The 55,916-nt window shown below is 63.9% G+C and carries 56 protein-coding genes (2 of these 56 cut by a window edge); 17 read left to right on the forward strand and 39 right to left on the reverse strand.

The window, feature by feature from the left end:
- The 3 genes in view from JOD97_RS26200 to JOD97_RS26210 are tightly spaced (at most 30 nt apart) and all read right to left on the reverse strand, a layout consistent with a single transcriptional unit that may run on beyond the window.
- Positions 1-610: the 5' portion of a threo-3-hydroxy-L-aspartate ammonia-lyase gene (locus JOD97_RS26200; RefSeq protein WP_209725115.1), read on the reverse strand. Its footprint begins 356 nt before the window's first position; the window shows 610 of its 966 coding nt (coding positions 1-610); the start codon lies at positions 608-610; its stop codon lies beyond the left edge, outside the window.
- 30 nt (positions 611-640) lie between these two features.
- Positions 641-1,615, reverse strand: a complete 975-nt coding sequence (locus JOD97_RS26205) for an ornithine cyclodeaminase family protein (RefSeq protein ID WP_209725116.1) — start codon at positions 1,613-1,615, stop codon at positions 641-643.
- A complete protein-coding gene (locus tag JOD97_RS26210; protein WP_209725118.1) occupies positions 1,605-2,231 on the reverse strand; it encodes a transcriptional regulator in 627 nt (208 codons plus the stop codon). The genes JOD97_RS26205 and JOD97_RS26210 overlap by 11 nt, the downstream gene beginning before the upstream one ends.
- Positions 2,232-2,341: 110 nt before the next feature.
- Here JOD97_RS26210 and JOD97_RS26215 point away from each other — a divergent pair, with 110 nt between their 5' ends.
- The gene (locus tag JOD97_RS26215) at positions 2,342-2,779 is read left to right on the forward strand and encodes a DUF2147 domain-containing protein (protein ID WP_209725120.1); all 438 of its coding nucleotides are present in this window, start codon (positions 2,342-2,344) and stop codon (positions 2,777-2,779) included.
- A gap of 5 nt (positions 2,780-2,784) precedes the next feature.
- Here the strand turns inward: JOD97_RS26215 and JOD97_RS26220 are convergent, their stop codons facing one another.
- Complete coding sequence (locus tag JOD97_RS26220; protein WP_209725122.1) at positions 2,785-3,555, reverse strand: ThuA domain-containing protein; 771 nt, start codon at positions 3,553-3,555, stop codon at positions 2,785-2,787.
- Positions 3,556-3,670: 115 nt separating this feature from the next.
- Here JOD97_RS26220 and JOD97_RS26225 point away from each other — a divergent pair, with 115 nt between their 5' ends.
- On the forward strand, positions 3,671-4,144 hold the full coding sequence (locus tag JOD97_RS26225; RefSeq protein ID WP_209725124.1) for a YbaN family protein: 474 nt from the start codon (positions 3,671-3,673) through the stop codon (positions 4,142-4,144).
- On the opposite strand, the gene JOD97_RS26230 is transcribed toward JOD97_RS26225, so the two are convergent.
- The 13 genes from JOD97_RS26230 to tyrS form a co-directional block, all read right to left on the reverse strand.
- A complete protein-coding gene (locus tag JOD97_RS26230; RefSeq protein WP_209725126.1) occupies positions 4,025-4,975 on the reverse strand; it encodes a CAP domain-containing protein in 951 nt (316 codons plus the stop codon). The two genes, JOD97_RS26225 and JOD97_RS26230, sit on opposite strands and share 120 nt — an antisense overlap.
- A 281-nt stretch (positions 4,976-5,256) precedes the next feature.
- Positions 5,257-5,721, reverse strand: a complete 465-nt coding sequence (locus JOD97_RS26235; RefSeq protein WP_209725128.1) for a YaiI/YqxD family protein — start codon at positions 5,719-5,721, stop codon at positions 5,257-5,259.
- Positions 5,721-6,776 carry a Holliday junction branch migration DNA helicase RuvB gene (gene ruvB / locus JOD97_RS26240; protein ID WP_209725130.1) on the reverse strand — a complete coding sequence of 352 codons (1,056 nt, stop codon included), beginning with the start codon at positions 6,774-6,776 and terminating at the stop codon, positions 5,721-5,723. The genes JOD97_RS26235 and ruvB overlap by 1 nt, the downstream gene beginning before the upstream one ends.
- Positions 6,777-6,938: 162 nt before the next feature.
- Positions 6,939-7,646, reverse strand: coding sequence for a phosphoribosyltransferase (locus tag JOD97_RS26245; protein WP_209725131.1), 708 nt, complete (start codon positions 7,644-7,646; stop codon positions 6,939-6,941).
- A 68-nt stretch (positions 7,647-7,714) separates the two neighbouring features.
- Positions 7,715-8,293, reverse strand: a complete 579-nt coding sequence (ruvA, locus tag JOD97_RS26250; RefSeq protein WP_209725133.1) for a Holliday junction branch migration protein RuvA — start codon at positions 8,291-8,293, stop codon at positions 7,715-7,717.
- Positions 8,294-8,320: 27 nt separating this feature from the next.
- Positions 8,321-8,881 carry a crossover junction endodeoxyribonuclease RuvC gene (gene ruvC / locus JOD97_RS26255; RefSeq protein ID WP_209725135.1) on the reverse strand — a complete coding sequence of 187 codons (561 nt, stop codon included), beginning with the start codon at positions 8,879-8,881 and terminating at the stop codon, positions 8,321-8,323.
- 210 nt (positions 8,882-9,091) lie between these two features.
- A complete protein-coding gene (gene purH / locus JOD97_RS26260) occupies positions 9,092-10,678 on the reverse strand; it encodes a bifunctional phosphoribosylaminoimidazolecarboxamide formyltransferase/IMP cyclohydrolase (RefSeq protein WP_209725137.1) in 1,587 nt (528 codons plus the stop codon).
- A 100-nt stretch (positions 10,679-10,778) separates the two neighbouring features.
- Complete coding sequence (locus JOD97_RS26265) at positions 10,779-11,012, reverse strand: helix-turn-helix domain-containing protein (RefSeq protein WP_008445162.1); 234 nt, start codon at positions 11,010-11,012, stop codon at positions 10,779-10,781.
- A 109-nt stretch (positions 11,013-11,121) separates the two neighbouring features.
- Positions 11,122-12,138: a tRNA dihydrouridine synthase DusB gene (dusB, locus tag JOD97_RS26270; RefSeq protein ID WP_209725139.1), complete on the reverse strand. Its 1,017-nt coding sequence runs from the start codon at positions 12,136-12,138 to the stop codon at positions 11,122-11,124.
- A 114-nt stretch (positions 12,139-12,252) separates the two neighbouring features.
- Positions 12,253-12,903, reverse strand: a complete 651-nt coding sequence (locus tag JOD97_RS26275) for a histidine phosphatase family protein (RefSeq protein ID WP_209725141.1) — start codon at positions 12,901-12,903, stop codon at positions 12,253-12,255.
- Positions 12,900-13,571, reverse strand: a complete 672-nt coding sequence (locus tag JOD97_RS26280) for a YbhB/YbcL family Raf kinase inhibitor-like protein (protein ID WP_209725143.1) — start codon at positions 13,569-13,571, stop codon at positions 12,900-12,902. Before JOD97_RS26280 ends, JOD97_RS26275 begins: the two co-directional genes overlap by 4 nt.
- Before the next feature lie 20 nt (positions 13,572-13,591).
- On the reverse strand, positions 13,592-14,038 hold the full coding sequence (dtd, locus tag JOD97_RS26285; RefSeq protein WP_209725146.1) for a D-aminoacyl-tRNA deacylase: 447 nt from the start codon (positions 14,036-14,038) through the stop codon (positions 13,592-13,594).
- The gene (gene tyrS, locus JOD97_RS26290; RefSeq protein WP_209725148.1) at positions 14,035-15,288 is read right to left on the reverse strand and encodes a tyrosine--tRNA ligase; all 1,254 of its coding nucleotides are present in this window, start codon (positions 15,286-15,288) and stop codon (positions 14,035-14,037) included. The genes dtd and tyrS overlap by 4 nt, the downstream gene beginning before the upstream one ends.
- Positions 15,289-15,445: 157 nt before the next feature.
- Between tyrS and JOD97_RS26295 the strand changes: the two genes are divergently transcribed.
- Together JOD97_RS26295 and JOD97_RS26300 are read left to right on the forward strand one after the other, a co-directional pair.
- Complete coding sequence (locus JOD97_RS26295; protein WP_209725150.1) at positions 15,446-16,828, forward strand: M23 family metallopeptidase; 1,383 nt, start codon at positions 15,446-15,448, stop codon at positions 16,826-16,828.
- A gap of 160 nt (positions 16,829-16,988) precedes the next feature.
- On the forward strand, positions 16,989-18,086 hold the full coding sequence (locus JOD97_RS26300; RefSeq protein ID WP_209725152.1) for an anhydro-N-acetylmuramic acid kinase: 1,098 nt from the start codon (positions 16,989-16,991) through the stop codon (positions 18,084-18,086).
- 201 nt (positions 18,087-18,287) lie between these two features.
- On the opposite strand, the gene erpA is transcribed toward JOD97_RS26300, so the two are convergent.
- The 5 genes from erpA to JOD97_RS26325 form a co-directional block, all read right to left on the reverse strand.
- Positions 18,288-18,650 carry an iron-sulfur cluster insertion protein ErpA gene (erpA, locus tag JOD97_RS26305; protein ID WP_008445143.1) on the reverse strand — a complete coding sequence of 121 codons (363 nt, stop codon included), beginning with the start codon at positions 18,648-18,650 and terminating at the stop codon, positions 18,288-18,290.
- Positions 18,651-18,766: 116 nt separating this feature from the next.
- Positions 18,767-19,804: an N-acetyl-gamma-glutamyl-phosphate reductase gene (argC, locus tag JOD97_RS26310; protein WP_209725154.1), complete on the reverse strand. Its 1,038-nt coding sequence runs from the start codon at positions 19,802-19,804 to the stop codon at positions 18,767-18,769.
- 317 nt (positions 19,805-20,121) lie between these two features.
- On the reverse strand, positions 20,122-20,514 hold the full coding sequence (gene rpsI / locus JOD97_RS26315; RefSeq protein WP_008445137.1) for a 30S ribosomal protein S9: 393 nt from the start codon (positions 20,512-20,514) through the stop codon (positions 20,122-20,124).
- 9 nt (positions 20,515-20,523) lie between these two features.
- A complete protein-coding gene (gene rplM, locus JOD97_RS26320) occupies positions 20,524-20,952 on the reverse strand; it encodes a 50S ribosomal protein L13 (protein WP_056157909.1) in 429 nt (142 codons plus the stop codon).
- A gap of 129 nt (positions 20,953-21,081) precedes the next feature.
- Positions 21,082-23,268: an NHL repeat-containing protein gene (locus tag JOD97_RS26325; RefSeq protein ID WP_209725156.1), complete on the reverse strand. Its 2,187-nt coding sequence runs from the start codon at positions 23,266-23,268 to the stop codon at positions 21,082-21,084.
- 143 nt (positions 23,269-23,411) lie between these two features.
- Between JOD97_RS26325 and JOD97_RS26330 the strand changes: the two genes are divergently transcribed.
- Positions 23,412-23,837 carry an OsmC family protein gene (locus JOD97_RS26330; RefSeq protein WP_209725158.1) on the forward strand — a complete coding sequence of 142 codons (426 nt, stop codon included), beginning with the start codon at positions 23,412-23,414 and terminating at the stop codon, positions 23,835-23,837.
- 151 nt (positions 23,838-23,988) lie between these two features.
- Here the strand turns inward: JOD97_RS26330 and coq7 are convergent, their stop codons facing one another.
- Both coq7 and JOD97_RS26340 read right to left on the reverse strand, forming a co-directional pair.
- Positions 23,989-24,630 (reverse strand): 2-polyprenyl-3-methyl-6-methoxy-1,4-benzoquinone monooxygenase, encoded by a 642-nt coding sequence (gene coq7 / locus JOD97_RS26335; RefSeq protein WP_209725160.1) that lies wholly within the window; start codon positions 24,628-24,630, stop codon positions 23,989-23,991.
- Between the two features lie 43 nt (positions 24,631-24,673).
- Positions 24,674-25,108 (reverse strand): hypothetical protein, encoded by a 435-nt coding sequence (locus tag JOD97_RS26340; protein ID WP_209725162.1) that lies wholly within the window; start codon positions 25,106-25,108, stop codon positions 24,674-24,676.
- Positions 25,109-25,219: 111 nt separating this feature from the next.
- Between JOD97_RS26340 and JOD97_RS26345 the strand changes: the two genes are divergently transcribed.
- The 4 genes from JOD97_RS26345 to JOD97_RS26360 all read left to right on the forward strand — a co-directional run bounded on the left by JOD97_RS26345 (position 25,220) and on the right by JOD97_RS26360 (position 31,906).
- A complete protein-coding gene (locus JOD97_RS26345; RefSeq protein WP_209725164.1) occupies positions 25,220-25,999 on the forward strand; it encodes an ATP-binding cassette domain-containing protein in 780 nt (259 codons plus the stop codon).
- A 3-nt stretch (positions 26,000-26,002) separates the two neighbouring features.
- Positions 26,003-27,199, forward strand: a complete 1,197-nt coding sequence (locus tag JOD97_RS26350) for an ABC transporter permease (RefSeq protein ID WP_209725166.1) — start codon at positions 26,003-26,005, stop codon at positions 27,197-27,199.
- A 219-nt stretch (positions 27,200-27,418) separates the two neighbouring features.
- Positions 27,419-28,312 carry an ABC transporter ATP-binding protein gene (locus JOD97_RS26355; protein WP_209725168.1) on the forward strand — a complete coding sequence of 298 codons (894 nt, stop codon included), beginning with the start codon at positions 27,419-27,421 and terminating at the stop codon, positions 28,310-28,312.
- A 9-nt stretch (positions 28,313-28,321) separates the two neighbouring features.
- Positions 28,322-31,906, forward strand: a complete 3,585-nt coding sequence (locus JOD97_RS26360; RefSeq protein WP_209725171.1) for a M1 family aminopeptidase — start codon at positions 28,322-28,324, stop codon at positions 31,904-31,906.
- Positions 31,907-32,002: 96 nt separating this feature from the next.
- Here the strand turns inward: JOD97_RS26360 and JOD97_RS26365 are convergent, their stop codons facing one another.
- A complete protein-coding gene (locus JOD97_RS26365) occupies positions 32,003-33,541 on the reverse strand; it encodes a methyl-accepting chemotaxis protein (RefSeq protein ID WP_209725173.1) in 1,539 nt (512 codons plus the stop codon).
- Positions 33,542-33,778: 237 nt separating this feature from the next.
- On the opposite strand from JOD97_RS26365, the gene JOD97_RS26370 reads away from it, so the two are divergent.
- Positions 33,779-34,108 carry a DHCW motif cupin fold protein gene (locus JOD97_RS26370; protein ID WP_209725175.1) on the forward strand — a complete coding sequence of 110 codons (330 nt, stop codon included), beginning with the start codon at positions 33,779-33,781 and terminating at the stop codon, positions 34,106-34,108.
- A gap of 214 nt (positions 34,109-34,322) precedes the next feature.
- On the opposite strand, the gene JOD97_RS26375 is transcribed toward JOD97_RS26370, so the two are convergent.
- The 6 genes from JOD97_RS26375 to JOD97_RS26400 form a co-directional block, all read right to left on the reverse strand.
- On the reverse strand, positions 34,323-35,690 hold the full coding sequence (locus tag JOD97_RS26375) for a HipA domain-containing protein (protein WP_209725177.1): 1,368 nt from the start codon (positions 35,688-35,690) through the stop codon (positions 34,323-34,325).
- Positions 35,687-35,995, reverse strand: coding sequence for a helix-turn-helix domain-containing protein (locus JOD97_RS26380; RefSeq protein ID WP_209725179.1), 309 nt, complete (start codon positions 35,993-35,995; stop codon positions 35,687-35,689). The genes JOD97_RS26375 and JOD97_RS26380 overlap by 4 nt, the downstream gene beginning before the upstream one ends.
- A 231-nt stretch (positions 35,996-36,226) precedes the next feature.
- Positions 36,227-38,911, reverse strand: a complete 2,685-nt coding sequence (locus JOD97_RS26385) for a DNA topoisomerase III (RefSeq protein WP_209725181.1) — start codon at positions 38,909-38,911, stop codon at positions 36,227-36,229.
- Between the two features lie 261 nt (positions 38,912-39,172).
- The gene (locus JOD97_RS26390) at positions 39,173-39,637 is read right to left on the reverse strand and encodes a DUF494 family protein (RefSeq protein ID WP_209725183.1); all 465 of its coding nucleotides are present in this window, start codon (positions 39,635-39,637) and stop codon (positions 39,173-39,175) included.
- 80 nt (positions 39,638-39,717) lie between these two features.
- Positions 39,718-40,845, reverse strand: a complete 1,128-nt coding sequence (gene dprA, locus JOD97_RS26395; RefSeq protein WP_373999945.1) for a DNA-processing protein DprA — start codon at positions 40,843-40,845, stop codon at positions 39,718-39,720.
- Positions 40,846-40,853: 8 nt separating this feature from the next.
- Positions 40,854-41,963 (reverse strand): LysM peptidoglycan-binding domain-containing protein, encoded by a 1,110-nt coding sequence (locus tag JOD97_RS26400; protein WP_209725187.1) that lies wholly within the window; start codon positions 41,961-41,963, stop codon positions 40,854-40,856.
- A gap of 266 nt (positions 41,964-42,229) precedes the next feature.
- On the opposite strand from JOD97_RS26400, the gene def reads away from it, so the two are divergent.
- The 4 genes from def to JOD97_RS26420 all read left to right on the forward strand — a co-directional run bounded on the left by def (position 42,230) and on the right by JOD97_RS26420 (position 45,159).
- Positions 42,230-42,772 carry a peptide deformylase gene (def, locus tag JOD97_RS26405; protein ID WP_209725189.1) on the forward strand — a complete coding sequence of 181 codons (543 nt, stop codon included), beginning with the start codon at positions 42,230-42,232 and terminating at the stop codon, positions 42,770-42,772.
- A 2-nt stretch (positions 42,773-42,774) separates the two neighbouring features.
- Complete coding sequence (gene fmt, locus JOD97_RS26410; RefSeq protein WP_209725191.1) at positions 42,775-43,731, forward strand: methionyl-tRNA formyltransferase; 957 nt, start codon at positions 42,775-42,777, stop codon at positions 43,729-43,731.
- Positions 43,732-43,823: 92 nt separating this feature from the next.
- A complete protein-coding gene (locus JOD97_RS26415; RefSeq protein WP_209725193.1) occupies positions 43,824-44,459 on the forward strand; it encodes an NAD(P)H-dependent oxidoreductase in 636 nt (211 codons plus the stop codon).
- 109 nt (positions 44,460-44,568) lie between these two features.
- On the forward strand, positions 44,569-45,159 hold the full coding sequence (locus JOD97_RS26420; protein WP_209725195.1) for a 2-hydroxychromene-2-carboxylate isomerase: 591 nt from the start codon (positions 44,569-44,571) through the stop codon (positions 45,157-45,159).
- On the opposite strand, the gene JOD97_RS26425 is transcribed toward JOD97_RS26420, so the two are convergent.
- Together JOD97_RS26425 and JOD97_RS26430 are read right to left on the reverse strand one after the other, a co-directional pair.
- Positions 45,156-46,064, reverse strand: a complete 909-nt coding sequence (locus tag JOD97_RS26425; protein WP_209725197.1) for a DUF2145 domain-containing protein — start codon at positions 46,062-46,064, stop codon at positions 45,156-45,158. The genes JOD97_RS26420 and JOD97_RS26425 overlap by 4 nt on opposite strands.
- 4 nt (positions 46,065-46,068) lie before the next feature.
- Positions 46,069-46,524, reverse strand: coding sequence for a hypothetical protein (locus tag JOD97_RS26430; protein ID WP_209725199.1), 456 nt, complete (start codon positions 46,522-46,524; stop codon positions 46,069-46,071).
- 258 nt (positions 46,525-46,782) lie between these two features.
- On the opposite strand from JOD97_RS26430, the gene metH reads away from it, so the two are divergent.
- Both metH and JOD97_RS26440 read left to right on the forward strand, forming a co-directional pair.
- The gene (metH, locus tag JOD97_RS26435) at positions 46,783-50,556 is read left to right on the forward strand and encodes a methionine synthase (RefSeq protein WP_209725383.1); all 3,774 of its coding nucleotides are present in this window, start codon (positions 46,783-46,785) and stop codon (positions 50,554-50,556) included.
- A 239-nt stretch (positions 50,557-50,795) separates the two neighbouring features.
- A complete protein-coding gene (locus JOD97_RS26440; RefSeq protein WP_209725200.1) occupies positions 50,796-51,182 on the forward strand; it encodes an SPW repeat protein in 387 nt (128 codons plus the stop codon).
- A gap of 152 nt (positions 51,183-51,334) precedes the next feature.
- On the opposite strand, the gene JOD97_RS26445 is transcribed toward JOD97_RS26440, so the two are convergent.
- Together JOD97_RS26445 and JOD97_RS26450 are read right to left on the reverse strand one after the other, a co-directional pair.
- Positions 51,335-52,615, reverse strand: coding sequence for an EAL and HDOD domain-containing protein (locus tag JOD97_RS26445; protein WP_209725202.1), 1,281 nt, complete (start codon positions 52,613-52,615; stop codon positions 51,335-51,337).
- A gap of 88 nt (positions 52,616-52,703) precedes the next feature.
- Positions 52,704-53,477: a class II glutamine amidotransferase gene (locus JOD97_RS26450; RefSeq protein ID WP_209725205.1), complete on the reverse strand. Its 774-nt coding sequence runs from the start codon at positions 53,475-53,477 to the stop codon at positions 52,704-52,706.
- 127 nt (positions 53,478-53,604) lie between these two features.
- On the opposite strand from JOD97_RS26450, the gene JOD97_RS26455 reads away from it, so the two are divergent.
- Entirely contained in the window at positions 53,605-54,243 is a 639-nt protein-coding gene (locus JOD97_RS26455) for a DUF1287 domain-containing protein (RefSeq protein WP_209725207.1), read from the forward strand.
- 64 nt (positions 54,244-54,307) lie between these two features.
- Here the strand turns inward: JOD97_RS26455 and JOD97_RS26460 are convergent, their stop codons facing one another.
- The 4 genes from JOD97_RS26460 to JOD97_RS26475 all read right to left on the reverse strand — a co-directional run.
- Positions 54,308-54,565, reverse strand: a complete 258-nt coding sequence (locus tag JOD97_RS26460; RefSeq protein WP_020704859.1) for a DUF3567 domain-containing protein — start codon at positions 54,563-54,565, stop codon at positions 54,308-54,310.
- Positions 54,566-54,678: 113 nt separating this feature from the next.
- A complete protein-coding gene (locus JOD97_RS26465) occupies positions 54,679-55,074 on the reverse strand; it encodes a GTPase (RefSeq protein ID WP_373999946.1) in 396 nt (131 codons plus the stop codon).
- A 46-nt stretch (positions 55,075-55,120) separates the two neighbouring features.
- Positions 55,121-55,834, reverse strand: a complete 714-nt coding sequence (locus JOD97_RS26470; protein WP_209725211.1) for a response regulator — start codon at positions 55,832-55,834, stop codon at positions 55,121-55,123.
- A 69-nt stretch (positions 55,835-55,903) separates the two neighbouring features.
- Positions 55,904-55,916, reverse strand: partial view of an ATP-binding protein gene (locus JOD97_RS26475; RefSeq protein WP_209725213.1) — the 3' portion only. Its footprint extends 2,288 nt past the window's final position; only the last 13 of its 2,301 coding nucleotides appear in the window; its start codon lies off the right edge, out of view; it ends in the stop codon at positions 55,904-55,906.

Here is a 55,916-nt window from a genome sequence, read left to right on the forward strand (position 1 = left end):
CATACAACGTCGTCTTCGGCGACAACGCGCGCGTCGCCAGCGCCGAACCACTGAGCAAACCACCGCCGCCCAGGCAGACGAACAGGTAATCGAGCTCGCCCACCTCCTCGAACAATTCCTTGGCCGCCGTGCCCTGTCCCGCGATCACGTCGGCATGGTCGTACGGCGGAATCAAAGTCAGGCCGTGCTTGGCCGCCAGGTCGCGGCCGATCTGCTCGCGATCCTCGGTGTAGCGGTCGTACAGCACCACGGTGGCGCCGTAGCCGCGCGTGGCGGCGATCTTCGACGGCGGCGCGTCGTGCGGCATGACGATGGTGGCCGGAATGCCCATCAACTGCGCCGACAGCGCGATGCCCTGCGCGTGGTTACCCGACGAGAAAGCCACCACGCCGGCACTGCGCTGCCGCGCGTCGAACTTCGCCAGCGCGTTGTAGCTGCCGCGGAATTTGAACGCGCCCATGCGCTGCAAATTCTCCGCCTTGAAGAAGACCTTGGCGCCAAGTTCGGCGTCGGCGGTGCGCGAGGTCAGCACCGGCGTGCGGTGCGCGTGGCCGGCGATGCGCTCCGACGCGGCGACGACGTCGGCGTAGGTTGGCAGAAGTTCGCTCATCGTTTGTTCGTTCATCTTGTTCCTTTGTGATTACCAGGGCCAGGCGATGCTGGTCCCGGTGCCGGTTGCCAAAGCGCGCTGGTACAGCATGCGCGCCACTGTGAGGTCCTGCAGGGCGATGCCCGTCATGTCGAAAATGGTGATGGCGTCGGCGGCGATGCCGTCGCGTGCCGGGCCGCCGGCGGCCAGCAGCGCGCCCAATTCCCCGGCCGGCGTGTCGGCCGCCCATTGCAGCTCGCCGATGGCGCGCGCCTGGGTGAGGTCGTCGGCCCACACGCGCGCCAGCGCCAGCAAGCCTTCCGGCAGTTCGCGCTTGCCGCGCGTGTCGCTGCCGACGCAGTTCAGGTGCGTGCCCGGCTTGACCGCCTCCATGGAAAACAGCGCGCCGCCGCCGCGCGTGGCGGTGATGACGATGTCGCTGTCGGCGACGGCGGCATCGGCACCGGCGCCGGCGCCGACATCGCAGCGCGAGGCGAACAGCGCTTCGAAGCGCGGATCGCGCCGGCCGTCGGAGGTCAGGTAACGCACGCGCCGGATGCCCGGCATCACGCGCAGCGCGTACTCGGTGTGCGCGACGCCCTGCACGCCGGTGCCGAACACGCACAAGCTCTCGCTGTCGGCGCGGGCCAGCGCCAGCAAGCCCACCGCCCCCGCCGCCGCCGTGCGCGTGGTGGTGACGGCGTTGCCGTCGATGAGGCATTGCGGCCGCCCCGTGGCGGGATCGAACAGCGTGATCGTCGCCTGGTGGCCGTCGGCGCCGTGCGCGCGGTTGCCCGGCCAGAAGCCGGCCGCCTTCATGCCCAGCAGCTGCCGCTCCGGCACACCGCCCGATTTGATGCCGAACACGCCATCCGGCAGCGCCTCGCGCACCAGCGGGAAGATTTTTCCCGCGCCGCCGGCGTGCAGCAGGAAGGCGTCACGCACGGCATCGAGCACGTCGTCCGCTTGCAGCAGCGCGCCGGCCTGGTCGCGGTCCAATAGCAAAAGGCGGGCGTTATCTGGCATCGTTGTACACCGTGGCGCGTGAGACGTTCAAGTAAGCGGCGACGATTTCCATCGCGCGCCGCACATCGCTCAATCCCGATTCCTTCAGTTCGCGCATCAGCGCCTTGCGCTCGTCGGCCTTGAGCGCGCGCGGCGTGGTCGCCAGCCGCGCCGCGAACTGGTCGATGCGGGCGCGGATGGCGTCGGCGCCGGCCGGCTCCAAGGTCTCGCTGACGCCGGCAGCGGTGTTGACGGCGCCAAACTGCGTCAACAAGCTGTTCAGGCTGCGGAACACCGTCAAATCGACGTTCATGCACAGCGCCGCGACGTATTGCCCCTGGCTGTCCTTGATGCCGATCGAGGTGCTCTTGGCCAGCCGGCCGTCGGCGAAGGTGTTGGGATAGTTGGCGATCACCTGCGCGAAGTCCGGGTCGGCGGCGCGCGCCAAGCCCAGCTCGGTGGCCGGCGCGCCGACGCTGCGCCCCGACAGGTTGTTGTGGATGGCAAGGATGGCGTGCTCGGGCTCGAGCAGATCGTGCAGCACGACCTCGCAAAACGGCGCCAGGGTCTGGCCCAGGCCGTCGGCGACCTGCCGCAGCTGCTCCAGCAGGTTTTGCTGTTCGGGTGTCTTTTTCATCTAAACATATTATCTTGTTTTAGATAATTTGTGTAATTCGATAGAAAAAAGTACGACCGGTCATTTATTTGCTACACTCGTCGGACAAAAAATCACCCTTGGAGACCACCATGAAATTTGCCGCATTCGCCATCACCGCGCTGCTCTCGATCGCCCCCGCCTTCGCCGCCGACACCCCCGTCGGCCTGTGGAAGAACATCGACGACGAGACCGGCAAGCCGAAGGCGCTGATCCGCATCACCGAGAACGAGGGCGCGTTCCAGGGCCAGATCGAAAAGCTGTACCGCGAGCCGAACGAGGACCAGAATCCGAAATGTGACAAGTGCGACGGCGCGCGCAAGGACCAGCCCATCATCGGCATGGTGATCCTGTCGGGCTTGAAAAAGGACGGCGAGGAATTCAACGGCGGCGAGATCCTCGATCCGAAGAACGGCAAGGTCTACAAGGCCAAGATGCACCTGACCGACGCCGGCAAAAAGCTCAACGTGCGCGGCTACATCGGCATGCCGATGCTGGGCCGCTCCCAGGTGTGGGTGCGCCAGGATTAAGCGGCTTACTGCTGGATGCCTTTACCGGTGGCGGTCCAGTAGATGCCGCCCATCAGGTGCGACAGGTATTGCGGGTCCCTGTACATCTCGCCGTTGTGCCCCAGCGCGGTGACGAACACGCGACCCTTCTCCATCTGGTGGTACCACGCCACCGGGTGGTCCTTGCCCATCCCTTTTGACACCTGCCCCGGCCAGATCTTGGTCGGGTCGTAGGTGCTTTCGTCGACGTTGAGCACCGGGTTGATCTTGATGTTGTACGGATTGTCGAACACATACCACTCGTCGCTCCAGATCCAGCGCGCCGGCAAGCCATACGTGGCCGGGAATTTCTTGTCGACCACCTCGGCCACGCCGGTCTGCAGCATCGGATGGTTGCCGACACGCCGTCCGATCAGCTTCTCGAACCACGGCCAGGTGTTGGGCGGAATGATCAGCGCGCGGTGCACCAGCATGGCGTTGCCGCCGTTACGCATGTACTCCTCGAATTTCCGGCGGCGGGGCTCGCTGAGCTCCTCGCCCGGCGTGTTGAGGAACATCACCATCGCGTACTGGCTCAAGTCGCCGTCGAACACCTCCGGCCGGTGCGTGTAGACCAGCTCGAACGCGTGCAGCTTTGCCTGCTTTTCCAGGCTCTCGCGGGCGATCGGGATGTACTCGTAGTGGTATTTGCCGGGCATCGCCAGCACCAGGATTTTGTACTGGTCGTCGGCGCGCGCGCCGGCGGCGGACAACAGCAAGCCAGCCAGGGCGATGCAGGCCAGTATGATTTTTTTCATTCGACGTCTCCGTAAAGTTAGCGCTATCATCAAGGCCGGATCAATATACACTTTTTCGGCCCGGCGGTGATACGATTCTCGTCGGGCATGCAGTTCTGCAGGCAACGGAAACGCGATGAAAATAGTATTCAACCTGATCGGCTGCATGGCGGTCGCGCTCGGCGTGCTGGGCATCTTCCTGCCACTGCTGCCGACCACGCCGTTCCTGCTGCTGGCGTCGGCCTGCTTCGCGCGCGGTTCGACGCGCATGCACAACTGGCTGCGCACCAACCGCGTGTTCGGCAAATACCTGCGCGATTACGAGAACGGCAAAGGCATCCCCTTGCGCGGCAAGGTCTGGATACTCGTTTTCATGTGGGCGTCGATGAGTTATTCCATCTGGCGCATCAAGATGCCGTGGATAGGCGGCGTGATCGCGTTGACGGGATTGTGCGTGACGGTTTATCTGATCCGCTTCGTTCCCACCATGTCACCGCTGGCCGGTGCTGAACGTCCAGGTCTTGGAAAGGGCGTTGCCGTTGACGATGCCGGCGAAAGCGACGGTATAGACGGTGTTCGGTTTCATCCGCGCGACCGGCACGATGGTTAGCGTGAACGGCGCGATCCTCTCGTCGTCCTGAAGCGCGGGCCCGCGCGTGGAGAAAGTGCCGCCGACCGGGCTGGCCAGGATTTTGGCGCCGACCGGCTCCCCGTTTGCGGTGGCGATGGATAAATGATCGACGACGATGGCCGGCCTGGCCCCGGCCGCCGCAAATGATTTCGTCTTGAAGCTCAGCGTGACCGGCGGGCCCAGTTCGAAGTACTCGGGTAGCGGCGACGGCTCCTCCGTGTGGTTGTAAAAGACGGTCGGCACCTTGGTCTGCTCGGGATACGGGTACACGCGTATGGTCCCGTCCTCGGGAAGTTGTTCGACCTGCGAGGGGTCCAGCGAAAAATTCACCACGCAGACGGTGTATCGTCCAAGTCCCGGCTCGGTCCTGGTCGCGAGCGCGGCGATGCCAACGTCGCGCATGCCCGAGAAAAACAGGCCGACATGGTAAATGCTGTTGGCCCAACTCGGCGCGCAACCGGCAACCTTGTCGGCGCCGTTGGACCCGTAAATGACCTCCTCGATATACGCGGCGCCATAACCGGCGGCATGTCCCCTCGTGGTGGCGTCGATGCCTGTGAAGCCGGGTTTGCCAGCGGTCTCGGCGTGCATGTTCACGAACGGGTTGTTCCCCATGTACTGGTGGTGCGCCAATGCCGCCCGGTCGAGTTTTGGGTTCTGCGTCAGCAATCCCGAGCCCAGTTTTTCACGCAGGGCGTTCACGGCATTGAAGACGTAGGCGTTGCCGCTGTCGTCCGCATAGGTGGGCGGGGGCACGCGCCGCGCCAGCGCGCTGGCGTCGGTGGGGGCGGCGCCGCCTGCCGGAGGCATTTGAGAACCGCCGACAGCGGCATCCCCGGCGCACGCATTCAACAAGCAAGCCACAGCTAGTACCAAACAACTTCCACCACGCACGTCCGTCGTCCCCATGTATTGTTATTTATTACAATTTCAGCAGGACAAAATGACTTCCAGCCGGAAATTGCAGTTGATTATATTACATATCCTATTGGACATAGATATTGCGCATGAGACATCATCCAGCCATGAAGCTTCGGGCGAAAAAAAACGGCGCGGAAGCGCCGGTCGGTGGATGCGGGGACGGAACCGGGCTAAGCCGATGCAGGGGGCGTGGCGTATTTGCGCAAGTGCCGGTCGAGGCTGTTGGCGAAGCTCTGGCGGTCGCCCTGGCTGAAGGCGGCCGGACCGCCGGTGTCGACGCCGCTGCCGCGCAGCTCGTCCATGAAGGCGCGCATGCTCAGCATCTGGGCGATGTTGTCGTTGGTGTAGAACTCGCCGCGCGGATTGAGCGCGTAGCCGCCCTTCTTCAGCACGTCCGAGGCCAGCGGGATGTCGCCGGTGACGACCAGGTCGCCCGGCGCCAGCAGGCGCACGATCTCCTGGTCGGCCACGTCGGCGCCGGACGGCACCTGCACCGCGCGCACGAAGCGCGACGGCGGCACGCGCAGCAGCTGGTTGGCCACCAGCGTCACCTGCATCTGCATGCGCTCGGCCACGCGGTAGAGGATGTCCTTGATGACGGCGGGACAGGCGTCGGCGTCGACCCAGATCTGCATCACAGGTCCCACAATTCGCCGTTGGGATTGGTGCGCGGCGGCGTTACGCCGAAATGCTTGTAGGCGGCCGGCGTGGCCACGCGTCCGCGCGGCGTGCGCTGAAGGAAGCCCTGCTGGATCAGATACGGTTCCAGCACGTCCTCGATGGTGTCGGCCGCCTCGCCGATGGCCGCCGCCAGGTTGCCGATGCCGACCGGGCCGCCGCCGAATTTATACAGCACCGCCTCGAGCAGCTTGCGGTCCATGACGTCGAAGCCGACGGTGTCGACGTCGAGCATGACCAGCGCGGCGTCGGCCACGGTCTTGGTGATGTCGCCGTTGGCCTTGACCTCGGCGTAGTCGCGCACGCGGCGCAGCAGGCGGTTGGCGATGCGCGGCGTGCCGCGCGCGCGGCGGGCGATCTCGACGGCGCCGTCCGGTGCGATGTTGGCCTTGAGCAGCGCGGCGCTGCGGGTGACGATCTTGGTCAGCTCCTCGGTGTTGTAGAACTCGAGGCGGGCGACGATGCCGAAGCGGTCGCGCAGCGGGTTGGTCAGCATGCCGGCGCGGGTGGTGGCGCCGACCAGGGTGAACGGTTGCAGGTCGAGCTTGACCGAGCGCGCCGCCGGGCCCTCGCCGATCATGATGTCGATCTGGTAGTCCTCCAGCGCCGGGTACAGGATCTCCTCGACCACCGGCGACAGGCGGTGGATCTCGTCGATGAACAGCACGTCGTTGGCTTCGAGGTTGGTCAGGATGGCGGCCAGGTCGCCCGGGCGCTCGAGCACCGGGCCGGAGGTCTGGCGCAGGTTGACGCCCATCTCGCGCGCGATGATGTTGGCCAAGGTGGTCTTGCCCAGGCCCGGCGGGCCGAACAGCAGGGTGTGGTCGAGCGCCTCCTTGCGGTTGCGCGCGGCGGCGATGAAGATCTCCAGCTGGTCGCGGATCTTGGCCTGCCCGACATATTCATCGAGATGCTTGGGGCGCAGCGCGCGTTCGATCGCCTCTTCGTTGGGCGACGACGGCGCCGCGTCGATGATGCGCTGTTCGGTGAAGCTGTCGGTCTGGATGCTCATTCGTTCTTAAGTGGTGGTGTCTTTAATATGCGCTCGACGTAATCGCCAAGCGCTTTTTTGGATGCCCGCAATTGATCAAGTTCTTGCGGCGTGAGCATTCGGGCAGGAGCGCCGGGTTCCAATTGCGGGCCGAGCTTAACAACCAACGATTCTACCTTGCCTTCAGCTAGCAGCTTCTGCCAAGCGAGTAAGGATTGTTTCGCTCGCTGGAGTTCGCCTGAGATATCTGGCTTCTGACGCGGGGGGACACTCGAATCCAAAGCCAAAGCGCTGGCGCCACCAGTCTTCAATGTTTCCATGTTTCCTCCTTAGCTCTAAGAGCTCATCGGCAGTTGGAACCAACTTGGCAGAGTAGTCCTTACCAGTCAGTACCGTGGCGCCGATAACGTTGCCGCCCTGCGCGATCAAATGACCTCTCAGATTGGCCAGCGTGCCGCCCTGCCCGATGAAGTCATCCACCATCAGATAGTTTAGGCCAGTTCCGGCAACCCCGCTGAAAATCGCCTGTCTTCGAAGGCGATCAAAGCCGTTGGCGCCAGTATGACTTACCTTGTTGGCCTGCACCACATTGTCGTCGTACTGCCAGTGCAGGGTAATGGCAAGAAACCTGGCCAGACCCTCCGCGATGGCATTGATGCCGGCCGCTTCCTCGGCATGCACACTGACGAGTACCGGATACTTGTCGTTAAACGATAGCCAAAGGCTCTCTAACACTTCTGGCGAAGTGGATTCAACGACCAACTCGGTGGCGGCTCCCGCATCGCCGCCTTTAGCTGCGGCATAAACACGATGCCGCTTAACGAAAAGCTCCGGTGCGTGAATCAGGACGTCCGGAAAATCGTCCCAGGGAAATCTGACGGGCTGGTCCATAATCGGCGCCTCCGCTTTGCTCGACCTTCAAGCATAGGCGGCGGCACCGGCGCTTCGTTTGAGGCGCGTCAGCCTTTCGACAGCGCCTTCAACGCTTGCTTGATGCCGTCGGAAACGCCGCTGCCGGCCGGCACGGTCTTGAGTGCCAGCAGCGCCTCCTTGTCGGAGTAGCCCAGCGCCAGCAACGCGTTGAGGATGTCCGACTGCGAATCGGGCGCCGCGTGGCCGCCGCCGGCGCCGATGTCCGCGCCCAGCTTGCCCTTCAGTTCCAGCAGCAAGCGCTCGGCGGTCTTCTTGCCGATGCCCGGCACCTTGATCAGGCGCCCCGACTCCTGCAACGTGACGGCCTGCGCCAGGTCGGAGATCGACATCCCCGACAGAATCGACAGAGCCGTGCGCGCGCCGACGCCGCTGATCTTGATCAGCTGGCGGAACACGGCGCGCTCCTCGGCGTTGCCAAAGCCGAACAGCAAATGGGCGTCCTCGCGGATCGCCTGGTGCGTGAACAACACGACTTTTTCGCCCACGTGCGGCAGGTTGTAGAACGTGCTCATCGGCACATCGACCTCGTAGCCGACACCGGCGCACTCGACCAGCAGTTGCGGCGGATTTTTTTCAAGCAGAATACCGGAGAGACGACCGATCATCGTGTTGTAGCCTTCTTAATTAGGGAGTTAGCCGACCAGGCGGCCGTTTTTCATGCGCAGGCCGGCCAGCGGGCCGCTCTTGGCGGTGCTGGTGCCCTGGCCGGCGCTGGCGATCAGCGTCAGCGTTTCGCGGCTGTGGGCGTGGCAGATGGCGATGCCGAGCGCGTCGGCGGCGTCGGTGCCTGGCAGGCCGGGCAGCGACAACAGGCGCGCCACCATGTCCTGCACCTGCGCCTTGACCGCGCGGCCGGTGCCGACCACGGCCTGCTTGACCTGCGTCGGCGAGTACTCGGCCACGCTGAGCTCGGCCGACACCAGCGCGCAAATGGCCGCGCCGCGCGCCTGGCCCAGCAGCAGGGTCGATTGCGGATTGACGTTGACGAACACCTGCTCGATGGCCGCGCATTCGGGCTGGTAGATGCGGGCGACCTCGGCCACGCCGTCGAGGATCACCTTCAAGCGCGCCGGCAGGTTGCCCTCGCCGCTTTTGATGGTGCCCGAGGCAACGTAGTACAGCTTCGCGCCCTGCTTGCGAATAACGCCAAAGCCGGTCGTGCGCAAGCCGGGGTCGATGCCGAGAATTATCATTGATGGATTGTATGCAGTAAAGAAAGCGCCCGCAAGGTTGCGGGCGCTTTTATGTTCGGAGTGTTATGCCATGTGGCTTCGACCAACCACGGAGACACGTAGGGCGGATTAGGCGGAACGCCGTAATCCGCCGTCGATGAGCCGCCGGCGGCGCATGCATTGGCGGATTACGCTGCGCTAATCCGCCCTACGTGGAACCGTGGCAATCGATTAGTGGCGGAAGTGGCGCACGCCGGTGTACACCATCACCACACCGCGCTCGTTGGCCGCGTCGATCACTTCCTGGTCGCGCATCGAGCCGCCCGGATGGATCACGCAGGTCGCGCCGGCGTCGACCACCACGTCCAGGCCGTCGCGGAACGGGAAGAACGCGTCCGACGCCACCACCGAACCGGTCAGCGACAGGCCGGCGTTCTGCGCCTTGATCGAGGCGATGCGGGCCGAGTCGATACGGCTCATCTGGCCGGCGCCCACGCCCAAGGTCATGTTATTACCGCAGAAGACGATGGCGTTCGACTTGACGTACTTGGCCACGCGCCAGGCGAACATCATGTCCTGCAACTGCTGCGGCGTCGGCTGCAGCTTGCTGACCACTTTCAGGTCCGTCAGCAGCACGTTTTTGGCGTCGGCCGACTGCACCAGCAAACCGCCGCCGACGCGCTTGAAGTCCATCGCGTTGACGCCGTTGCCCAGCGGGATTTCCAGCAAGCGCACGTTCTGCTTGGCCGCCATGATCTGCTTCGCTTCGGCCGAGTACGACGGCGCGATCAGCACCTCGACGAACAGCTTGGCCAGCTCGGTGGCGGCGGCCGCGTCGATCTCGACGTTGAAGGCGATGATGCCGCCGAACGCCGAGGTCGGATCGGTCTGCAGCGCGCGCTTGTAGGCGTCGGCGGCGTCGGTGCCCAGCGCCACGCCGCACGGATTGGCGTGCTTGACGATGACGCAGGCGGCGCTTTGCTGGAAGCTGCCCATGCTCTTAACGCATTCCCACGCGGCGTCGGCGTCGGCGATGTTGTTGAACGACAGTTCCTTGCCCTGCAGCTGGCGGTAGTTGGCCAGCGCGCCGTCGGTGGCGGCGACGTCGCGGTAGAACGCGGCCGACTGGTGCGGATTCTCGCCGTAGCGCATGTCCTGCACCTTCTCGAACGCCACATTCAAGGTGTTCGGATAGGCGTTGCGGCTGGCGTGCTGGCGGTCGGCGCCCAGGCTGGTCAGGTAGTTGGCGATGGCGCCGTCGTACTGCGCGGTGTGCGCGTAAACCTTGGTGGCCAGCTTGAAACGGGTGTCGTAGCTGACATAGCCGGGCGCGTTGTCGGTGGTCTTCATTTCCGCCAGCACCACGCCGTAGTCGGTCGGATCGCAGATGACGACCACGTCCTTGTGGTTCTTGGCGGCGGAGCGCAGCATGGCCGGGCCGCCGATGTCAATGTTCTCGATGGCGTCGTCCAGCGAGCAATCTTCCTTGGCGACGGTGGCCTGGAACGGGTACAGGTTGACCACCACCATGTCGATGGTCGGAATGGCGTGCTCTTCCAGCTTGGCCACGTGCTCGGGGAAATCGCGGCGCGCCAGGATGCCGCCGTGTACTTTCGGGTGCAAGGTCTTGACGCGGCCATCGAGCATCTCCGGGAAGCCGGTGTAGTCGGCGACCTCGGTCACGGCGACGCCGTTGTCGGCCAGCAGTTTGGCGGTGCCGCCGGTCGACAGGATCTTGACGCCCATGGCGGACAGCGCGCGGGCGAAGTCCAGCACACCGGTTTTGTCGGAGACGGAGATGAGAGCTTGTTTAATCATGGCTGTGAAAGGCTAGGTGGGTTGAAATCGGGGTTGCGTGTTGCCTTGCGGACCAGCCGACGGCCGTTCCCAGCCGCCATGCCGGAAAGATCGCCGCTGTTTACAGCAGGCCGTGTTCTTGCAGTTTCTTGCGCAGGGTGTTGCGGTTGATGCCCAACATCTGGGCCGCGTGCGACTGGTTGCCGTCGGCGCGCGTCATGACCACTTCCAGTATCGGTTTTTCCACGGTCAGCACGACCATATCGTAGATGTTCGATGCCTGCTGCTCGCCCAGGTCGTTGAAGTAATCTTCAAGGCTCTTCTGGACTACTTCCTGGATACTTTCTTTGCTCATTTTGATGTCGTTCGCTAAATAATCTGTTGACGCTGGTAAATCACCCCGGGACTCATGATCCAGGCGCTTACCCTTCTGATATGACTTTTTTAGTACTTTCCAACTTGTCTTATGCGGCTTGCAATACTTCCGGGAGGCGGTATTGTAACCGCTCGCCGTATCTCCACTGCGATTCGAAAAATTGATCGACGGCGATCAGTTGCTCGTCGGTGGACTCCAGCAGATTCATCTTCTGGCGGAAATCCTCGCCGCCTTCGAGGTCGCGCACATACCAGCCGATGTGCTTGCGCGCGGTGCGCACGCCCAGGAATTCGCCGTAAAACGCGTAGTGGGCGCGCAGGTGCTCGTCCATCAGCGCGCGCACCTCGTCCACGTATGGCGCCGGCAGATGGGTGCCGGTGCGCAGGTAATGATCGATCTCGCGGAAAATCCACGGCCGGCCCTGCGCCGCGCGGCCGATCATGACGGCGTCGGCGCCGGTGTAATCGAGCACGTATCTGGCTTTTTCCGGCGTCGTGATGTCGCCGTTGGCCACCACCGGGATCGCCACCGACTGCTTGACGGCGGCGATCATGTCGTACTCGGCGTCGCCGGTGTAGCCGTCGGCGCGGGTGCGGCCGTGCAAGGTCAGCATGGCGATGCCGGCGTCCTCGGCGATACGCGCGATCTTCAGCGCGTTTTTGTTTTCGCGGTTCCAGCCGGTGCGGAATTTCAACGTGACGGGCACGTCGACCGCGCCGACCACCGCCTCGACGATCTCCTTGACCAGCGCCTCGTTCTGCAGCAGGGCCGAACCGCACCAGCTGTTGCAGACCTTCTTGACCGGGCAACCCATGTTGATATCGATGATCTGGGCGCCGCGCTCGACGTTGAAGCGGGCGCAATCGGCCAGATCCTTGGGGTCGGCGCCGGCGATCTGCACCGCTTTCGGCTCCATCTCGCCGGTGTGGTCGGTGCGGCGCGAGCTTTTTTCGGTCGCCCACAGACGCGGGTTGGAGGCCGCCATTTCGGACACCGCGTAGCCCGCCCCCAGCTGCTTGCACAGCTGGCGGAAAGGCCGATCCGTCACGCCCGCCATGGGGGCGACGAAAACGTTGTTACGCAGTAAATGAGGGCCGATTCGCACTGGCGGTACCTGATGGGGGAGAAGGAACCTTCTATTTTAACCGAAGGGGTGCTCAAATAATAAGCACTATTTTTTATGAAATCGGCAAATGTGCAGTCTGGACGTTATGAACGATCAGATCACATCGTCCATCGCGGCCAGGCTGAGGTGCTCCACCCCGCCCCAGCTAGTTAGCGCTAACTTACCGTCAGAAAACGTAAAACGGTTGATGCTGGCGTTCTTGACCTGGAAATCGCGCGGGCTGTCGAGCTGCATGCCGACCGCCTCGCGATAGGCGCACTCCAGCACGCCGCCGTGGGCGACCATGGCGATGATTTTGCCCGGATGACGCTCGGCCCACTCGGCGATGGCCGACGTGGCGCGCGCGTAAAACTGGCGGAAGCTCTCGGCCACGCGCTCGCCGGGCGGCATCACGGCATCGATATCGCGCGCCTGCCACAGCGCGAAGTCGACCGGGTATTGGCGCTCGACCTCGGTGTACAACATGCCCTCGAAGACGCCATAGCAGCGTTCGCGCAGGTTGGCGTCGGTCTGGACCGTGGCGCCGCCGCGTTGCGCGGCCACGGCCTCGGCCGTCTGGCGCGCGCGCATCAGGTCACTCGAGACGATGACGTCGACGGGCTCGGCCGCCAGCGCCCGCGCCAGCGCGCCGGCCTGGCGCTCGCCCTCGGCGTTCAGTGGAATATCGATATGACCCTGCAGGCGGCGCACGGCGTTCCAGGCCGTCTCGCCATGGCGGATCAGCAAAATAGTAGTGGTGTTCATGCGGTCTTTTTTCGTGTCTTGCGGGCCGGCGCGGCGGCCAGGGCGGGATTCAGGGTGTAGGTGCCGATCAATTGCGCCTCGTCGACGATGTGGCCATGGATGGCGTTGAGCACGTCCACGCAGGTGAAGCGCCCTTCCAACGCCAGGCGCGGCACGTCGAGCGCGTAGATGCGGAAAATATAATGGTGGACGCGCTCGTCGTTCCACGGCGGACAGGGGCCATCATACCCGTAATAGTCGCCGGCCATCGCCGGGTCGGTGGCAAACCAGGCGGTGTAATCGTTGACGCCCTGGCGCAAGGTGGCGCCGTCGAGCGTGACCTCCGGCCCCGGCTTGCCGCGCGCGACCACGCCGTCGGACAGGGCGCCCTCGGCGATGTCGTGCCGCGCGACCGGGATGTCGATCAGGCTCCAATGGAAAAAATCGTCGCGCGGCATGCTCGCCGGCAGGCTGGCGCCGGCGCGGTTGACATCGGTGGCATCCCGCGGCACGTCGCCGTCGATGCACAGCAACACCAGCGACTCGGTGCCGGCCGGCACGTCGCTCCAGCTCAGATGCGGGTTGCGGTTGGCGGACAGCGCCACCTGGCCGTCGCCGGCGATGGCGGCAAAGGCGCAGGCGGGCGGAATGGCCGCGCCGTCGCGAAAGCTCTCACTCGACAGTTTCATCTCTGGTCTCCCGGCTGTTTTTATTTAGAGTTGGTCTGCAGCCAAAACGTTACAGGTCCGTCGTTGGTCAGCGTGACTTTCATGTCCGCACCAAACTGGCCCGTTTGCACCACAGTGTGCCTCAAGCGCGCCTGCTCGACAAAATAATTAAACAGGCGCAATCCATCGGCCGGCGCGGCGGCGGGCGTGAACGACGGCCGGGTGCCGGACTTGGTGTCGGCCGCCAGCGTGAACTGCGGCACCAGCAGCAAGCCGCCGGCAACGTCGGCGACGCTGCGGTTCATCTTGCCGGCGTCGTCGGAAAACACGCGGTAGCCGAGCATTTTGGTCAGCAGCGCGTCGGCGTCCTTCTCGGTGTCGTTGCGTTCGGCGCACACCAGCACCATCAGCCCCGCCCCGATGGCGCCGATGGTGGCGCCGTCGACCACCACTTTGGCGTCGCTGACCCGTTGCAGCAGCGCGATCATGCGGACAAGGTGACGCGCGCGAACTTGCGCTTGCCCACTTGCAGCACGAAGGTGCCGGCCTCGATCTTGACGGCCTTGTCGCTGACGACGGTGCCGTCCAGGCGCACGCCGCCCTGGTCGACCATGCGCATCGCCTCGGAGGTAGACGGGCACAGGCCGGCCATCTTCAGCAACTGCGGAATGCCCAGCGGGGCGCCGGCCAGCGCCACTTCCGGCACGTCGTCCGGAATACCGCCCTTGGAGCGGTTGACGAAGTCGTTGAGCGCCTCCTCGGCCGCCGCCTGCGAGTGGAAGCGCGCGACGATTTCCTGCGCCAGCGCCACCTTGGCGTCGCGCGGATTGGCGCCGCCGTCGATCGCTGCCTTGAGCGCGGCGACGTCGGCGATCGAGCGGAACGACAGCAACTCATAGTATTTCCACATCATCACGTCGGAAATGCTCATGATCTTGGCGAACATGGTGTTGCCCGGCTCGGTGATGCCGATGTAGTTGTTCTTCGACTTGGACATCTTGTCGACGCCGTCCAGACCTTCCAGCAGCGGCATGGTCAAAATGCACTGCGGTTCCTGGTCGTAGTCCTTCTGCAGCTCGCGGCCGACCAGCAGGTTGAACTTCTGGTCGGTGCCGCCGAGCTCCAGGTCGGACTTCAACGCGACCGAATCATAGCCCTGCATCAAAGGATAGAGGAACTCATGGACCGCGATCGGTGTCCCACCCTTGAAGCGTTTGCTAAAATCGTCACGCTCCATCATGCGGGCGACGGTGTAATGCGAGGCCAGCTTGATCAGGCCGCGCGCGCCCAATGGATCGCACCACTCGGAGTTGTAGCGGATTTCGGTCTTGGACGGGTCCAGCACCAGCGACGCCTGCTTGAAATAAGTCATGGCGTTCTGCTCGACCTGCTCCTTGGTCAGCGGCGGACGCGTCACGTTGCGGCCGGACGGATCGCCGATCATCGAGGTGAAGTCACCGATGAGGAAAATGACTTGATGGCCCAGATCTTGCAACTGCCGCATCTTGTTGAGCACGACGGTGTGACCGAGGTGCAAATCCGGCGCGGTCGGGTCCAGGCCCAGTTTGATGCGCAGCGGCACGCCGCTTTGTTCGGAGCGCGCCAGCTTCTGGGCGAACTCGCTTTCAATCAGCAACTCGTCGACACCCCGTTTGGTGATGGCGAGCGCCTCTTGCACACGGTCGGTCAGGGGCAGTACTTTAGAGGGGGCCGGCGCTACGGAAGAAGGGGTAGTCATATATTTTGGGAGTTTTTTTCAAAAAAAGGTAGTCAGCGTCAGGAGTTTGTTATAATCCTCGATCCATCAATCTTGCCGTACGAAAACGAAACCCGACAATAATTAGAAGAAATAAAAGGTTCCTGAGTAGGTCAAGCGGCAAATTTTAACTGATTGCATGAACCAAATACATAAATTCACGAGCTCACGCTTGTACAGTCTGATAGCTTCAACGCGCAAGGCGCGCATCGTCAGCGCATCGGCACTGTTCTTGACAGTCTGTGCTTTCGGCGCCGCCGGCGTCGCGCCGCTGGCCCCCGACGCCGCCGATCTGCCGGTCAAATCCGTGCAAGAAGCGGTCGCGATGCCGGATCTTAGCCCCCAGATCACCGCACTTGAGCAGCAATCCTCCAACGAGCACTTCGTCCACGAAGAACGCATCCGCGCCGGCGACACGTTGGCGACGCTGCTGACGCGTCTGGGTGTCGAGGACGACGCCGCCGAAAATTTCATCAAAAAAGACAAGGTCGCCAAAGGCGTCATGCAGCTGAAGACGGGCAAGCGCGTCCAGGCGCAGACCGACGATGAAGGCAACCTGCAATGGCTGCGCGCGGTCGTGGTCGATGGCAAGGACATCCCTGTCAAGAACATCAAGATCACCCGCAAGGACGACCGCTTCATCGCGGAAGAAGAGCCGGCCAAGCTGGAACGCCGTGTCGAGATGCATGCCCGCACCATCACCTCGACCCTGTTCGCGGCCACCGACTCGAACGAGGACGGCACCAAACTGCCGGACACGATCGTCAAGCAAATCGTCGAGATGTTCTCGACCAGCATCGACTTCCGCGGCGACTTGAAGCGCGGCGACCATTTCAACGTGGTGTACGAGACGTTCTGGCAGGATGGGGAATTTGTTCGCGCGGGCCGCATCCTGGCTGGCGAATTCACCAACCGCGGCACGACGTATCAATCGGTGTGGTTCGAAGACCCGCAGACCCACCAGGGCGGCGGCTACTACAGCTTCGACGGCAAGGCGCTGAAAAAGGCCTTCCTGAAGTCGCCGGTGGAATTCACGCGGATCTCGTCGGGCTTCTCGATGCGCGTGCATCCGGTGTCGGGTGAATGGAAGGCCCACAAGGGCATCGACTTCCCGGCGCCGACCGGCACGCCGATCCGCGCCTCGGGCGACGGCGTGGTCGATTTCGCCGGCACCCAAAACGGCTACGGCAATTTCGTCACGATCAAGCACTGGAACAACTACTCGACCGCGTACGCCCACATGAGCCGCTTCGCCCCGGGCATCAAAAAAGGCAGCAAGGTCAGCCAGGGTGACGTGATCGGCTATGTCGGCACCACCGGCTGGTCGACCGGCGCGCACCTGCACTATGAATTCCGCGTCGGCGGCGAAGCCAAGGACCCGAGCAAGATGAACGTCACCGCCCAGGCGCCATTGACGGCCGCCGAACTGGCGCGCTTCAAGGTCTACGCGTCGGACATGTCGCACCGCTTCGCGCTGCTGCAGCCGGGCGGCTCGACCGGCACCCGCGTCGCCGCGAAATAAACAGTACTTGCTCCAAACAAAACAGGCCGCCGCATCGGCCTGTTTTTTTTCGTCTGTATCTTTTGCCCTGTGACCATAATGCGCCGCCCGGCCCGCCTGTTCCGTGCGACAGCACACGTAAGCTCAGGCAAAATAGCTTTTTAAGCTTGAGGAAACAACAATGACCCACTACATCGGTTTGATGTCCGGCACCAGCCTGGACGGCGTGGACGGCGCGCTGGCGCAATTCACCGGCGACGCCATCACCACGCTGGCGGCGGCCTATATCGCCTTCCCGCCGGCGTTGCGCGCCGAGCTGATGGCGCTGCAAGCGGCCGGCGACAACGAGATCGAGCGGGAAGCACTGGCCGCCAACCAGTTGGCGCAGTTCTACGCGCAATGTGTGGCACAGCTGCTGGACGAGGCCGGCCGCGAGCCGGACGCGGTGCGCGCCGTCGCCGTCCACGGCCAGACCATCCGTCACCGCCCCGAATTGGGCTTCACGCGCCAGACCAACAATCCGGCCCTGCTGGCCGAGCTGTGCGGCATCGACGTCATCGCCGACTTCCGCAGCCGCGACGTCGCCGCCGGCGGCCAGGGCGCGCCGCTGGTGCCCGCGTTCCACCAGGCGCTGTTCGGCAAGCCCGGGCAAGCGCGCGTGGTGGCCAACATCGGCGGCATCTCCAACATCAGCGTGCTCGACGGTAAAGGCGGCGTCATCGGCTTCGACACCGGCCCCGGCAATGTATTGATGGACGCCTGGATCGCCCGTCACCTGGACAAGGAATACGACGCCGACGGCGCCTGGGCGGCCAGTGGCAACGAAATCCCGGAGCTGCTGCAGGAGTTGCTGCACGAACCCTACTTCGCGCTGCCGGCGCCGAAAAGCACGGGCCGCGACCTGTTCCACCTGGAATGGCTGGACACCCGGCTGGCGGTCTATGGCGACGCCGCGCCGGAGGATGTGCAGTTCACGCTGACCAAGCTGACGGCGGTCTCGCTGGCGCGGGCGATCGAGGCGTATGGCGGCGGCGCGGACGCGGTGTACGTCTGCGGCGGCGGCGCCTACAACAGCGTGCTGATGAGCGAACTGGGCAAGGCCCTGGGCGACCACGTGCTGGTCGCCTCGACGCAGGCGCTGGGGGTGGCGCCGAACCGGGTGGAAGCGTTGGCGTTCGCCTGGCTGGGGCACCGCTTCAGCGAGCGGCTGGCCGGCAACCTGCCGGGCGTCACGGGCGCCAAGGGCGAGCGCGTGCTGGGTGCCCTCTACCCGCGCTAACGAGCGCGCTCGATGAATTCTGAAACACGTAGGGCGGATTAGGCGGAACGCCGTAATCCGCCAATGCATGCGCCGTCGAAACGCAGGCATTGGCGGATTACGCTACGCTAATCCGCCCTACGAGGTTTAGATGAAACGTGCCCGTAAACGACAGCGGCGGACAACCGAAGTTGTCCGCCGCGTTGTACAACTGGAACTAATTTATACCGAGAACGAGGAGCCGCAGCCGCAGGTCGACGTCGCGGTCGGGTTCTTGATGACGAACTGCGCGCCTTCCAGGTCGTCCTTGTAGTCGATCTCGGCGCCCACCAGGTACTGGTAGCTCATCGAGTCGATCAACAGCTGAACGCCGTTCTTGACCATCGTGGTGTCGTCTTCGTTGACGATTTCATCGAACGTGAAGCCGTACTGGAAGCCGGAACAGCCGCCACCTTGCACGAACACACGCAATTTCAGATCCGGATTACCCTCTTCCTCGATCAGTTGCGCAACCTTTTCGGCGGCGCTATCGGTGAAGATGATCGGCGACGGGATTACATCTAGCGATTCGGCGACAGCATTCATTTCAGACTCCTACGTGAAAACATTTAGGTCATTATAGACCGTTGGCGTTGTTTATGCTCCAGACCCCTCGAAAATGGGGCCGCTGGTGCGAAATATCAACGCCGAGTGTGCAATCGTTACGGCAGCAGCGCGATCTGCGTCAGGCCGGTCGATTCCTCCAGACCGAACATCAGGTTCATACACTGCACCGCCTGGCCGGACGCGCCCTTGACCAGGTTGTCCTGCACCACCAGCACGATGACCGTGTTGCCGTTGCCCGGACGGTGCAGCGCCAGGCGCAGCACGTTGGAACCGCGCGTCGAGCGGGTTTCAGGATGCGAGCCGAACGGCATGACGTCGACGAACGGCGAGTCCTTGTATTGCTCTTCGAACAATGCCTGCAGTTCCTCGTTGCTCACTTCCGTGGTCAGGCGGCCGTACAAGGTCGCGTGCATGCCGCGGATCATCGGCACCAGGTGCGGCGTGAAGACCAGGCCGACCTTGTCGCCGGCGAACTTTTGCAGCTGCGCCACGGTTTCCGGCGTGTGGCGGTGGCCCGACACGCCGTAGGCCTTGAAGTTGTCGCTCGATTCCGAGAACAACGTGCCGATCTCGGCCTTGCGGCCGGCGCCGGAGACGCCCGATTTGCAGTCGGCGATCAGCGCGCCGGCGTCGATCACGCCGGCCTTGAGCAGCGGGTAGTAGCCCAGCTGCATCGTGGTCGGATAGCAGCCCGGATTGGCGACCAAGCGCGCGCCCTTGATGGCGTCGCGGTTCAGCTCGGCCAGGCCGTAGGCGGCTTCCTCCAGCAGGTCCGGGCAGGTGTGCTCGATCTTGTACCATTTTTCAAAGACGGCCTTGTCCTTGATGCGGAAGTCGGCCGCCAGGTCGATGACCTTGACGCCGGCTTTCAGCAGCTCGGGCGCCTGCGCCATGGCCACGCCGTGCGGGGTGGCGAAGAACACCACGTCGCACTTGCTCAGGTCGGCCTTGTCCGGCGACGAGAAGGCGATGTCCACGCGGCCGCGCAGCGAAGGGAACATGTCGGCAACCGGCAAGCCATCTTCCTTGCGCGACGTGATGGCCGTCAGCTGCACATCAGGGTGGACTGCCAACAGTCGCAGCAATTCCACTCCGGTGTAACCGGTGCCGCCGACGATGCCAACTTTGATCATGTTCGTTCCTTGAATGAGGTGTTGCAGAATAAGAGAATGCCAGAAACCCGCGAAAAACCACGGAAGCACGTAGGGCGGATTAGGCGGAACGCCGTAATCCGCCATCGTCGAGCCGTCGACGGCGCATGCATGGCGGATTACGCTGCGCTAATCCGCCCTACGTGGATCCGTCGTAACGTCACCGTACAGTGCAGTGGCCATTTTATCAGGCATGCGCTACCGGCGTATGACCGTACCAAATAGCAAAAAAGCCGCCCGGCGCAAGGCCGGCGGCTTTTTCGACAGCGCACCGCAAGCGGCGCGCCATAGCGTATAAATTAACGCTTCGAGAATTGCTTTGCGCGACGTGCTTTGCGCAGACCAACTTTTTTACGCTCAACTTCACGTGCGTCGCGGGTAACGAAGCCGGCGCGTGCCAGATCGCCCTTCAGCGCTGCATCGTAGTCGATCAGGGCGCGGGTGATGCCGTGACGCACAGCACCTGCCTGGCCGGACTCGCCGCCGCCGTGCACGTTGACTTTGATGTCAAAACGCTCGACGTTGCCGGTCAGTTCCAGTGGTTGACGAATAACCATCAGGCCGGTTTCGCGCGAGAAGTACTCAGCCGCTGGCTTGCCGTTAACGATGATTTGGCCAGTGCCAACTTTGATAAACACACGAGCTACTGCACTCTTGCGACGGCCGGTGCCGTAATTGTAGTTACCGATCATGTCAGTTCCTTAGATTTCGAGTGCTTTAGGTTGCTGGGCAGCGTGCGGGTGCGAACCTTCAGCGTACACTTTCAGCTTCTTGATCATTGCGTAGCCCAGTGGGCCCTTCGGCAACATACCCTTGACTGCTTTTTCCAGAGCGCGACCTGGGAAACGCTGTTGCATTTTCAGGAAGTTGGTCTCGTAGATGCCGCCTGGGTAGCCCGAGTGACGGTAGTAGGTCTTCTCGGTGGCTTTGGTGCCGGTCACGCGCAGTTTGCCTGCGTTGATGATGACGATGAAATCGCCGGTATCGACGTGAGGAGTAAATTCTGGCTTGTGTTTGCCGCGCAGTCGGAGTGCCACTTCGCTGGCAACACGTCCGAGGACTTTGTCCGTCGCGTCAATCACGAACCAATCGCGCTGGACTTCATGGCCCTTAGCGGAAAAAGTTTTCATGTTGACTTCCTAAATAGTAAAACACGCTCAAATGGTGGTTCCGCCATTGCTTCAGCGGACTCGGCCTTCTTATTTACTTTCCTGAGCGAACGGAAAGCCGACAAGTATAAGCGGGAACCACCAGCCGCGTCAAGCCGCCATTTGGTCTTCCGCCAGCTGCGGCTCGCCGTAGCGGAAAACATTGACCACATTGAAAGTCGTGTCCGGCACGTACAGGCGGCCCTTGGCGGCGTGGATGAAGTACGGCATCCACACGCCGCCCGCGTCCGGATACTTCTTGAACACGGAAATGCCGGTCTCGTAGGTCAAGCCGTCCTCGCCGATGCGGAACACCTTCAGCGCGCGGTTGACCAGGTCGTTGACCATCAGGCGGTCGCCGTCGATGCATACGCTGGCCGGCAACATGAATTTTTCGTAGTCGACATCGACGTCGTCGCAATAGCCGAGGTAGCCGTAGCTCCACAAGCTCCTGCCCTCGCGGTCAAACACGCGCAGGCAGTTGTTGAACTGGTCGCAGACGAACAAGCGGTCGTTGGCGTCGATGGCGATGTCGCAGGGGGTGAAGTCCTCGTCCGCGTGCCAGCGGAAATTCTTGCGGAACACCACGTAGCCGGTCGGCTGGATCTGCCACATCGAGATGCGGTTGTTGAGCGAATCGGCGATGTAGATCTCGCCGCGGCTGTTGACGGCAATGCCCTGCGGCGCCTTCAAGGTGCCGTCGCCGCCGATGCCCTCGCGCCCGAACGGCACGCCGTAGTTGATCAGGAAGCCCGACGGGCTGAATTGATACATCGACACCGTGCACATATTGAAATTGGTGACGAAGATCAGCGGCGTGCCCGGACAGATCTGACCCAGCGGCGGCGTGTGCGGGTAGTACACGTCCATCGCCAGGTCGCCCGGCACGAAGAAGCCGCGCATCATGTCCTGCATCTGGTGGTACGGGTCGCTGTCGGTATTAAAGGTTTTCATGCACCAGTTGCCGGAATCGATATTCAGCGAGCCGCGGCCGATGCGCGCTAGCGGATCGATGCCCGAATGCGCGCGGAACTGGTCGTACCAATATTGATAAACGCGCGTGGTGGCGGTGGCCCACTGGTCGATCCAGCTGCCGCCGACCTGCTCTTGCGGCGGCGAACGGCGGTCCGGGTCGATGCCGAGCACCGCCGTCATGCAATTGAATTGCGAGGTCTTGCGCAGGCGGTCCTGGTCGTCGCGCCGGTGGCCGACCGACGCGATCAGCAGCGCGTCCTCCTCGCCCCGCATGCGCGGGATGCGCACCTTGATGACGCTCGAGGCGAACGGTTCGCTGACGAAATACACGTCCGGCTCCTGCGCCGCGCACACCTGGTACGGGCCGACGAACACCACGTCCTCCAGCACGCCGTAGATCAGGTCGGACATCGAGCTGACCGGCTCCATGCGGTGGTTCCACAAGGGCTGCAGGCCGTTGACGACGGTCACCAGTTCGCCCTCGAGGTTGTAGACGGCGATGGCGTTCTCGATGTGGCCGGGCACGAACACGCGGTCGCCGATCACGCACACCGAGCGCATCACGTTGAACTTGCCGATGCCGGTCGGCTTGCCGTGCTGGTGCAGCATCACCGTCTCCTGCGGCGCCTGCACGCATTCGTCGACGATGGGCCAGTCGGTGCTGATCTTGAGCACTTCGTAGTGACCGGTGTTGGCGAGGTAGATATTGCCCCGGGAATCGCTGGCGATGCCCTGCGGCCACAGCAGTTCATGGCCCGGGCCGGGCCCGCCGACGCGGCGGAACTGGCTGACGAACTTGCCCTCCAGGGTGAACTTGACGCAGCGGCTGGCCAGGTCGTCCTTGGTGTGGAAGAACTCGTCGCATATATAGAGGTAGTCGACGCCGTCGCGTGCGCGCACGGTGGTGATGCCGTTCGGATCGGACAGCGGCAGATAGTCGTCGCCGCCCTCGCCGAACGCAAAGCTGAACCACACCTCGTGCTCGTCGTAGCCGAAGGCGGCCACGCGGCCGTGGCCCATGTCGGTGCAATACATCAGCTGCTCGGTCGGGTGCGGGCAGACATGGAACGGCATCAGCAGGCGCGGTGCCTGCGGCGTGGCCTCGCCCGGGCCTTCGATCACGTGCAGCAAACTAGACAGGTCGGCCGAGAACACCAGCAGGCGGCTGTTGCCGGTGTCGCACACCCACAACCGGCCGTAACGGTCGGCATGCACGCCAACCGGAGAATTCAACGTGAAGTCGTCGCTCAGCTCGCCCAGGGCGGTGCTGCCCGGCTGCGTCAGGTCACCGTACGAACACAGATATTCGATAGCTTGGGTCATTGCATGCTCCTTGATTTTAATCAAACAAGTCGCATTAAATTATCAAGCCCATGCGTTGGATGTCCAAGAGAAAAAACTTCATGCAAGCCACGCGCCGCCGGACTCCTTTACAATACGGACAACCATTTTTAACGGAGAGAACGATGGAATGCAAAGTCAGCTGGAACGGCCCGTCGGGCATGAGTTTTTTGGCCCAGACCGGCTCCGGCCATCTGGTCAACATGGACGGCGCGCCCGAGGGCGGCGGTCACAATCTGGCGCCGCGTCCGATGGAGATGGTGCTGCTGGGCACCGGCGGTTGCACGGCGTATGACGTGGTGTTGATTTTGAAGCGGGGCCGCGCCGATATCCGCGGTTGCGAGTGCACCTTGAAGGCCGACCGCGCCGACGTCGATCCGAAGGTATTTACCAAGATCAATTTCCACTTCACCGTGACCGGCAAGGGCTTGAAGCCGGAAGCGGTGGAGCGCGCGATTTCGCTGTCGCACGACAAGTACTGCTCGGCGTCCATCATGCTGGGCAAGACGGCCGAGATCACGCATTCGTTTGAGATTGTTGAGGTGGAATAAGGTCCTACGTTGTTCCACGTAGGGCGGATTAGGCGAAGCCGTAATCCGCCATGCATGCGCCGCCGACGAAGCTTGCATGGCGGATTACGCTGCGCTAATCCGCCCTACGTGTCTCCGTGGTTTATTTGATGCGTGTTCGAATGTGGGGCCGTCAGATGTAATACGCGGTGCTGGTCATGACCTTGCCCATCACCGACATCACGGCCCGCACCGGCGCCGGCGTTTGCGCCGCGCCCAGCGCCTGCGCCGCCGCGCCGTGCTCGATCTCGTCGATGCGCATCTGCTCGACGATCGCGCGCGACTTGGCGTCCTGCGCCGGCAATTTATCCAGATGGCTGGCCAAATGCGCCTCCACCTGGCGCTCGGTCTCGACCACGAAACCCAGGCTGCGGGCGTCGCCCAGCACCGCCGCCACCGTGCCCAACGCATACGCGCCCGCGTAGAACAGCGGATTGAGCACGCTGGTGTGCGAACCCAGCTCCTCCAGCCGCTGCGCGGTCCACGCCAGATGGTCCTCCTCTTCCCTGCCGGCCTGCTCGAACTGCGCGCGCATCCGTTCCGTCTTGGCGAACCGTCCCTGCGAGTTGTACAGCGCCTGCGCGCACACCTCGCCCACGTGGTTGACACGCATCAGGCCGGCGCTGTGGCGCTGCTCCGCCTCGCTCAGCTGGCCATCGTCGGCGCGCAGGGCCGGCGTCGGCCGCGACGCCGAGGCGACGCCCGCGATCACGCGCAGCGCCTTGTCGGCGCCGGAAATAAAACGGTCCAGTGGGGTGTGGTGGAATGCGGCCATGGCGGATTTCGGATTCGTCAAAACCACCATTATAAAGGGCGCTTTAATTTGCGTCCGTCTCTTCACGCAGTTGCCGCTGGCGCTCGATGTAGTCGGCCACCGGGCCGCGCACGTCGATCTTGGAAATATCCTTGGCCACGCCAAGATTGAGCCCCAGCAGGAAGGGGATGTTCTCGACCGGCACATCGGTGCAATGCTCGGCAAACGCCTTGAGGAAGCGCTTGGACTCGACCACCCGCACCACTTTCTCCCCGCTCATGTATTGCAGGATGCTGGTGATGCTGTGGCCCTTGCCGATGGTGTGGTAGATGAAGCGGTTGAAGTCGCGGTCCAGCTGCTTGAAATCGAGCGTCTCCTTGGTCATCAGGCCGGCCAGGTAATGCAGCCCCAGCGCCACGCGGAAGAAGCCCGTGCACTCGGCGCGGTCGACGCCGCTATGGGTCACCGCCAGTATTTTTTCCTGCAACTGAGCATTCATCTTGCGCTGTTCTCCCTGCCGCCACTATAACAAGACATTCGCTCGCATACTTGCTTGCAGGCCAGAATTTTTACATGTTATTCTTGAAATCTTTAATAAAAGGACAGCAAAATGATCGAGGTAACGGGTCTGGCCAAACGCTTCCGCCTGCCTGCGCGCAAAGGAAAAGCCGCGCGGGCGCTCGATCCGCGCGACCACGACGGCTGGTTCCACGCGGTGCGCGACGTCAGCTTCCGCTGCGCGCCGGGCGAGGTGCTGGGGCTGCTCGGCCCCAATGGCGCCGGCAAGACCACCACGCTGCGCCTGCTGTCGACCGCGCTCAAGCCCGACGCCGGCAGCATCCACGCCAACGGCGTCGACCTGCTGCACAATCCGCTGGTGGCGCGCCAGCACATCGGCTTCCTGTCCGGCAGCACCGGCCTGTACGGCCGCCTGACCGCGCGCGAAAACGTCGAGTACTTCGGCCGCCTGCACGGCATGCGGCCCGACCAGTTGAAGCGCCGCTGCGACGAGCTGTTCGACCTGCTGCAAATGCACGAGTACGGCGACAAGCGCGCCGACCAGCTTTCCACCGGCATGAAGCAGAAATGCTCGATCGCCCGCACCGTCGTGCACCAGCCGAAGATCGTCATCCTCGACGAGCCGACCACCGGCCTCGACGTGATGGCGGCCAAGGTCTTGCTCGACTTTATCGCCAGCTACAAGGCGCTGGGCGTGCCGCTGATCTTCTCCACCCACCATCTGCACGAGGTGGAAAAGCTGTGCGACCGGGTCTGCGTCATCAACCACGGCAAAACCGCCTTCCACGGCACGGTCGACGCGCTGCGCCAGCTGGGCGGCAGCGCCGATCTGTACGACGCCTTCGTCGGCGTCATCAACCGGGGGGACTGAGCCATGTGGACCATCTACCTGAAGGAATTGCTGGAACTGGCGCGCGACCGCAAGACGTTCTTCTTCACCGTCTTCATCCCGGTGATCGCGATGCCCTTGATTTTCACCGGCTTCGGCCTGCTGTCGTCGAGCATGTTCAAGCAAGCCAGCGAGGCGCAAATGACGTACGCGATGTTCGGCAAGGAGCATGCGCCGCAACTGGCCGCCCGCTTCGCCGCCGAGAAAGGCTTGCGCGAGGTGGCGCTGGCCGGCCCCGGCGAGATCAAGCGCGCCATCGGCGACGAGCGCATCAAGTTCGCGCTGGTGATCCCGCCCGGGCTGGAAGACCAGCTGGCGCGGCACGAGCAAGGCGTCATCCAATTGCACTACAACAGCGCCTCCGCCATCGATATCACCCGCAGGCGCGTGACGGCGGTGCTCGGCGGCCACAACACCGCGCTGCGCGAGCTGGCGCTGTCGGACCTCAAGCTGAACAAGGACCAGCTGGCCTTCGCGCTCGATCCGCTCAAGCTCGAGGACCATTCGACCGCCGACAAGCGCGAGCAGACCGGCGCCATGATCGGCGGCCTGGTGCCCTACATCCTGTTGATGGTGTGCCTGATCTCGGCGATGTATCCGGCCATCGACACCGGCGCCGGCGAAAAGGAGCGCGGCACCTTGGAGACGCTGCTGCTGGCGCCGGTCTCGCGCAGCCGCATCGTGCTGGCCAAGTTCCTGATGCTGTTCACCGTCGGCCTGACCTCGGCGCTGCTGATGATCGTCAGCCTGGGCGCGCTGCTGGTGTTCGGCGCTTCGCTGATGAGCGCGGACGTGGCGCAGATGGCGCGCGCGATCGGCCCGCTCGACCTGGCGATGGTGGCGCTGATGCTGGTGCCGACGGCGGCCATGTTCGCCGCCATCCTGCTGTCGATCTCGGTGTACGCGAAAAGCTACAAGGAGGCGTCCGGCCTGATCTCGCCGTTGATGATGGTCACCATCCTGCCCACCCTGGTGGCCCTGCTGCCCGGCGTGGCGCTGAACTGGAGGTGGGCCCTGGTGCCGCTGACCAATGTTTCCCTGGCAATGAAAGAGCTGGTCAAGGGCACCATGGACTACAGCATGCTGTCGGTGATCATGCTATCGACCACCGTCACCGCCGGCGCCCTGCTGGCCGTGTGCCGCTGGTGGTTCACCCGCGAGGAAGTTCTGTTCAGAAATTGATGACAACAAGCATACCAAATCGGGCAAGTTGTCTATTCAAGCAAGGTGCCGGCGGCCGCGTTCTGGTCGGCCGTTTGCGCACTCTGGCGCGCTGTTTCCGCCGCCCATCGCAATGGCGCCCCATGTCCAGAACAATTTCAATACAATGCCATCATGTGAAAAGTGTATGGCCGTGCAGAAATGCTGGTTGTGCGGCGGCAGAATCATTCGGGAGTCGGCATGGAATTACGCATCAGCAACTTGTCTAAAACCTACGGCAACGGCGTCGTGGCGTTGGACAATATTTCGCTCACCATCCCCACCGGGATGTTCGGCTTGCTCGGCCCCAACGGCGCCGGCAAGTCGACGTTGATGCGCACGCTGGCGACGTTGCAGGAATGCGATTCCGGTTCGGTGTTCTTCGACGACATCGACGTGCTCGACGAAAAGGACGAGATCCGCCGCCTGCTCGGCTACCTGCCGCAGGACTTCGGCGTCTACCCGAAGGTGACGGCCTATGAGCTGCTCGACCATTTCGCCACGCTCAAGGGCTTGTCCAACCGCAACCGCCGGCGCGAAGTGGTCGACGGCCTGCTGCAGCAAACCAACCTGTTCGAGGTGCGCCACCAGCGCCTGGGCGGCTTTTCCGGCGGCATGCGCCAGCGCTTCGGCATCGCCCAGGCGCTGCTGGGCGACCCCAAGCTGATCATCGTCGACGAGCCCACCGCCGGCCTCGACCCGCAGGAGCGGGTGCGCTTCCACAACCTGCTGTCGGACATCGGCGAGGACAAGACCGTCATCCTGTCGACCCACATCGTCAGCGACGTCGCCGACCTGTGCGCCAACATGGCGATCATCAACAAGGGCCACCTGCTGCTGTGCGGCCCGACCCAGGAATTGATCCACGACGTCAGCGACAAGATCTGGGCCCGCTTCATCGACAAGCGCGACCTGCCATCGTTCCAGCTGCGCCATCCGGTCATCTCGTCGCGCCTGCTGTCGGGGCGCACCCTGATCCACGTCTACAGCGAGAACGACCCCGGCGACGGCTTCGAGGAGGCCATCGGCGACCTCGAGGACGTGTACTTCGCCACCATCGCCGGCCGCCACCGCGCCGCCGCCAGCTGCGACTGAGGCGGCCGCATGTTCGCCATCGCCTGTTTCGAAGCGCGCCAGCGCCTCAAGCTGCTCTCGACCTGGGTCTACTTCTTCGGTTTCCTGGCGCTGTCGCTGCTGTGGATGGCCGCCGCCGGCGGCTACTTCAAGGAGGCCAGCGTCACCTTCGGCAGCCTGGCGATCAATTCGCCGCGTTCGCTGATGTTCACCGTCAGCGCGCTCGGCTCGCTCGGGGTGGTGGTGATGGCGGCCATGATGGGCCGCTCGGTGCAGCAGGATTTCGAGTACGACATGCAGCACTTCTTCTTCAGCGCGCCGATCAAGAAGCACCAGTACATGTTCGGCCGCTTCCTCGGCGCCTACTTCACCCTGGCGGTGATCTTCACCAGCATCATCCTCGGCGCCTGGCTGGGCAGCATGTTGCCGGGCATCGACCCCGAGCGGCTGGGGCTGCCCGGCGTGATGGGCTACCTGATCCCCTATCTGGTGGTCATCCTGCCCAACATCTTCATCTTCGGCGCCGTGTTCTTCATCCTCGCGGCGCTGACGCGGCGCATGCTGCCGGTCTACATCAGCAGCGTGGTCATGCTGATCGGCTACATCGTCGCCCCCGGCCTGGCGCGCGACCTCGACTATAAAACGCTGGCCGCGCTGATCGACCCGTTCGGCACCACGGCGGTGCTGCGCCTGACCGAGTATTGGCCCATCATCGAGCGCAACACGCGCATGGTGTGGCCCGAGGGCGTGTACCTGCTCAACCGCGTGCTGTGGTCGTCGTTCGCGCTGGCCGGCCTGCTGCTGGGCTACTGGCGCTTCCACTTCATCGCCACCATCGACAGCGGGCCCGGCGGCAACAGCAACCGCGGCGAGGGCGAAACCCCGCCCCAGCTGTCGGCCACCTCGACCAATACGCGGGAAACGCCGGACTTCGCGTCGCGCAACCTGGCCGGCCTGCTGCTCAAGATGAGCTGGCTGAACCTGCGCGAGACCACCAAGAACATCTACTTCCTCGTCATCGCGCTGGCCGGCGTGCTGATGATGTTCGCCAGCGCGCTGGACATGGGCTCGATGTTCGGCACCAACACCTACCCCGCCACCTACCTGGTGCTCGAATCGGTGTCGGACACGTTCCAGCTGTTCATGCTGGTGATCACCACCTTCTACGCGGGCGAGCTGGTGTGGCGCGAGCGCGAGGCGCGCATGGCGCAAATGCTCGACGCGCTGCCGATCCCCAGCTGGCTGCCGCTGCTGGCCAAGCTGTTCGCGCTGATCGGCCTGCAAGCCATGCTGATGGCGGTCGTCATGCTGTGCGGCATGGCGATCCAGATCTTCCAGGGCTATTTCGTCCTGGAACCGGGGCTGTACCTGTACCAGCTGTTCCTGATCCAGCTGCCCGGCTACGCGCTGGCGGCGGTGCTGGCGATCGCGCTGCAGGTGCTGATCAACCAGCGCTACCTGGGCTATTTCGCGATGATCCTGTACTACGTCGCCACGGTGACGATGGTATCGCTGGGCATCGACCAGCCGCTGGTGGCGTACGGCGAGATGCCGCACTTCGTCTACTCGGCCATGAACGGCTTCGGCCACTACCTGCCGCGCGAGCGCTGGTTCGAGGCCTACTGGGGCGGCGCCGCGCTGCTGATGGTGGTGGCCTCGCTGCTGTTCTGGGCGCGCGGCACCAACGACGGCTGGCGCCAGCGCCTGCGGCTGGCGCGCCACGCGCTGACCGGGCCGGTGCTGACGGCGATCGCGGCCGGCGCGCTGATCTTCGCCGGCGCCGGCGCGGTGCTGTTCTACAACACGCACATCGTCAACTGCTACAAGTCGGCCTATCACAAGGACGCCGACCGCGCCGACTACGAGCGCAAGTACAAGAAATACGCCGCGCTGCCGCAGCCGCGCATCACCGACGTCAAGCTCGACGTCGCCATCACGCCGGAGCGGCGCAGCCTCGCGGTCAAGGGCCGCTACCTGCTGCAGAACAAGACCACGCTGCCGGTCACCGACATCATCATCCATCAGGACCCCGACGCCACCGGCTACCAGGCGCGCTTCAGCCAGGCGGTGCGGGCCGGCCTGCGCGACGCCGAGCTCGGCTTTTACAGCTACAAGCTGGTCCAGCCGCTGGCGCCGGGCGCGCGCATGGCGCTCGAGTTCGAGGTGGATTTCGCACCGAAGGGCATCCTCGGCATGGGCCAGGACACGCCGGTGGTCTACAACGGCACCTTCTTCAACAACAGCGTGCTGCCGCACATCGGCTACCAGCAGGAAAACGAACTGAGCGACGCGCGCGACCGCCGCAAGCACCATCTGGTGGCGCGCGAACGCATGTTGCCGCGCGACGACGCCGGCGGCCTGGCCAACAATTTCATCAACAACGACGCCGACTGGATCGGCTTTGACGCCACCGTCAGCACCAGCGCCGACCAGGTCGCCATCGCGCCGGGCACGCTGGTCAGGGACTGGACCAGCAAGGGGCGCCACTACTACCACTACAAGATGGACCAGCCGATGCTGAACCTGTACGCCTTCCAGTCGGCGCGCTACCTGGTCAAGCGCGACTGGTGGCAGGATGTCGGCATCGAAATCTACTACCATCCGGGGCATGAATACAACCTCGAGCGGATGGACAAGGGCATCAAGGAATCGCTGGATTACTACACGCGCAACTTCGGACCGTATCAGCACAAGCTGGTGCGCATCGTCGAATTCCCGCGCTACGGCACGTTCGCGCAATCGTACCCGAGCACGATACCGTACTCGGAATCGTTCGGCTTCATCGCCAAGGTCAACGACAACAATCCGAAGGACATCGACTACCCGTTCTACGTGACGGCGCACGAAGTGGCGCACCAGTGGTGGGGCCACCAGCTGGTGCCCGGCAACACGCGCGGCGGCAGCGTGCTGAGCGAGACGCTGGCCGAATACTCGGCGCTGATGGTGATGAAGAAGAATTTCGGCGCCAACAAGATGCGCCGCTTCCTGCACTACGACCTGTACCAGTACCTGGTCGGGCGGGCGCTGGAGCGCAAGAAGGAATTACCGCTGGCCGACAACGAAAACCAGAACTACATCCAGTACCGCAAGGGCAGCCTGGCGATGTACCAGCTGCAGGATGTGCTGGGCGAGGGCAAGATCAACGCCGCGCTGAAGGAGTTGCTGGCGCGGCACGGGCGCAGCGGCGGGCCGTATCCGAGCGTCTCGGTGCTGGTCGAGGCGCTGCGTGGCATCACGCCGCCGGAATACGCCTACCTGATCGACGACCTGTTCAACCACATCGTGCTGTATGAAAATCACGCGGTGTCGGCGACGGCACGCAAGCTCAGCGATGGCAGGTACGAGGTCAGCTTCGTCGTCAGCACGGCCAAGGTGCGCGCCAGCGACCAGGGCGAGGAGCGCGACGTGGCGTTGAAGGACTACATCGACATCGGCGTCGACGACAAGGACGGCAACAGCCTATACCGCGAGCGCAAGCTCGTCGAGCGCAAGGACAACAGCTACACGGTCATCGTCGGCGGCCGTCCGGCCAAGGCCGGCATCGACCCCGACAACAAGCTCATCGACCGCAAGCCCGACGACAACCTGATCAACGTCGAACTGCAAGCGCAATAAACTCCGGGGTCAGGTCCACCATTTCTACACGAGCTGTGCCGTAACGCTTGATACGGCACAGCTCGTGTAGAAATGGTGGACCTGACCCCGGATCTATTAGGCAACTTTGAAGACGCTGACGATGGCCCGCAAGTCGTCGGCCTGGTCGTTCAGCGACGCGGCGGCGGCCGCCGCCTGCTCCACCAGCGCGGCGTTCTGCTGCGTCACCTGGTCCATCTGGATCACCGCCTGGTTGACCTGCTCGATGCCCGCGCTCTGCTCGTGGCTCGCCGAGCTGATCTCGCCCATGATGTCGGTGACCCGCTGGATGCTGTCGACCACGTCGCTCATCGTCATGCCCGCCTGCGTGACCAGCACGCCGCCGGCGCCGACCTGCGCCAGCGAGTCGTCGATCAGCGTTTTGATTTCCTTGGCCGCCGTGGCGCTGCGCTGCGCCAGGTTACGCACCTCGCTGGCCACCACCGCGAAGCCGCGGCCCTGCTCGCCCGCGCGCGCCGCTTCCACCGCCGCGTTCAAAGCCAGGATGTTGGTCTGGAAGGCGATGCCGTCGATCACGCCGATGATGTCGGCGATCTTGCGCGACGCGCCGCTGATCCCCTCCATCGTCTCGACCACGTCGGCTACCACCGTGCCACCGCGCCGCGCCACCTCCGACGCCTTGGCCGCGAGCTGGTTGGCCTGGCGCGCGTTGTCGGCATTCTGCCTGACGGTCGAGGTCAGCTCTTCCATCGACGCGGCCGTCTCCTCCAGACTGGAGGCTTGCTCCTCGGTGCGGGCCGACAGGTCCATGTTGCCGGCGGCGATCTCGCCCGACGCGGTGGCGATGCCCTCCGTGCCGTGGCGCACGTCGTGCACGATGCCGAGCAGGCCGTCGTTCATCGCGCGCAGCGCGCGCAGCAGGCGGCCCGTCTCGTCGGCGCTGCCGACCGCGATGGTCGACGTCAAATCCTTGTTGGCGACGGCCACGGCGATGTCCACCGCCTGGTTCAGCGGCACGGTGATGCCGCGCGTCAAACGCCAGGCGCACACGGCACCCAGCGCCAGCACCGCCAGCCCGAAGCCGATCATGAAACGGCGGCTGTGGCGGTAGGTCGCCTCGATCTCGGCGGCGTTGTCGTCGATGCTCTTGCGCTGCAGGTCCAGCAGGCCGCTTAGCGACGCCAGATACGCCTTGCCGTCCGGCGTGAAGCGCTGGTCGAGCACTTGGCCGGCCTCCTCCAGCTTGCCTTCCTTCTTCAGCGCGACGATGGCGTCGCGCGAGGCCAGGTAGCGCTTGCGGTTGGCCTTCATCTGCTCGAACAGCGTTTTTTCGTGTTCGGTCTCGAGCAACGGCTCGACGGTCTTTTGCAGGTTGTTGACTTCGGCGGTGGAGGCGGCGGTCTCCTCGGCGAAGAACGGCCCGAGCGACGGGTCGGCGCTCTTCGAGATGGCCGACGTGCGGCGCACGCTGGTGTGGATCAGCCGATACCAGTCGCCGATCATGCGTTCCTTGGCCAGCGGCTGGCGCATCATGTCGCGGGTGGCCTCGGCCACGTCTTGCAGATGGCTGATGCCGATCACGGTCATCAACGTCATCATGGCGAGCACCAAGCCAAAGCCCGCCGCGAGGCGCGTGCCGATTTTCAAATTTTTCATGGTAAAAATTGCCGGTCAGGGCAGTATCGGAAGTAAAGAAGTGGCGCGGCGATCGCGACCGCGCATCGGGCAGAAGAAGTAAGTTGCCCCAAAGAACCATCAGTTTATCATGGAAATTAATTTACTGCTGAAATATGGTATCGGTGATAACAAGCTGTTAAACATATCGGGATGGCAATCCACGGCCGGTGTGGAACTGCTATCATCGACCGATATCAAAGACGCAACGGGAGACATATGCGCATCACGGACATCGGCTTCAGCACCACCGACTGGGCGCAGGTTGAGGCGACCACGCATCCGGGCGAGACCGGCAGCGCTTACTGGCGCACGCGGCAATTCGGCGCGATCCGGGTGCGCATGGTGGAGTACACGCCGGGCTACGTGGCCGACCATTGGTGCGTCAAAGGCCACATCCTGTTCTGTCTCGAAGGCGAGCTGCACACGGAACTGGAGGACGGCCGCACCTTCACGCTCACGCCCGGCATGAGCTACCAGGTCGCCGACAACGCCGAGCCGCACCGTTCATCGACGCCGTCGGGCGCCAAGCTGTTTATCGTCGACTGAGCGTCCCTCGGAATCACGTAGGGCGGATTAGCGGGCGAGGCCCGCTAACCGCCCAGGGGCCCATCGATGAAACGGCCTACCTGCCGGTAGGCCTTAAGAGCGCAGCGTAATCGGCCATGCATGCGTTATCGACGGCTCACAGATGGCCGATTACGGCGTTCCGCCTAATCCGCCCTACGAAAATCGGCCGGAGTTGGCGGCATCAGGCTGGCTTTCACCCTAGCCCTGCCGGCGCCAATTGCGCGCACATATCGTTGAGCACGACATGCCGGATGGCGCGCAGCAGGCGCAGTTCGCCGGCGATATGCGCGCCGGCGGCGCCCGGATCGGGGCAGCGCTCCGCTTGCGCCCGGATCTCGGCTTCTATCTCTACCATCAATTTGTCGGCGGCGGCCGGGAGCGCCCCCAGCAGCCGATCGAGTTCCCGCGCCGCAGTGCCGCGCGCCAAGCCCAGACCGGCCGCCGCCGCCAGCACGTGCTCGCGCCGCACATCGCCAAAGGTCCTGGCGCCCGGCAGCGAGAACGCCAGTTCGCTGTGCGGCCACTTGGCGTTCTCGGCGGCGAAGGCGCGCGTGTCGTAGACGGTGGTGCACAGCATGTCATAAGCCGGCGCGACGTCGATACCGTTCGCGTCGACCGTGAACGAGATGTTTTTCAGATGGTTGTCGCCATTGCCGATCAGAATGTTGAAGGCCACCCAGCGGTACAGCTGCAAGCGCGCCGCCACTTTGGCCCGGCACAGGCCGATCGCCTCGACCAGCGTATCCAGATGCGCGGCCGAGTATTTGAAGTTGCGCGCCTTGTTGAGCAGCTGACAGGTGTCGATCACATGGCGCCGCCTGACCTGGTCGACCTTGTCGGCCACAGCGGCGCGGGAGGCTGGCGGCGCGATGCGGTCGAAGCGGTCGATCAGATAAACCGGCTGCGGCGCGTACAGCCGATGCACGTCGGGCACGTTCATGCCCACGCGCCGCGCCAGGCGCATGATGAAATACTCGTTCATCACCGATGCCGGATAGTCGCCGCCAGGATGGTTGGGCTTGAGGATCTGTGTGGATGGCGTGGCGGGCAGCGGCTCGTACAGCTCGCCGCCGTCGAGGATCACCAGCATCTTGTGCTGGGCGCCGGCCAGCGACATGCGCTTGGGCGCGTCCCTGGTCAGCGGCGCCTGCGCGAGGTTGAGTATGCGGTGATTTAGCTCGGCCAGCGGCAACGGACGCACGCCGTGCTGCGACGCGCGGTCCGGTGCGCCGGGATCGCGCAGCACCAGCGAGCCGGCCGACTCCGAACCGAAATAGGCCAGCAGTCCGAAGGCGTCATCGGCGTTCAACTGCGCGTCTTTGGCGAGCGTTATCCGCAACGCCTCCTCGGGCAGCAGATTGTCGAAGTACCATTGCACCGGACGGTTGGACGCGCCATCGGCGTGCGACGCCCGGGCGCGCGCCAACGCCGGCGACAGGTCGAAGCCTGCGGCGGAGCTGCGCCACTGTTCGGCATATTCGAACTGCCACAGATCGTTTTGCTCGCGCAGCCAGCCGACCAGATCGCGATTGACCATGACCTCCAGCTGGCGCGCACTCATTTTCCGTCCTTGGGCGCCATGGAAAACTTGCGGGGGACAAGCGGCTTGACGCCGGTCGCCCGCAGCTGTTCGAGCGCGGCCATGACATCATCGGGAACGTCGGCCTTGAGCTCGATGCCCAGCTCCTGCAACACTTGCAGCACGCGGCCCAGTTGGACGGTTTCCTTGCCGCGTTCGACCTCGCGCACGAACACCGGCCCCACACCGGCGCTGCCGGCGACGTCGTCGATCCGGACCTTTTGCTGCTTGCGCGTGGCGCGCATCAGCAAGCCAAGTTCGGCCGGGGTTTTGATAGGAAGAAGCATGAGACCTCACAATCGATGCAATGACATCGATTATGAGCGGCGATCAAACGGAAGTCAACGAAACGATGCGATCGCATCGTTTTTGAGAAATTCAGCGTCCACAACAAGAAAATCGATGCAGTCGCATCGATTCCAATCCAGGGTCAGGTCCACCATTTCTACACGGGCTGAACCTTCCACCCTCCTACGGTAGCGCTCGTGTAGAAATGGTGGACCTGACCCCGGAGTTGCTTACTCGGCGGTGGCGGCGGCTTTCTTCGGCGCGGCCTTTTTGGCCGGCGCTTTTTTGGCCGCCGCTTTCTTCGCTGGCGCTGCCTTGGCGGCGGCGGCCTTCTTGGCCGGCGCTTTCTTGGCCGGCGCCGCTTCGGCTACGGTCGCGGCGCCATCGGCGCCTTCGTCCGCTACCGCCGCCGCTTTGCCCTTGGCGGGCGCTTTGGCTTTGCGCTCTTCGAACTCGAAGCTGATCTTGCCGTCCTTGCCCTTGACCAGGAAGGCCTTGAACGGACGGCGCGTGCGCTGCGAAACAAAACCCGGCAACAAATCGGTCTTGCCTTCGTTGATCAGCTTGGCCATCTGCTCGGGCAGGATCTCCTGCTGCAAGATGATGCGGCCGCTGCGGAAGTCGCACGTCTTCGGCTTGGCGACACTGTTTTCGCAAACATACGCCAGACCCATTTCATACACGCCGCCGGCGCACTTCGGGCAAGGCCCCAGCGGCGTCTGGCCGGTGAAGTCGACCGCTTCCGCGTCCTCCGAGTCGTCGTTCTGGCCGAAGTCGAACTCCAGCTTGAAGTTCTTGATCTCCTCGTCGCGCACGATGCGCAGGATGGCCGCGAACGGACGCCCCATCTTCGAGCGGAACCCTTGCAGCGGTCCGATCGTGCGTTCCTTGAGCAACTGTTCCACTTCCTCGATCTCGAACTGGCGGCTGCCCGGCGTCTTGCTCATCGAGAAATCGCACTTGGTGCAGGCGAAACGGCGATAGTTCTCCTTGACCACGCTGCCGCAGTTCGGGCACGGCGTCGTCAACGTCGTGTAGTCGCCCGGAATCGTGTCGTTGTCGTATTCCTTGGCGCGCTTGACGATGATCTGCGTCATCTGGGCGATTTCGCGCATGAATTCCTCGCGCGAGATCTTGCCCTTTTCCATCTGCGACAGCTTGTATTCCCATTCACCGGTCAGTTCCGGCGCGGTCAGTTCGTTCACGCCCAACCCGCGCAGCAACGTCATCAGCTGCGACGCCTTGGCCGTCGGCATCAGTTCGCGCCCTTCGCGCAGCAGGTAGCGCTCGGTCAGCAGGCCCTCGATGGTGGCCGCGCGCGTGGCCGGCGTGCCCAGGCCCTTGCCGGCCATGGCGTCGCGCAACTCGTCGTCCTCGACCAGCTTGCCGGCGCCTTCCATGGCCGACAGCAACGTCGCCTCGGTGTAGCGCGCCGGCGGCTTGGTGACCAGGCCGTTGGCGTTGACCTTGTCGGTGAGCACCTTCTCGCCCTTGGCGACCGGCACCAGGTTGCCGTTGGCGTTGCCTTCCTTGTCGTCGTCGGTCGACGCTTCCTTGCCGTAGATCGCCAGCCAGCCCGGGTTGGTCATGACCTTGCCTTCAGTTTTGAACTGATGGCCGGACACTTCCGTGTAGCGGGTGGTGACCTGGAACTCGGCCGGCGGGAAGAACACGGCCATGAAGCGGCGCGTGACCAGGTCGTACAGCTTCTGTTCCGGCTCGGACAGGTTCTTCGGCGCGATCGTGGTCGGGATGATCGCGAAGTGATCCGAGATCTTGGTGTTGTCGAAGATGCGCTTGTTCGGCTTGACCCAGCCCTTGTCGAGGATCTGCTTGGCGAACTGGTGGTAGTTCGGGTTTTCCTTGACCACTTCCAGCGCCTGCTGCACGGTCGGCATGTAGTCTTCCGGCAAGTGGCGCGAGTCGGTACGCGGGTAGGTCAGCACCTTGTGCTTTTCGTACAGCGCCTGGGCCAGGCCCAAGGTGTTCTTGGCCGAGAAGCCGAAGCGCGAGTTGGCCTCGCGCTGCAGGCTGGTCAGGTCGAACAGCGCCGGCGCCATCGACGTGGTCGGCTTGGCTTCCTCGGTGACCACGCCCTGCTTGCCGCGGCAGGCGGTGGCGATCGAGTCGGCGGCGGCCTTGCTCCACAGCCGCTCGGCGCGCTTCTCCGGATCGGTGTCGTCCTTCTTGAACTTGGTGTCGAGCCAGCGGCCTTCATACACACCGGCCGCGCACACGAACTCGGCGCGCACTTCCCAGAAGTCGCGCGGCACGAATTTCTTGATCTTCTCTTCGCGCTCGACCACGATCGACAGGGTCGGCGTCTGCACCCGGCCGACGGTGGTCAGGTAGAAGCCGCCCTCTTTCGAGTTGAACGCGGTCATCGCGCGGGTGCCGTTGATGCCGATCAGCCAGTCCGCCTCCGAGCGGCAGCGCGCGGCGTCGGCCAGCGGCAGCATTTCCTCGTCGGTGCGCAGGTGGGTGAAGCCTTCGCGGATCGCGCCGGGCGTCATCGATTGCAGCCACAGGCGCTTGACCGGTTGCTTGGCCTTGGCGTTCTGGGCGATCAAACGGAAGATCAGCTCCCCTTCGCGGCCCGCGTCGCATGCGTTGATGAGGGTGGTGACGTCTTTACGCTTGATCAGCTTGTTGAGCACCTTGAGCCGCGCCTCGGTCTTGGCGATCGGGTTGAGCGCGAAGTACGGCGGGATCATCGGCAGGTGCGCGAAGCTCCATTTGCCGCGCTTGACGTCGTGCTCTTCCGGCACGGCGATCTCCAGCAGGTGGCCGACGGCGGAGGACAGCACGTACTCGTCGGACTCAAAGTACTCATCGTGCTTGGTGAAGCCGCCAAGCGTCTTCGCGATGTCGTTCGCGACAGAAGGCTTCTCGGCGATGATGAGGGTTTTCGTCATATTTCGTATCTCGTTTTTTAACACTTGGGGTGGGTATAGCATGCGCATCATACATGGATCGCGCCGCAGTCTGCACTTTTGCGCCGCCGATGGCAAGGCCGGAGTGTGACAGTCTTGTCAAAGCGCAAATGATAAGCGGGTTGTCGGCACCACCGCAAGCGAACTGCGCGGCGTCGCCGCCAAGGCAGCGCGCGCAGGTGTTGCTTTTTTGGAACGAAAGACCGGCAAGGGGCCGCCCGTGGGCGCGCCGGCGGTTCTTGATTAGTGCAGCAGGCGCGGCGCCTGGTCCTCGTCCGAGCCGAACAGGTCGTCGAACATCAGCGCGTCCGGCTCCTTGCCCTGGCTCCAGAGCAACATCAGCACGATGACCTTGAGCTTGCCCAAGGTGACGGGCGCCTCCTCCAGCGCCAGCGCCCGCTCGACAACGATTTCACGTTGCAGCGGGGACAACACCTTGGCCGATTCGAGGAACTGGATGAAGCCGATCGCGGCCGTGCCGAGCACGTCCTGCTCTTCCTCGACGTAGAAGCGGGTGCCGGTCGAGGCGGCCGTCAACGAATGTTCGACGCCGGCCATGGCAGTCAGGTCGTTGAGCCACACCAGGGCCTCGGAAATCTCGACATCGTCAAACCCGACAGCCGACAGCTTCTTGGCCAATGCGGCCGGTTCCGGGCAGGCATCGGGACGGTAATAAGTCTCGTAGAGATAAACAAGGATGTCGAACATGGCTCTACTCTATCAGTTAAAACAGATCGGACACAAGTACCGCACAGCTTGCCTAGCAGTTTGCCAGTTTCATCCCCTGCTCAGACGCGCAAGCGTTGGAACATTCCGCCCGGCAAACGCTCCAGCAGGCCGGCCAGTTCCAGCGCCAGCAGCTGCCCCTGCAGCTCGGCGGCCGACTGCCCCAGCGCGGCGGCCAGCGTGTCGGCGCGCGCCGGATGGTCGCCGATGGCGTCGAGCACGCGGTCGACGAAGGTGTCGTCGATCAGCGGCCGCGCGGCCATGCCCTCGGCCAGCATGTGCATATCCTCCAGCACGTCGGCGGCGGTCTCGACCAGCTTGGCGCCCTCGCGGATCAAGCGGTGGCACCCCTTGGCCAGCGCCGCGTGGACCGAGCCCGGCATCGCGTACACGTCGCGCCCCTGCGACACGGCCAGCCGCGCCGTGATCAGCGAGCCGGACTTGGCGGCCGCCTCCACCACCAGCACCCCGCGCACCAGCCCGCTGATGACGCGATTGCGGCGCGGAAAGTTGTCGCGCAGCGGAGGCGTGCCCAGCCCGTATTCGCTGACGATACACCCGTCCTCGGCGATGCGGCGCGCGAGTTTATCGTTGCCGGCGGGATAGATGCGGTCGGCGCCGGTGCCGATCACGGCCAGGGTCGAGCCGTCGCCGCGCAAGCCGCCCGCGTGCGCGGCCGCGTCGATGCCCAGCGCCAGGCCGGAGACGATGGTCAAGCCGGCCTCCGACAGCGCCTGCGCCATCCGTTCGGCGTTGTGCATGCCCTGGGCGCTGGCGTTGCGCGAGCCGACCACCGCCAGCGATTTACGCGTGAGCAACTCGGCGCGGCCCTTGACGTACAGCATCAGCGGCGCGGCGTCGATCTCGCGCAGGCTGGGCGGATAAGCGGGATGGTCGAGGGTGAGGAACAGGTTGCCCGGCAATTCGCGCCAGGCCAGCACCGCCTCGGCCCGCGCCGCCAGCGCGGCGGCCGCGGCGGCGTCGAGCGGGCGCAGCAAGGCGTCGGCCTGGCCCGGTTTGACCAGCGCCAGCAATTGCTCGCGGCCGGCCTCGAAGACGGCCTGCGGCGAGCCGAGCGCGCGCAGCAGCCGGTGCGCGCTGAGCAGGCCGACGCCGTCGGTTTGCTCCAGGCGCAGCCACGCGGCCAGCGCGGACGCCGTGGGTGGGTTGGGGGTTTCCGTGGCTTGCACGGCGCGGCTCACTCCGGCGACTTGGCGACGTCGCCCACTTCCACCGGCGCCGTCACCTGCATGATCAAGCCGTACGAAATATGCTTAAACACGCGGAAGATAAACAGGTTGCCCACTTCCTCGTCCGGCAGCCTGACCCGCTGTTCGCTCATCCCCAGCCAGCCCTTGGGCGCGGTGGAATCGCTCACAGTTCTCCCGGCATGGTACAGCTGCAGCACGGCGCCGACATCGAGTCCGTCAAGCTTTCCGCGATTAATACTGACCACCTGGTTCTGGCCGGCGTGCGTGACGCCGCCGTAGATGGCCATCACGCGCGCGTCCACCGGTTGCCCGGGCGGATGCGGCACGTAGTTTTGCATCGGCGTCGGCGGAATGGCGCGCAGCTGGTCGCCTTTGCCCATCTCCTCCTTGGCGCTGGCGACGACGAAGGTGTGCACGTCGCCGCCCCGGGCCTCGGCCTGCAGCTTGAGCGTGCCCAGATAAAACGCTTCATGGCCGATCACCTCTTTCGTCACCGGGTCGCGCAGCGGATTGCCGGGCCGGAACACCTGGAACGAGGTATTGCCATTGAGTTCGCCCCGCACGTAGGCCTTGTCGCCCTTGCCGATGAACACATGGTCGTCCTGCGTGGCGACCACGCGCGGCGCGCCCTTGAGCTCGTCGTTCTCGATGATCAGCGGCTGGCTCAGGAACGGCTCGATGACGCCGGCGGGGATCGACGGCACCGCGTCCTTGCCCAGGCCCTCGGTGCGCAAGCGGGGCGAGCGGCGCTCGGTGGCGGGATCGTTGACGCCGCCGTTGGCCTCGATCCGGTTGCCCAGGCGCAGGCGCCCGGCGGCGCGGTCGAACCAGATGACCTGGCCCGGATAGATCCAGTGCGGATTGGCGATCTGCTCGCGGTTCATGCCCCACACGGTGGGCCAGCACCACGGCTGTTGCAGGAAGCGGCCGGAAATATCCCACAGCGTATCGCCGCGCACCACCAGATGCTGGTCCGGCGCGTCGGCCCGGAACTCGCACTTCGACGCGGCCGCCGCCCGGGCCGCCGGCGCCGCCGCCGCGCCGCAAAAAAGCGCGGCCAATACTAAGCGGGTGCCGACTGTGCTAAAATTTTTCATAGTAGGTCCGGTGGATGCGCCAGTCGATGCGCCTCACCGGGCGGCGACCCGCCCTAGGCACACAACAGCAAGCAGTGTCCTTATCAGAGGATAAGGTTGCTAATTTGAATCAAATTCTGCCCATAAAACCCTGAACTAGCAAGCGAAACCGCGCTACGACAACCGGCGCGGCTGTTGCATTTTTGGTGGAGAAAATCGCCGCGGCCCCCGTCGTTTCGGACCGCGCGTTATCAAGGCAATCACATAGTTATCAACACAGTACAGACATGGCCATCTTAAATATTTTGCGTTACCCCGATCCGCGCCTGCACAAGGTCGCCAAGCCAGTGACCGTCTTCGACGAGCGCCTGGAGCAACTGGTCGCCGACATGGCCGAAACCATGTACGACGCGCCCGGCATCGGCCTGGCCGCCTCGCAGGTCGACGTGCACGAGCAACTGGTGGTCATCGACATCACCGAGACCAAGGACGCGCTGGTGGCCTACATCAACCCGGAAATCATCTGGGCCAGCGACGAGAAGCAAATCTACGACGAAGGCTGCCTGTCGGTGCCGGGCATCTACGACGGCGTCGAACGCCACGCCCGCATCAAGGTGCGCGCGCTCGACGTCAAGGGCCAGCCGTTCGAGGTCGAGGCCGACGGCCTGCTGGCCGTCTGCATCCAGCACGAGATGGACCACCTGCTGGGCAAGGTCTTCGTCGAATACCTGTCGCCGCTCAAGCGCAACCGCATCAAGACCAAGCTGATCAAGGAAGAGCGCGGCCTCGAGCGCGAAGCGCAGCTGCGCGCCCAGGGCCGCCGGTACTGACCATGAAAGTGATCTTCGCCGGCACGCCGGAATTTGCCGCCGTGGCGCTGCAATCGCTGCACGAAGCCGGCTTTGACATCCCGCTGGTGCTGACCCAGCCCGACCGCCCCGCCGGCCGCGGCATGCACCTGCAGCCGTCGGCCGTCAAGCAATACGCGGTGGCGCACGGCATCGAGGTGCTGCAGCCGCTGTCGCTGCGCACCGACAGCAAGGACCCGCAGCGCGCCGAGCAGGCGCTGGCCGCCCACGCGCGCCTGCTGTCGACGCCGTACGACGTGATGGTGGTGGCCGCCTACGGCCTGATCCTGCCGCGCAGCACGCTCGACATCAAGCCCTGCCTCAACATCCACGGCTCGCTGCTGCCGCGCTGGCGCGGCGCCGCGCCGATCCACCGCGCCATCGAGGCCGGCGACGCCGACACCGGCATCACCATCATGGAGATGGAGGAAGGCCTGGACACCGGCCCGATGCTGCTGATCGAACGCGTCGCCATCGGCGCGCAAGACACCACCGGCGTGCTGCACGACAAGCTCGCCGCGCTGGGCGGCCGGATGATCGTCGAGGCGCTGCGCAAGTTGGAGCACAACCAGCTCGAAGCGGTGCCGCAGCCGGACCAGGGCGTCACCTACGCCGCCAAGATCAGCAAGGAGGAGGCGGCGCTGGACTTCAGCCGCCCAGCCGTCGAGATCGGCCGCAAGATCCGCGCCTTCAATCCCTTCCCCGGCGCGCACGCCACCGTCAACGGCGTCAACATCAAGCTGTGGGGCGCCGAGGTGGTGGAAGCCGACAGCAACACGCCGGCCGGCAAAGTGCTGGCGGCCGACGCGCAACACGGCATCGTGGTCGCGTGCGGCACCGGCGCGCTGCGCCTGACGGAACTGCAAAAGCCGGGCGGCAAGCGCCTGCCGGCCGCCGAGTTCCTCAAGGGTTTTCCGCTGGAGAACCTTACTTTCGAGTAAGTCGGTCCGCTTCAAGCAAGCTCTTAAATTGCACGTTATGATGGTTCCCCGCTTCCAGCATCGCCTGGAAGCACTTTTGACTGGAGCCCTACATGACCGATCTGATCGACAAACTGCACTGGCGCTACGCCACCAAGAAATACAATCCCTCCAAAAAAGTGGACAACGAGAAGCTGGAGCGCATCCTGGAAGCGGTGCGCCTGGCCCCGACCTCCAGCGGCCTGCAGCCGTTCGAGGTATTCGTCGTCGAAAACCCCGAACTGCGCGCCAAGATCCGCGAAGTGGCATGGGGCCAGCCGCAGGTGACCGAAGCGTCGCACCTGCTGGTGTTCGCGGCCTGGGACGACATCACCGAAGAACGCATCGACATGATGTTCGACATGACCAATGAGCAGCGCGGCATGGTCAACGAGGGCTGGGAAGCCTACCGCAAGAAATTGAAAGGCATCGTCGCCGCGCGCGGCCAGTCGGGCAATTTCGACTCGGCCGCCCGCCAGGCGTACATCGCGCTGGGCGTGGCGCTGGTCGCCGCCGCGCTGGAAGGCGTCGACGCCACGCCGATGGAAGGCTTCGATCCGGCCGCCGTCGACAATATCCTGTCGCTGAAAGAGCGCGATCTGCGCAGCGTCGTCATTCTGCCGATCGGCTACCGGGAACCGGAAGGCGACTGGCTGGTCAATCTGAAGAAGGTGCGCCGTCCGCGCGAACAGCTGGTCACAACGTTGTAACCCATACCACCGAAATCCGGTATACCACGGAGACACGTAGGGCGGATTAGGCGGAACGCCGTAATCCGCCATGCATGCGCCGCACTAGCCGCAACAAGGGAGAAATTGTATGCCGATCGAATTCTGGTTCGACTTCGCCAGCAACTACAGCTACCTGAGCGTGATGCGCATGCGCCAGCTGGCGCCGAACGGCGTGACCTGGCGCCCCTTCCTGCTCGGCCCCATCTTCAAGGACGCCGGCTGGAACAACTCCCCCTTCGTGCTGCAAAAAGACAAAGGCGCCTACGTCTGGCAGGACATGCCGCGCCAGTGCGCCAAATACGGCCTGCCGTGGCGCCAACCAAGCGAATTCCCGCGCAACTCGCTGCTGGCCGCGCGCGTCGGCATCCTGTGTGAAGGGCAGCCATGGATGGCGGATTTTTGCGAGCGCGTCATGCTGGCCAACTTCGCCGAAGACCGCGACATCGCCAGCGCCGAAAACATCGGCGAAATCCTCTCCGCGCTGGGCCGGGACGCCGACGCCATCCTGCGCGCCGCCCAAGCCGACGACAACAAAGCCCGGCTGCGCGCGCGCACCGAACAAGTCAAGGCGCTGCACATCTTCGGCGCCCCGACCTTCATGGTGGGCCAGGCGATGTTCTGGGGGAACGACCGCCTCGACGACGCCCTCGCCTACGCCCAGGGCGCCGCGCCCGCCTAATCCAGCGGCACCACGCGATCGCCCTCGCCCGGCACGCAGCCGGCGGCGACCGGGGTCCAGCCCCGGTGGACAACCACCCGCCGCTCGTCATGGCACAACTCCACCCGCTCGCTGGCCGGGAAGCGCTCGCGCACAAACGCCTCGATCGTCGACGGCAGGCTGACGCGCAGCTTCATCTCCGCCACATCCTGTTCCGGATGATCGTTCAAATGCACCAGCGGCACGAAATACGACGCCAGCATCAACAGGCGCGAATCGACGTCGACCGGCTGCGGCGCATAGCGCTGCCCGCGCAGCCAGTCTTGCGCGCGTTCGCGCAGGTCGTCGCCGTCGGCCAGATCGCCCCAGCCGGCGGCCAGCATCTCCATCACCCATTGATTACAGTTCTGATAGCGCGTGCCGTACGCGTAGGCGTTGGCGCTGTACCGGGCGGCCAGCATGTGCTGCACGCGCGGCCGGTCCAGCAAGGCCGGACGCAAGGCCAGCACCGATGCCGGCGGCAGCCGCACGATGCTCAGGTAACCCACTTTGGGATCGTCGGTGCCCATTGCGAAACCGGCCAGGCCCTGATCGAAAATACGCGGACGGCTTTCGTCGCAGGCGTAATACAACTGGCGCGCCGACCACACGCCCTCCTCCGACCGCCACGCCAGCGCGGCGTGCGAATAGCGGATGCCGAAGCGCGACAAGTCCAGGCCGGAGCGGCTGACCAGCACCACGCCGTCGCCGGCGCCGGCCAGCTCCTCGCGCAGCACGCCGGCGAAGCGCAGCAGGCGATCCTGCTCGGCCGCCGTCAGCGGCTGCGCGCGGTCGCAGAAACGCGAGGATGTGGAAGCGCCGGCATGCGCGGCGCCGGACACGACGCACGCCAGCAGCAGCGGCGCCAGCGCGCGCGGAATCTTCAACCGATTACAGCGTGACAGGACGCGAAGCCAGTTCGCTATACCACTCGTCAGCCAGGACCAGATAGAACGGCTGGCGCGTATCGCCGCGACCGAACTCGATGCCGTAGACGCGGTTTTGCGCGTACATCTTGTCGCCGGCGGCAAGTTGCTGCTGCTCGAACGTCGCCTGCGGCATGTCCAGCACAATGCGCTCATCGGGATCGTCGGCTTGCAGCGTCAGGCGAGTGCGGCCGGCGCGGTCCGGCGTCTGCGCGATCTGGATGATGCGGTAATCGCCATCGGCCACCTTGCGGTCGCGCCTGGAGCTGTCGCTGGAACCGGACAGCGAATCGGACACGCTGCCGCTCGACGCCGAACCGGCGCTGGAGGCCGACGAGGCGAAACTCTCGGCGTTGGCGCCCAGCGCCAGGGTCAAGGCGCCGGCGGCGGCGATGCAGCGAAGTGCGATGGAGATGGACATCTGGAATTCCTTTATTTTGCGAACAGGAAGTATAAATGCTTCCCCGCGCAGGCAGAGCAAAAATTCAAAAGCAAACCAACATGTACAGTATTGAGCAATCAATAAAGCTTGTCAACCAAATTTCTGTTGCTGCGATGCAGCGGCCGCCTGAAGCTTATTCAGGGATGCCGTATAATTTTAGACCGGCGACCGCTTCAGTCCGCCGCGCCCTCCGATCAAAGAAAGTACTAAATGAACAACTCCGTGTCCCATACCGTCATGTCCAAGACCGATGCCCAACTGCGCGAGATCCTGGCGCGCCGCATCATGATCCTCGATGGCGCGATGGGCACGATCATCCAGCAGTACAAGCTCGACGAGACGGCCTACCGCGGCGGCCCGGCCGGGCGCTTCATCGACTTCGCCGCCCCCGCCGACAGCGGCGCGCGCGAGCTGTTCGTCAAAGGCAACAACGAACTGCTGACGTTGACGCAGCCGCACGTGATCCAGGAGATCCACGAGCGCTATCTGGCCGCCGGCGCCGACCTGATCGAAACCAACACCTTCGGCGCCACCACGATCGCCCAGGACGACTATCACATGGCCCACCTGGCCTACGAGATGAACCTGCAGGCGGCCAAGCTGGCGCGCGCCGCGTGCGACAAGTACAGCAGCGCCGACAAGCCGCGCTTCGTCGCCGGCGCGCTCGGGCCGACGCCGAAGACCGCATCGATCTCGCCGGACGTCAACGACCCGGCCGCGCGCAACATCACCTTCGACCAGTTGGTCGAGGCCTACCACGAACAAACCAAGGCGCTGGTCGAAGGCGGCGTCGACGTGCTGCTGGTCGAAACCATCTTCGACACCTTGAACTGCAAGGCCGCGCTGTTCGCGATCGACAAATTCTACGCCGCGAACCCGGGCCTGCCGCGCCTGCCGCTGATGATCTCCGGCACCGTTACCGACGCCTCCGGCCGCATCCTGTCCGGCCAGACCGTGCCGGCCTTCTGGAACTCGGTGCGCCACGCCAAGCCGCTGACGATCGGCCTCAATTGCGCGCTGGGCGCGGCGCTGATGCGCCCCTACGCGCAGGAGCTGTCGCAGATCGCCGACACCTTCGTCTGCATCTACCCGAACGCCGGCCTGCCCAACCCGATGAGCGACACCGGCTTCGACGAGCTGCCGGCCGACACCTCGGCGCTGCTGCGCGAATTCGCCGACGCCGGCTTCGTCAACATCGCCGGCGGCTGCTGCGGCACCACGCCGGACCACATCAAGGCGATCGGCGAGATGCTCGCCACCACCACGCCGCGCGCCGTGCCGCAAGTGCCGGTGGCGCAACGCCTGTCGGGCCTGGAGCCGTTCACGATCGACGACAGCTCGCTGTTCGTCAACGTCGGCGAGCGCACCAACGTCACCGGCTCGAAGGCGTTCGCGCGCATGATTTTGAACGAGCAGTACGACGAGGCGTTGTCGGTGGCGCGCCAGCAGGTGGAAAACGGCGCCCAGGTCATCGACATCAACATGGACGAGGCGATGCTCGACTCGCAGGCGGCGATGACGCGCTTCCTGAACCTGATCGCGTCGGAGCCGGACATCTCGCGCGTGCCGATCATGATCGACTCGTCGAAGTGGTCGGTGATCGAGGCCGGCCTCAAATGCGTGCAGGGCAAATCGATCGTCAACTCGATCTCGATGAAGGCAGGCGAGGAGGAATTCATCCGCCAGGCGCGCCTGTGCCTGAGCTACGGCGCCGCCGTCATCGTCATGGCCTTCGACGAGAAAGGCCAGGCCGACACCTTCGAGCGCAAGATCGAAATCTGCGAGCGCGCCTACAAACTGCTGGTCAACACGGTCGGCTTCCCGCCGGAAGACATCATCTTCGACCCCAACATCTTCGCCATCGCCACCGGCATCGAAGAGCACAACAACTACGCGGTGGACTTCATCAACGCCACCCGCTGGATCAAGGAGAACCTGCCGCACGCGAAGATCTCGGGCGGCGTCTCCAACGTCTCGTTCTCGTTCCGCGGCAACGACCCGGCGCGCGAGGCGATCCACACGGTGTTCCTGTACCACGCCATCAAGGCCGGCATGACGATGGGGATCGTCAACGCCGGCATGGTCGGCGTCTATGACGACCTGCCGGCCGAGCTGCGCGAGCGCGTCGAGGACGTGGTGCTGAACCGCCGCGACGACGCCACCGAGCGCATGATCGACATCGCCGGCACCTTGAAGGCCGGCGCCGGCAAGCAGGACGCGCAGAACCTCGAATGGCGCAACGCCCCGGTCGAGAAGCGCCTGGCGCACGCGCTGGTGCACGGCATCACCCAGTTCATCACCGACGACACCGAGGAGATGCGCCAGCAAGTGTTGGCCGCCAACGGCCGTCCGATCCACGTGATCGAGGGCCCGCTGATGGACGGCATGAACATCGTCGGCGACCTGTTCGGACAGGGCAAGATGTTCCTGCCGCAGGTGGTCAAGTCGGCGCGCGTGATGAAGCAGGCCGTGGCCCACCTGATTCCGTACATCGAAGAGGAAAAGCTGGCCGAGGAAAAGCGCACCGGCATCGTCGCCAAACCGAAGGGCAAGATCGTCATCGCCACCGTCAAGGGCGACGTCCACGACATCGGCAAGAACATCGTCTCGGTGGTCCTGCAGTGTAATAACTTCGAGGTCGTCAACATGGGCGTGATGGTGCCCTGCTCCGAGATCCTGGCGCGCGCCAAGCTGGAAAACGCCGACATCATCGGCCTGTCCGGCCTGATCACGCCATCGCTCGAGGAGATGGCCTACGTGGCGAAAGAGATGCAGCGCGACGAGCATTTCCGCATGCTCAAGATCCCGCTGCTGATCGGCGGCGCCACCACCAGCCGCGCCCACACCGCCGTCAAGATCGCCCACAACTACGAGGGCCCGGTGGTGTACGTTCCGGACGCCTCGCGCTCGGTGTCGGTGGCGCAGTCGCTGCTGACGCCCGAAAGCCGCCAGCAGTACATCGACGACATCGCCGAGGACTACGTGCGCATCCGCGAGCAGCACGCCAACAAGAAGGCGCTGCCGATGCTGTCGCTGAAGGACGCGCGCGCCAACAAGATGAAGCTATCCTTCGAGGGCGCCGGCGCCCCGGTCAAGCCGAAGTTCATCGGCCGCCGCGAATTCAAGAACGTCGACCTGGCCACCATCGCGCGCTACATCGACTGGGGGCCGTTCTTCCAGACCTGGGACCTGGCCGGTCCGTTCCCCGCCATCCTGACCGACGAGGTGGTCGGCGAGGCGGCCGCCAAGGTGTTCGAGGAAGGGCAGGCGCTGCTCAAGAAAGTCATCGACGGCCGCTGGCTGACCGCCAACGGCGTCATCTCGCTGCTGCCGGCCAACACCGTCAACGACGACGACATCGAAATCTACACCGACGACACGCGCAGCACGGTCGACTTCACGTATTACGGCCTGCGCCAGCAGGGCGTCAAGCCGGTGGTCGACGGCGTGCAGCGGCCGAACCAGTGCCTGTCCGACTTCATCGCGCCGAAGGAATCCGGCGTGAAGGATTACATCGGCATGTTCGCCGTCACCGCCGGCCTGGGCATCGAGAAGTACGAGAAGCGCTTCGAGGACGCGCACGACGACTACTCGTCGATCATGCTCAAGTCGCTGGCCGACCGCCTGGCCGAAGCCTTCGCCGAATACATGCACGAGCGCGTGCGCAAGGACCTGTGGGGCTACGCGGCCGACGAGGAGCTGAGCAACGACGACATGATCGCCGAGAAGTACGCCGGCATCCGTCCGGCGCCGGGCTACCCGGCCTGCCCGGAGCACACGGTCAAGCGCGACATGTTCAAGACCATGCAGGCCGGCGAGATCGGCATGGAGCTGACCGAATCGTTCGCCATGTATCCGGGCGCGGCCGTGTCCGGTTTCTACTTCGCGCATCCGGAATCGAAGTACTTCGTGGTCGGCAAAATCGGCGACGACCAGCTGGCCGACATGGCCGCGCGCCGCCACGTCGACAAGGCCGAGCTGGAACGCTGGCTGGCGCCGAACCTGTCCTGATCGAAGGCGATCAGAACCACGTCTAAACCACGTCTAAACCACGTAGGGCGGATTAGGCGGAACGCCGTAATCGGCCATGCATGCGCTAACGTGGCGCATGCATGGCCGATTACGCTTCGCTAATCCGCCCTACGTGATTTATCGTCAAATTTAGCTGGCCGCAGGTCCCTTGAACTTTTAAGAACGCCGAAGGCCTAACCAAGTACGCCGCCATCACGCGGCATACTAGGGAGGACGATATGGCAACTAACTCATCCAATACATCCGCCAAGCGCTGGCAGGACCAGCTGATCCTGTTATTGGGCCTGTGGTTCTTTATTACGCCCTGGGTGTTTGGCTATCCGGTCCCGTCGGTGCAGGCGTGGACCGCGTTCATCTCGGGCGCGGTGATCGCGCTGCTAGCGGCGTTCGATCTGTACAAGACCTACTTCTGGGCCGTCATGCTCAACCTGCTGCTGGGGATATGGGTGGCGGTGTCGCCATGGGTGCTGGGGCTGGCGGCCAATGTCGAGTTGACGTGGAATTCGGTGATCGTCGGCGTCGCGGTGGCCGTGCTGGCGCTGTGGGAGATGCGCACCGATCCGGAGCTGGTCAAGCATTGGCCGGGGGCCGGGCATGCCACTTGAATCGTGGCGCGGGGTTCATGCATGCGCCGCTGGCGGCGCATGCATGGCGGATTACGCTGCGCTAATCCGCCCTACGTGATCCCCGGATTTTCGAAGGTCACCGGATTTTCAAAGGTCCCCGGATTTTCGAAGGTCGCGTGGCATCATCGCCATCACAGCGCGTAGCGCACGACGTTGTCGCTCCATTCGAAGGCGGCCAGTTCCAGCTCCACCAGTTCATCGGTGGACATCGCCAGGTTGCGCAGCGCCGGGACGATTTGCTCGTCCATCTCCTCGATGCGCTCGATGCATTCGGCCAACTTGAGCAGGTCGCCGTGGAAGCCGCCGCGGTGCAGCAGCGCGTCCGAGACGTCGTCGTTGACCGGGATCTGCGCCAGGATCTCCGCCATCGGCATGCCGAACAAGGTGTCCATCAGCGACATGATGCCAACCGTGAAGGCGATGTCGGCGACGTGGCGCTGGCTCGGCCGCAGCTTGCCGGCCAGCAGTTCCAGCAACCGCCCGCGCGTGGTTGCCAGCATCAGCAACGGCGTCATGCTGTGGCCGCGCTTGCTCGGCTCGGCGTACAGCATGATCTGCAGCCAGCGCTGCAACTGGCGCCGGCCCAGCAAGGTCACCGCCTGGCTCAGCGAATCGATGCGCTGGCGCGCGCCGACGGCCGGTGTGTTCACCAGCCGCAGCAGGTTGAGCGCCAGCGACACGTCACGCTTGATAGCGCGTTCGATCTCGATATTGTCGGCATCCGATGTGACCAGCGTCATCAGCTCCATCACCGCCAGTTGCGACGGCGACAGCTTCTTGCCGCTCATGATCACCGGCCGCGAGAAGTAATACCCCTGGAAATAATCGAACTCCAGGTCCAGCGCGTTCTTGAATTCCTCGCGCGTCTCGACCTTTTCGGCCACCAGTTTCTTTCTCTGCTGGCGGAAGCGCGGCGCCAGCTTCATCAAGGCCGACAGCGGCGTGTTGCGCATGTCCATCTTGACGTATTCGATCCACGGCACCAGCGCCGCGACGGTGTCGTTCTCGCCGGACACGTCGGCCAGCGCGAAGCGGAAGCCGTGGCCGGCCAGTTCCGCCACGCGCCCCAGCAATTGCGGCGTGGCCGGCACGGTGGCGCACAGCTCGAGCACCATCCTCTCCCGTGGCAGGAAAGAAAAAATGTCGGTCATGATGACGTCGGCGTCGACATTGACGAAACCAAGCGCGTCGCCGACCGTCCGCTCCATCCCCAGCTGCGACGCGTGGGCGATCACCGCCGCCGTCGCCGACAGCTCGGTGGTGATATGCGCCGGCCCGACCGGCGAATTACGAAAAAGTAACTCGTAGCCGAACAGGTTTTGATTACGGTCGAGGATGGGCTGGCGTCCCAGATAGAATTCGCGCACGCGCAGATCGCGCGGTCCGGCGTCGTGGAGGGAGAGATCGATCATTGCTTCTGCCATTCCTGTCAGGGAGCGAATATTTCGCTGTACTAAGATTTTGACAGCAATAATCCCGCCTGTCTTGACAATTTAGCGTTCAATCATTCGCTTGTGGCACACCGTCGATAAAAAGCTTCAGCTCGCCACTGGCAAATGCTGTCCATTGTTCATTGGTCGTTAGTGGCTGGGTAACGATAATTGCCACCCGATCATTGGGCGTTGTCACCTCGGAAAAATCGACGCTGACATCCTCGTCGGACAGCCTGGCGGTGTCGAACGGATATTTGCGCACCAGATAAAACAGATTGGTCGAGCAATGGGCGAACAGCTCGCCGCCGGACGACAACAACATATTAAAGGTGCCGTGGGCGGCGATTTCAGCCACCAGCACGCCCAGCACGGCGCGCAATTCCGCCAACGCCGGCCGCTGCTCGCCGAACCGGGCGCGCAACTGCTGCAAAATATAGCAGAAGGCCCGCTCGCTGTCGGTGTTGCCGACCGGGCGGAAGGCGCCGTTCAGCAGCGGATGGAACTCCTTGAGGTCGCCGTTATGGGCGAACACCCAATATTGGCCCCACAGCTCGCGCACGAAGGGGTGGCAATTCTCCAGCGCGACCCGGCCCTGCGTCGCCTTGCGGATATGCGCGATGACATTGGTGGACTTGATCGGATAACGCTTGATCAATTCGGCGATGGGCGAGGCGATCGCGGCCTGGTGATCGACGAAGTGGCGCACGCCGACGCCCTCGAAAAACGCGATGCCCCAGCCGTCGTGGTGGGTATCGGTGTGGCCGCCGCGCATGGCGAAGCCTGTAAAACTGAACACGATGTCGGTCGGGACATTGCAGTTCATGCCGAGTAGCTGACACATTATTTCTTTTCTCTTCCCGCAGTGGACGATGCAACGAACAATATAACAGCTAGCGGAGAAAAACCAATGACAGCGGCCGAAGACCGGATTAACCTATTGATAATATTGCCACTCCCGATCGCCACCAATGCGCAAAACACTATCCACCCTGCTGCTGGCGCTGCTGGCGACGGCGTCCACCGCGCAACCCGCCTTGCAGCCTGCAACGCCGCGCGCAGCAAAAACCCCGCAAGCCCTGGTCGAGGCCGCCCGCAGCCAGGTCGGCGTGACCTTGACCTACGATCCGGCCTACCGGCGCCTCGCCTACCCCAACGGCGACGTGCCGATCGAGCGCGGCGTGTGCACCGACGTCGTGGTGCGGGCCTATCGAAAATTGGATCTCGACCTGCAAGCGCTGGTGCATCAGGATATGAAAAAGGCGTGGGGCGCCTATACCCACCAGGCGCGCTGGCAATTGAAGGCCCCCGATCCGAATATCGATCACCGGCGGGTGCCCAACCTGGCGACCTTTTTCGCCCGCCACGGCACGGCGCTGCCGGCCAGCCCGGAGGCGAAAGCCTACCTCCCCGGCGACATCGTCACGTGGCGCCTGCCGCACGACCTGACCCACATCGGCATCGTGTCCGACAAATTCTCGGGCGATGGCGTGCCGCTGATCATCCACAACATCGGCGCCGGCGCCAGGGAGGAAAACATGCTGTTCGCCTATCCCATCACGGGACACTACCGCTGGCATCCACGGACGGAAGCGGACCGGCCAAGGTAGAAATGCCGAGGGGGACGGCCGGCAACGCCGACCATCCCCCTCGTGCTACAAACGCAAGATTTTGTTAGTGCAACAACACCGGATGACTCATGAGTTCGTCATAACTGCCCAAGAATTCATCAATCTCGGCCATGGTCGGCTCGCCGGCGATCAATTCGTTGACGTCGCGGCGGAAATTCTGTGCCAGGATGCCATTGATAAAAATCTCCCGTTTGCCGCCTTTGTCGACGATTTCATAGCCGCCAAAACGCAACGCATCCAGAGTACGATCCGCGCCGAATTCGACAACGCTGTATTGCTCGCTGTTATAGATGAGGTTCATTTTGCTTCCTTTCTCCAGGGGCGAAACACTGCTCGGTTTCACTTCACTACCCACATGGGGTTTAAAGTGGACGATTCAAGTCTAAAGAACAGGACCCGATCTGCAGGCAGGGCTTAGGCCGCGATGTCGGATTGCAAGTCCAGCAAGTCGCCGTACGGGGCCTCGGACAGCCATGCACGCAGCAGTTCGAGGTGTTCAGCAGTAGCCAGACTGATGTAGAGCCGCGCCGGAGGCCGACGCAGCACACGGTTCAATGTTACTCGCAAAACGAGATTACCGGTGCAATGGAGACATCCAGGGGCAATTCGCAACACTTGTGGAATAGGAGCAACATCGACGGGACCGTCGGCGGGGTCGAAAGCGAGCGCCGAACCACCGTCCGACAAGCCCTCGAGAATGATGACGGTCGGCGCGCCGGCGGCGCCGGCTGGAAGGTCGGTGCCGAGGCGCGCCGCGATGGCCGCCTCGCGCGCGCCGGCGCGGGGGCCGGTCACCAGCCAGGTCGGCACCGGCGCCCGCGCGGGGGCGCCGGCCGCGTCTACAACCGCCACGGCCTCAGACGTTTTTCTTGGCCAGCTTGCCCGGCTCGACGCCCAGCTGCTTGAGCTTGCGGTACAGGTGGGTGCGTTCCAGGCCGGTTTTTTCCGCCACGCGCGTCATGCTGCCGCCTTCGCGGCCCAGATGGTGTTCGAAGTACATGCGCTCGAACGCGTCGCGCGCCTCGCGCAGCGGCAGGTCGAACGACAGGTTGAACATGTGGTTGTCGGCGCCGGCGATGGTGGCGCCGCCGCGCACCGCGATCGCCGCGGCCGGGTTGGGCTGGTTGAAGCCCACGCTGGGCGCCTCCTCCTGCTGCACCGCCGCCACCGGACGCGGCGCCAGCGCCGGCGCGCGCACCGTTTCCTGTGCCCGCGTCAAGCCCTGTTGCACCGCCTTGAGCAGCTTTTGCAGCGCGATCGGTTTTTCCAGGAAATTGAGCGCGCCGATGCGCGTGGCCTCGACTGCCGTATCGATAGTCGCGTGGCCGGACATCATGATCACCGGCATGGTCAGCAAGCCGTCGCGCTGCCATTCCTTGAGCAAGGTGACGCCGTCGGTATCCGGCATCCAGATATCGAGCAGCACCAGATCCGGCGCGCCGCCGGCGCGCGCTTCGCGTGCCTGCTGGGCGTTCTCGGCCAGCTGTATTGCGTGTCCCTCATCGCTCAAGATTTCCGAGAGCAACTCGCGGATACCCATCTCATCGTCCACCACCAGAATGTTTGCCATCTTCCCTTGCCTTCCTCATTTTCGCCATCGATGCGGCAATGATTTTGTATTGAACTTGGTTTATTAACTTTAGGTATTGTGC

The organism is Duganella sp. 1411 (genome assembly GCF_017833525.1).
Lineage (GTDB): Bacteria > Pseudomonadota > Gammaproteobacteria > Burkholderiales > Burkholderiaceae_D > Rugamonas.

Bases quoted from the DNA above. Each gene is read 5' to 3' on its own strand.
- JOD97_RS26205 (WP_209725116.1), bottom strand. From the start codon at position 1,615: ATGCCAGATAACGCCCGCCTTTTGCTATTGGACCGCGACCAGGCCGGC.
- JOD97_RS26210 (WP_209725118.1), bottom strand. From the start codon at position 2,231: ATGAAAAAGACACCCGAACAGCAAAACCTGCTGGAGCAGCTGCGGCAG.
- JOD97_RS26215 (WP_209725120.1), top strand. From the start codon at position 2,342: ATGAAATTTGCCGCATTCGCCATCACCGCGCTGCTCTCGATCGCCCCC.
- JOD97_RS26220 (WP_209725122.1), bottom strand. From the start codon at position 3,555: ATGAAAAAAATCATACTGGCCTGCATCGCCCTGGCTGGCTTGCTGTTG.
- JOD97_RS26225 (WP_209725124.1), top strand. From the start codon at position 3,671: ATGAAAATAGTATTCAACCTGATCGGCTGCATGGCGGTCGCGCTCGGC.
- JOD97_RS26230 (WP_209725126.1), bottom strand. From the start codon at position 4,975: ATGCCTCCGGCAGGCGGCGCCGCCCCCACCGACGCCAGCGCGCTGGCG.
- JOD97_RS26235 (WP_209725128.1), bottom strand. From the start codon at position 5,721: ATGCAGATCTGGGTCGACGCCGACGCCTGTCCCGCCGTCATCAAGGAC.
- ruvB (WP_209725130.1), bottom strand. From the start codon at position 6,776: ATGAGCATCCAGACCGACAGCTTCACCGAACAGCGCATCATCGACGCG.
- JOD97_RS26245 (WP_209725131.1), bottom strand. From the start codon at position 7,646: ATGGACCAGCCCGTCAGATTTCCCTGGGACGATTTTCCGGACGTCCTG.
- ruvA (WP_209725133.1), bottom strand. From the start codon at position 8,293: ATGATCGGTCGTCTCTCCGGTATTCTGCTTGAAAAAAATCCGCCGCAA.
- ruvC (WP_209725135.1), bottom strand. From the start codon at position 8,881: ATGATAATTCTCGGCATCGACCCCGGCTTGCGCACGACCGGCTTTGGC.
- purH (WP_209725137.1), bottom strand. From the start codon at position 10,678: ATGATTAAACAAGCTCTCATCTCCGTCTCCGACAAAACCGGTGTGCTG.
- JOD97_RS26265 (WP_008445162.1), bottom strand. From the start codon at position 11,012: ATGAGCAAAGAAAGTATCCAGGAAGTAGTCCAGAAGAGCCTTGAAGAT.
- JOD97_RS26275 (WP_209725141.1), bottom strand. From the start codon at position 12,903: ATGAACACCACTACTATTTTGCTGATCCGCCATGGCGAGACGGCCTGG.
- JOD97_RS26280 (WP_209725143.1), bottom strand. From the start codon at position 13,571: ATGAAACTGTCGAGTGAGAGCTTTCGCGACGGCGCGGCCATTCCGCCC.
- dtd (WP_209725146.1), bottom strand. From the start codon at position 14,038: ATGATCGCGCTGCTGCAACGGGTCAGCGACGCCAAAGTGGTGGTCGAC.
- tyrS (WP_209725148.1), bottom strand. From the start codon at position 15,288: ATGACTACCCCTTCTTCCGTAGCGCCGGCCCCCTCTAAAGTACTGCCC.
- JOD97_RS26295 (WP_209725150.1), top strand. From the start codon at position 15,446: ATGAACCAAATACATAAATTCACGAGCTCACGCTTGTACAGTCTGATA.
- JOD97_RS26300 (WP_209725152.1), top strand. From the start codon at position 16,989: ATGACCCACTACATCGGTTTGATGTCCGGCACCAGCCTGGACGGCGTG.
- erpA (WP_008445143.1), bottom strand. From the start codon at position 18,650: ATGAATGCTGTCGCCGAATCGCTAGATGTAATCCCGTCGCCGATCATC.
- argC (WP_209725154.1), bottom strand. From the start codon at position 19,804: ATGATCAAAGTTGGCATCGTCGGCGGCACCGGTTACACCGGAGTGGAA.
- rpsI (WP_008445137.1), bottom strand. From the start codon at position 20,514: ATGATCGGTAACTACAATTACGGCACCGGCCGTCGCAAGAGTGCAGTA.
- rplM (WP_056157909.1), bottom strand. From the start codon at position 20,952: ATGAAAACTTTTTCCGCTAAGGGCCATGAAGTCCAGCGCGATTGGTTC.
- JOD97_RS26325 (WP_209725156.1), bottom strand. From the start codon at position 23,268: ATGACCCAAGCTATCGAATATCTGTGTTCGTACGGTGACCTGACGCAG.
- JOD97_RS26330 (WP_209725158.1), top strand. From the start codon at position 23,412: ATGGAATGCAAAGTCAGCTGGAACGGCCCGTCGGGCATGAGTTTTTTG.
- coq7 (WP_209725160.1), bottom strand. From the start codon at position 24,630: ATGGCCGCATTCCACCACACCCCACTGGACCGTTTTATTTCCGGCGCC.
- JOD97_RS26340 (WP_209725162.1), bottom strand. From the start codon at position 25,108: ATGAATGCTCAGTTGCAGGAAAAAATACTGGCGGTGACCCATAGCGGC.
- JOD97_RS26345 (WP_209725164.1), top strand. From the start codon at position 25,220: ATGATCGAGGTAACGGGTCTGGCCAAACGCTTCCGCCTGCCTGCGCGC.
- JOD97_RS26350 (WP_209725166.1), top strand. From the start codon at position 26,003: ATGTGGACCATCTACCTGAAGGAATTGCTGGAACTGGCGCGCGACCGC.
- JOD97_RS26355 (WP_209725168.1), top strand. From the start codon at position 27,419: ATGGAATTACGCATCAGCAACTTGTCTAAAACCTACGGCAACGGCGTC.
- JOD97_RS26360 (WP_209725171.1), top strand. From the start codon at position 28,322: ATGTTCGCCATCGCCTGTTTCGAAGCGCGCCAGCGCCTCAAGCTGCTC.
- JOD97_RS26365 (WP_209725173.1), bottom strand. From the start codon at position 33,541: ATGAAAAATTTGAAAATCGGCACGCGCCTCGCGGCGGGCTTTGGCTTG.
- JOD97_RS26370 (WP_209725175.1), top strand. From the start codon at position 33,779: ATGCGCATCACGGACATCGGCTTCAGCACCACCGACTGGGCGCAGGTT.
- JOD97_RS26375 (WP_209725177.1), bottom strand. From the start codon at position 35,690: ATGAGTGCGCGCCAGCTGGAGGTCATGGTCAATCGCGATCTGGTCGGC.
- JOD97_RS26380 (WP_209725179.1), bottom strand. From the start codon at position 35,995: ATGCTTCTTCCTATCAAAACCCCGGCCGAACTTGGCTTGCTGATGCGC.
- JOD97_RS26385 (WP_209725181.1), bottom strand. From the start codon at position 38,911: ATGACGAAAACCCTCATCATCGCCGAGAAGCCTTCTGTCGCGAACGAC.
- JOD97_RS26390 (WP_209725183.1), bottom strand. From the start codon at position 39,637: ATGTTCGACATCCTTGTTTATCTCTACGAGACTTATTACCGTCCCGAT.
- JOD97_RS26400 (WP_209725187.1), bottom strand. From the start codon at position 41,963: ATGAAAAATTTTAGCACAGTCGGCACCCGCTTAGTATTGGCCGCGCTT.
- def (WP_209725189.1), top strand. From the start codon at position 42,230: ATGGCCATCTTAAATATTTTGCGTTACCCCGATCCGCGCCTGCACAAG.
- fmt (WP_209725191.1), top strand. From the start codon at position 42,775: ATGAAAGTGATCTTCGCCGGCACGCCGGAATTTGCCGCCGTGGCGCTG.
- JOD97_RS26415 (WP_209725193.1), top strand. From the start codon at position 43,824: ATGACCGATCTGATCGACAAACTGCACTGGCGCTACGCCACCAAGAAA.
- JOD97_RS26420 (WP_209725195.1), top strand. From the start codon at position 44,569: ATGCCGATCGAATTCTGGTTCGACTTCGCCAGCAACTACAGCTACCTG.
- JOD97_RS26430 (WP_209725199.1), bottom strand. From the start codon at position 46,524: ATGTCCATCTCCATCGCACTTCGCTGCATCGCCGCCGCCGGCGCCTTG.
- metH (WP_209725383.1), top strand. From the start codon at position 46,783: ATGTCCAAGACCGATGCCCAACTGCGCGAGATCCTGGCGCGCCGCATC.
- JOD97_RS26440 (WP_209725200.1), top strand. From the start codon at position 50,796: ATGGCAACTAACTCATCCAATACATCCGCCAAGCGCTGGCAGGACCAG.
- JOD97_RS26445 (WP_209725202.1), bottom strand. From the start codon at position 52,615: ATGATCGATCTCTCCCTCCACGACGCCGGACCGCGCGATCTGCGCGTG.
- JOD97_RS26450 (WP_209725205.1), bottom strand. From the start codon at position 53,477: ATGTGTCAGCTACTCGGCATGAACTGCAATGTCCCGACCGACATCGTG.
- JOD97_RS26455 (WP_209725207.1), top strand. From the start codon at position 53,605: ATGCGCAAAACACTATCCACCCTGCTGCTGGCGCTGCTGGCGACGGCG.
- JOD97_RS26460 (WP_020704859.1), bottom strand. From the start codon at position 54,565: ATGAACCTCATCTATAACAGCGAGCAATACAGCGTTGTCGAATTCGGC.
- JOD97_RS26470 (WP_209725211.1), bottom strand. From the start codon at position 55,834: ATGGCAAACATTCTGGTGGTGGACGATGAGATGGGTATCCGCGAGTTG.